The following is a 57213-nucleotide window of genomic DNA, read 5'->3' as shown; positions in this document are numbered from 1 at the left end:
GACGGCGGCAACACCTGGGGTGAAGCCAACCTGGGTTTGTTCTACCTGTACGGCAAAGGCGTTCCCGAGGACCTGCCGCAGGCGCTGCAATTGCTGGAACGGGCGGCCGCCAAGCACAATGCGGACGCCGAGCGCGATCTGGCCACCATGTACCTGACCGGCAAAGGCGTCGTACAAAACAACGAGGAAGGCTTGCGCTACCTGCGCCTGGCGGCGGCCGATAACAACGTCGGCTCGCAAATCCGGCTGGGCCTGGTGCTATCCCACGGCCTGTTCGGCGTCGCCGCCGATCCGGTCGAGGGCGTGAAATGGCAGCGCGCCGCCAGCAAGAACGGCAACGCGGTGGCCGAGAACAATCTGGGTTACGCCTACGAAACCGGCAGCGGCGTCGCGCAAGACTACGCCGCCGCGCGCGACTGGTATATCCGCGCCGCCGGACAAGGCAACGGCAATGCCCAGGCTGCGCTGGGCGGCCTGTACGAGCGTGGACTCGGCGTCGACAAAGACCTGGGCCGCGCGGCGGCGCAATACCAGCTGGCGGCCGCGCAAAACAATGCGGACAGCCTGTATCGCCTGGCGGGGTTGCACGAAGCCGGACTGGGCGTGCAGCAAAGTGCGACGATCGCCGCCGCCATGTACCTGCGCTCGGCCAACCTGGACTTTGAAGCCGCCATGCGCCGCCTGGCCACCGCCTACAAAAAAGGCGAACTGGGCCTGAAGGCGGATGCGGCGCAGGCGCGCGAATGGCAGACCAAGGCCGAGCAAAAGGCCGCCGCTCCGCGGTTCGACTTCCGCTAGTCTGGGCAGCTCGGCTACACTGCCGTCTTGTACCGGACAAGGATCAACGATGGAAAATTATGTCGAGCTGCTGGAAACCCTGGCGCAGCAGGAAAAGGAACTGCAATTCACCGCCTTCACCAGCGACACCGCGCTGGCGCTGGGCCTGAAGGTGGTCGAGCTGGCCAGGCAGCGTGAAAAGAGCGTCACCGTCAACGTGACGGTCAACGGCAAGGTGCTGTTCCACCACGCGATGCAAGGCGCGACGCCGGACCAGGCCGACTGGATACGCCGCAAGAGCAATGTGGTGACGCGCTTCGGCCGCTGCTCGTTCCACATCGGCACCGATTATAAGAATCGCGGCGTGGCGTTCGAGGAAGTGAAGTACCTGGACCCGAAAGAATACGCGCCCTACGGCGGTTCCTTCCCGGTGGTGGTCAAGAATGTCGGACTGATCGGCACGGCCACCGTCTCCGGCCTGCGCCAGGCGGAAGACCATGCGATCGTGGTCGAAGCGCTGCGGGCCGTGCTGGCGTAATCAGTAGTGCGGTGGCGGCTCGTGCGCCAGCGCGCCGCCGCCGCCGCCACCTTGCGCCTGGTCGCGCACATGCTGTACCAGCGCCGCGCACATCTGCTCCAGCTTGTCGATCTGCTGCTGTTGCTCGTAGACGCGCTGGTTCAGCGACTCCACGATGTGCTCCTGGTGCGCCAGTTTGATTTCAATATCGATAAAGCGGTCTTCGTTGGTGCTCACGGCGTACTCCCTGCTGGAAAGCACGCATTCTACCGCCTTAGTGGCCTTACTTGAGGTAGACCCCGCCGCAGACCACCATGTCGTCTTCCGGCACGCAGTACATCGCCTTCGGTTCGATCTGGCCGCTGACCGGATTGGTGAACTTGTAGTCCTGCCAGAACGGCTTGTTTTTCTTCGCCAGCTCGACGCGCTCCTTGACGAAGGCCTTGCCGTCGACGTCCTTAATTTCCAGCAGGTTCTTGCCGATCATCTTGGCGTTGGCGCCGTGCGCGCGCACCACGCCGTCCAGGCCGTACACGGTCAGGTACAGGTCGCGGTCGCTGAACTGGCCGTCCTTCTTGCTGATCTCGACGTAGGTTTTGTCCTTGCCGTTGGCCTTCAAAAACTTCAGGCCTTTGTTCACCATCGCCTCGGCTTCCGCCTTGGTGGCGAAGTCGGCGGCGCGGGCTACCGGCAGCAGGGCGCAGGCGAAAACAAGAGACGCAATGAGTTGGGTACGCAAGGATCACCTCCGTTGGAATCGCGCCAGGACGGCACATGCCGATGCTAGCACAAGGCCGGCCCGATTACGTCTTCGGTGTGGTCAATAGTTCCTTCATGCGTGCCAGCCGCTCCTTCGGCGTCAGCACTTCGGACTCGGCCGGCACGGCGTTGCCGACGTCGAGCTCCATCTCCTTGATGAAGCGCGACGGATCGCAATGCACCTGTTCGCCAGCGCGCTTGCGCTTCTTGCACCAGGTGATCTGCAGCGTGCGCTGCGCGCGCGTGATGCCGACGTACATCAGGCGCCGCTCTTCCTGCACGCGGGCGGCGATGGTCTCGGCCGGCGCATCGGGATCGCCCTTGTGCGGCAGGATGCCTTCCTCGACGCCGACCAGGAACACGTGCGGATACTCCAGCCCCTTCGACGCGTGCAGGGTCGACATGCGCACCGCATCCGGGTCTTCGTCCTGGCCTTCGAGCATGGACATCAGCGCCACCATCTGCGTCAGCTCCAGCACGTTCTTTTCTTCGCTGTCGCGGTCCTTGCCGCCGCGGCCGCGCTCCTTGAGCCAGTTGGTGAACTCCAGCACGTTCTGCCACCTGGCCTGCGCGGCGCGCTCGTCGAACATATCGTAGAGGAAGGATTCGTAGTTGATCGCTTCCAGCAAGTCGTCCAGCACTTGCGCCGCGTTGTCGCCGCTGCCGCTCGGACCGGGCCGGCTGGCGCGCGCTTCCAGGTTGTTGATGAAGTTGCAGAACTCGCGCAACGGCAGCAGCTGGCGGTCGTTCAGCAGACCTTCGATGCCGCCCTTGAACACCGCCTCGAACAGCGAGCACTGCCATTGGCCGGAGAAGGTGCCCAGCGTTTCCAGGGTCGACTGGCCGACGCCGCGCCGCGGCGTGGTCACGGCGCGGATGAAGGCCGGATCGTCGTCGGTGTTGGCCAGCAGGCGCAGGTAGCTGATGATGTCCTTGATCTCGGCCTTGTCGAAGAAGCTCTGGCCGCCCGAGATCGTGTACGGAATACGCTCCTTGCGCAAGGTCTGTTCGATGATGCGGGCCTGGTGGTTGCCGCGATACAGGATGGCGTAGTCGGACCACTTGTTCTTGCGCTGGAAATGGTCGGCAGAGATCATGATGGCCACCTGCTCGGCTTCCTGGTCGTCGTTGGCCATGCCCAGCACGTTGATCGGCTCGCCCAGGCCGTGCTCGGACCACAGCGATTTCTCGAACAGCTTGGGATTGTTGCCGATCACCGCGTTGGCCGCTTGCAGGATGCGGGTGGTGGAGCGGTAGTTCTGCTCCAGCTTGATCACCTGCAGGTCGGGGAAGTCGGTTTGCAGCGTCTTCAGGTTTTCCACCGACGCGCCGCGCCAGGCGTAGATCGCCTGGTCGTCGTCGCCCACGGCGGTGAACATCGGCTTCTTGCCGATGCCCGTCACCAGCAGCTTGACCAGCTCGTACTGGCAGGTGTTGGTGTCCTGGTATTCGTCCATCAGCAGGTAGCGCAGGCGGCGTTGCCACTTATCGCGCACCGGCTCGTTGCTGCGGAACAGTTCCACCGGCAGGCGGATCAGGTCGTCGAAGTCCACCGCCTGGTAGGCCGACAGGGTCGCCACGTAGCTGGCGTAGATGCGGGCAGATTGCGCCTCGTCCTCGTCCTTGGCGTTGTGCAGCGCGATCGCCGGATCGACCAGGCCGTTCTTCCACAGCGAAATATCGGTCTGGATGCGCCGCACCACCTGCTTGTCGGTGGTGATCGCCATGTCCTGGATCAGCGAGCCGCAGTCGTCGCTGTCCATGATGGAGAAGCGGTCCTTGAGGCCGACGCCGTTGGCTTCCTGGCGCAGGATCTTGACGCCCAGCGAATGGAAGGTCGAGACCGTCAACTGCTTGGCCTGCCGAGGCTGCTTGAGCAGCTTGGCGATACGCTCCTGCATCTCCAGCGCGGCCTTGTTGGTGAAGGTCAGCGCGGCGATGGTGCGCGGATCGTAGCCGCGGTCCTCGATCAGGTGGGCGATCTTCTGGGTGATCACGCGCGTCTTGCCCGAGCCAGCGCCGGCCAGCACCAGGCATGGGCCGTCCAGGTACATGACGGCCTCGCTTTGCGGGACATTGAGACCGAATTGGGGGGCTTTGGACATCGGGCAACGATCTGGCTGGGGAACAGCCAGTCATTGTACAGCCCCGGACGGCACACCGTCGTTCCCGCGCAGGCGGGAACCCATGCTGAGTATCCCGTTCAGCTCAGTATGGATTCCCGCGTGCGCGGGAATGACTGCGCTTAGAAGCCCGACAACACGATCTTGCCGATGGTGCGGCGGCTTTCCAGCGCCTCGTGCGCACGGCGCAGGTTGGCGGCGCTGATCTTGCCGTAGACCTCGCCAAGCGTGGTCTTCAACTTGCCGGCGTCGATCAATGCCGCCACTTCGTCCAGCAGCTTGTGTTGTTCGATCATGTCCGGCGTGCCGAACATCGAGCGGGTGAACATCATTTCCCACACCCAGGTCACGCTCTTGGCGAACAGCTTGTCCATGTCCAGCGGCGCGGTGTTGTGGACGATGCTGACCACCTTGCCTTGCGGCGCGACCACTTGCGCGATGGCGTCGAAGTGCGGATCGGTGTCGCTCAGGCACAGCACGTAGTCGACGCTGGCGATCTCCAGCGCCAGCAGTTGCGCCGCCATGTCGCCGTTGTGGTCGATCACATGGTCGGCGCCCAGTTCGCGCACCCACTTGGCCGATTCCGGACGCGAGGCGGTGGCGATCACCGTCAGGCCGGCCAGCTGCTTGGCCAGCTGGATGGCGATCGAGCCGACGCCGCCGGCGCCGCCGATCACCAGCACGCGCTTGCCGGCGTCGGCGCCGTCGCGGCGGATCGCCAGGCGGTCGAACAGCGCTTCCCAGGCCGTGATCGAGGTCAGCGGCAGGGCGGCGGCGTGGTTGAAGTCCAGGCTGGCCGGCTTGCGGCCGACGATGCGCTCGTCGACCAGGTGGAATTCGCTGTTGGCGCCGGGGCGGATGATGCTGCCGGCGTAGTAGACGGCGTCGCCCACCTTGAACAGGGTCACGTCCGGGCCGACGGCGGTCACGGTGCCGGCGGCGTCCCAGCCCAGCACGCGCGGGGCGGCGTCGGCCGCTTCGCCGGCGCGCACCTTGGTGTCGACCGGATTGACGGAGACGGCTTCGATCTTGACCAGCAGATCGTGGCCGGTGGCGACAGGAACGGCGATTTCCACGTCTTGCAGGGCGGTGTTGGTGACGGCGATGGCTTTCATGGTTTGCTCCAGATAAAAGTTTTGATGGACGCAGTATGAATCGCCGCATTTACTTTGATAATTGGCATAATGATTAAATCATTCTTCATCAAATCAATAAAATGGCTCTGGACCTGACCGACGTGGCGCTGTTTGTGCGGGTATGCGCGACCCGCAACCTGTCCGCCGCCGGGCGCGAGTTCGGCCTGTCGCCGGCCGCGTCCAGCACCCGCATGGCGCAGCTGGAAAAGCAGCTGGGCGCGCGCCTGCTGCATCGGACCACGCGCCAGATCACCGTGACGCAGGACGGCGAAGTGTTCCTGGAACGCGCCGTGGCGCTGCTGGATGCGGCCGAGCAGGCCTCGGCGGCGGTCGGCCACGGCAACGCCCAGCCGCAGGGCCTGCTGCGGGTGGCGGCCTCGGTGACGTTCGGCCGGCTGTACATCGTGCCGGAGGTGGCGCAATTCCTGGACGAACACCCCGGCGTGCAGCTGGACCTGCGCCTGTCCGACAGCACCCACGACCTGGCGGCGGACGGCATCGACGTCGCCATCCGCATCGGTCCGCTGCGCGATTCGGCGCTGGTGGCGCGGCCGCTGGCGCCGAGCAAGCTGGTGTTGTGCGCCTCGCCCGGCTACCTGCGCCGGCGCGGCGTGCCGCAGCAGCCGTCCGACCTGTTGCAGCACGAATGCCTGGTGCTGAACGCGATGAACCCGTGGCGGCTGCGCGAGCGCGACGGCAGCGAGCTGCTGCTGCGCGTGGGCGGCCGCTTCCGCAGCGACAACGGCGAGGCGCTGCGCGACGCGGGCATCGCCGGGCTGGGCATCGGCCTGGTATCGACCTGGCTGGTGGCGGACCAGTTGCGCAGCGGCGCGCTGGTGCGGGTGTTGCCGGGCTACCAGACCACCGATTCGATGATTTCCGCCGTCTACCTGAACCGCCGTTTCCTGCCGCCCAAGAGCCAGGCCTTCATCGACTTCTTCAGCCGGCGCTTCGGGCCGGAACCCTATTGGGATGAAGGCATCGCCTGAGCGGGCGCAGTAGCGATCGTGCCATTTGCGTTACCATGCGGGGATGAGGCGCACGTGCGCCTGCCCTGGATATGGTTTCCCTATGAAATTCGAACATTTAATTGAAATTAACGACCCGCTGAATCCGCTGATCGATGCGCTCAGCCTCAAGCAGCTGTGGAGCGGCCTGGTGCTGCGCGCCGAATCGCCGAAGCTGTTCGTGCCGCACCTGGACGAATGCGTCATCGACCAGCGCGTCGAGAACGGCTTCCGCCGCCGCCTGACTTACGGCAAGCTGGTCATCGAAGACCGCGTGGTATTGGAGCCGATGCGCCAGGTGCGCTACGAAGTGGCGGCGCAGCAGGACATCAGCCAGTCCAGTCTGACGATGACCATCGAAACGCCGACCGCCGACACGCTGTACGTGCGCTTCCAGTACGACGACGGCCACGACGCGGCGACCGACGCCGCCAACGCGATGTACGATGATTTCCGCCGCTCCGCCTACCAGGAGTCGGATATCGACACCATCCGCGTGCTGCGCGACCTGGCGCAGCAAGGCCGGCTGGACGCGCTGCTGAACTAGTCTGGACTAGACGGCGGCGCTGCGTCCCCAGACCTGTTCCATGCGCAGCGGCGGCGCCTGCAGCGTGGCCAACTGCGCAAGGCTGAGCACCTCGCGGATGCCGTGCATCTCGGCGCGCGTATCGCGTTGCAGGAACACCTCCAGCGGCGCGCCGCGCGGGCCGATCACCGATTCCACATGCGGCGTGGTCGATTGCAGGCCGCGGCGCGACACCACGCCGATCTCACCGTTGATCAAACGCACATAGGTACCGATGGGATAAATGCCTAGCTCGCGTATCAGCAGCGCGGCCAAGTTGCCGTCCACCGTCACGTTCGATTCCAGCAGCAGGTCGCGCAGGGCGGTGTGCGGGGTCATGGTCTTGCGCCAGGCGCGCTCGGCCACGCGGGCGCAATAGCGGTCGGCCAGCGCCAGCAGTCGCGCCAGCAGCGGAATCTGCGCGCCCGACTTGCGCAGCGGATAGCCGCTGCCGTCTTCGTTTTCATGGTGATGCAGGATGCAGTCCAGCCAAGCCTGGTCGGCGATGCCGGCCAGCCGCAGCAGTTGCACGCCCGCTTCGGGATGGGCTTGCACCACGGCGCGGTCGGCGGCGCTGAGTTCGAGGCGGTTGTCCTGCAGCCGCTGGTGTTGCTCCAGCATGGCGACGTTCATCGTCAGCGCAGCCAGCGTCAGGCTTGCGGTCTCTTCCGGTGACAGTTGCTTGGCCTTCGCCAGCAACTGCACCACCACAGCGGTATCGATGCAATGCCGCACGGCGTAGGACGCGGCGCGCTGGTTGTGCAGGATGGTGGCAACGGCCACGTCGACATTGACGGCCACGGCATCGGTGACCAGCAGCGCCACGTCGTCCAGGCGGCGGCGCAGGTCCGGCGGCGCGGCGCGCCGCGACACGGCTTGCAACAGTGCTTGCAGCTCCAGGCCGGCGGCGTTGAGCTTGCGCAGTGCCGAGTCCGGTTCGCGGGATGCTTCATGCTGCCCGCTGTGGTCTTCGAACGAGCCGCGCTCCACCAGGTAATCGATCTGGTTGGCGCTGGCGATCATATGCCCCTTGCGGACCAGCAGGGCGCCGTTTTCGCCGTACACATTCCACGGTATCAGCATGCCCAGCTTCAGATCGGCTGCCGTGACTTTACGTATCTTCATTGCCGTTGATAAAAAACCATCGAGCCAGCAGCATACGGTGTTTCGGTGAGAATGTGTGAGATTGTTGTATTTTAGGGCGCGGGCGTGCAGTCGATGCAGCCGCAATCGTAGGCCGGGGCGGTGGCCAGCTGGTGCGCCAGGTCGCGCAGGGCGGTGCGCACGCCTTCCTCCACCACCGGATGGTAGAAGGGCATGTCCAGCATGGCGCTGACGGTCAGCCCGGCCTGGCAGGCCCAGGACAGCAGGTGGCCGATGTGCTCGGCACGGGGACCGATCATCTCGGCGCCCAGGAAGCGGCCGGTGGCGTGTTCGGCGTACACCCGCAGCATGCCCTTGTTTTGCAACATCACGCGGCTGCGGCCCTGGTTTTCAAACGACACCTTGCCGACCGAGAAGCGGCCAGCGTACGACGCGCACAACTCCTCGTAGCTGGCACCCAGGGTGGCGATCTGCGGCTCGGTGAAGGCGATGGTCAGCGGCGTGCGGCGCAGGCCGGGCTGCACGGCCGGGTAGCGCGCCGCGTTGTCGCCGGCGATGCGGCCCTGGTCGGCCGCTTCCGGCAGTTGCGGCCGTTCGTTGTCGGCGTCGCCGGCGATGAAGATGGGGCTACTGCCGCACTGCATGGTCTGCTGGTCGTACAGCGGAATGCCGTGATGGTCACGCTCCAGCCCGGTGTTTTCCAGGCCCAGCTTGTGCACGTTCGGGCGCCGGCCGATGGCCGACAGCAGGTAGCTGAACTGCTCGGTACGCTGCACACCGTCGCCGTCCTCGCTGGTGACGGCCAGGCCGTCGCCCTCCTGCACCACGCGCACCACCTTGGTTTTGAAGCGCACGTCGAGCTCATCGGCCATGGCGCGGCGCGCCACGTCCAGCACGTCCGGGTCGCTGAGCTGGGCGACGCTGCCGCCACGGCCGAACACGGTCACGCGCACGCCCAGCCGCGCCAGCGCCTGGCCCAGCTCCAGGCCGATGACGCCGGTGCCGGCCACGGCGATCGAGGCCGGCAGGTCGTCCCAGTAAAACACGTCGTCGCTGGTGATCACGCGCGGGCCGGCCGCGCGCCATTCGTCCGGCACGATGGGCGTGGAACCGGTGGCGATGACGAAGCGCTCCGCCTCGATCAGCGTGTGGTCGTCGATTTGCAGCTGGGTCGCGCTGAGGAAGCGCGCGTGGCCGTGGATCTTGTCCTCGGCCGGATAGCCGTCGACGCTCTCGACGACGAAGCCGACAAACCGGTCCCGTTCGCTGCGCACGCGTGCCATCACCGCCTTGCCGTCGATGCGGACCTGGCCCGGATGCACGCCGAAGGCCGGCGCCGCGTGCAGCGCGTGGGCCGCCTCGGCCGCCGCGATCAGCAATTTGCTCGGCATGCAGCCGACGCGGGCGCAGGTGGTGCCGTAGACGTTGGATTCGATCAGCAGGGTTTTCTTGCCGCCGGTGGTGGCGGCGCGGTAGGCGGTCATGCCGGCGGTGCCGGCGCCGATGACGGCGACTTCGGTGCGTAGCGTTTTCATTTTCCAGAGTCTACACCGTTTGGCCGGACGGCATCTCCGGCCAAAAAGCAAGCTTACCGCGCACGATAGGTGTAATCGAATTTTACTTCAAAGCAAAAGAGTATTAGTATCACTTATCGTTTCCAATTTATATAAGTACAGCTTATGGGATCACTCGACTACCGCGCACTGGCCGTGCTGGACGCCGTTGCCAGTCAGGGCAGCTTTGAAAAAGCCGCTTTGGCGCTGGGCATCAGCCAATCCGCCGTTTCCCAACGCATCAAGGCGCTGGAGGATGCCGCCGGCCGCCTGTTGATCGTGCGCGGCCAGCCTGCCGTGCCGACCGGCCTGGGCCAGCGGCTGGTGTCGCACCATCGCAACGTCCGGCTGATGGAAGCGTCGCTCGACATTGATCTGGGTCACAAGGTGAGCATGCCGGAGATCGCGCTGGCGGTCGACGCGGCCAGCCTGGCGACCTGGTTCCCCACGAGTTTGCAGCCCCTGCTGTCGCCGCCGCGTTGCCAGCTGAAGGTGCAACTGGCCGACCAGCGGATGGCGCTGCACCTGGTGCAGGAAGGCAGCGTGTTCGGCAGCATCGCCGTGGCCCAGGAGCACCCGGATCAGCACGCCAACGGGCCGGACGTCACGCCGCTGGGCAAGATGCGCTACGTGTGCGTAGCCACGCCGGCGTTTGCCGGCCACTGGTTCGGCGACGGATTCTCGCTGGATGCGGCGCGGCTGGCGCCCGCCGTGGTCAGCGACCAGGACATGATGACCGGCTTCCTGCACACGGTGCTGGAACTGAACGGCCCGTATCCGCACCACACCATGCCGCAGTCGGCCGCCACCACCGAGTGCATCTACGGCAGCCTGGCGTACGGCCTGATGCCGCTGATCCAGGTATCCGGCGCGCTGGCCAGCGACCGCCTGGTCGACCTGGCGCCCGGCCACCACGTCGACGTGGCGCTGAACTGGCATGCGTGGAACCTCGACACGCCGTTCACCCGCGCGCTGACCGAGCAGATCGTCGCCACCGCCCAGCGTTTCTTGCTTTAAATATCCAGCGGATCGACTTCCAGCGACCACTTCACGCGGCTCTTCATTTCCCGCAGAGTGAGTAGCCACTCTCGCAGAAACGCTTGTAACATGGGCCTCGATGGCGACTCCACCAGCAACTGGGCGCGGTCGACGTTGTGCACCCGCGTCATGCTCATCGGGATGGGATCGTTGATCGTGATGCCCGGATGCTCGACGCAATCGCGGGCGATGGTCAGGAATTCAATGGCCGTGGCCAGCTCCGGCGCCTCGGCGCGCAGCAGCGCCTGGTACAGATAGGGCGGCAAGGCGGCTTGCTCGCGCTCCTCCAGCAAGGCCGAGGCGAAGTGGTCGTAATCATGGCGCACCACCGCGTCGTACAGCGGATGCTGCGGGTAACGGGTCTGGATCAGCACCTCGCTGGCACTGCCGCCTTCGGTCTGGGCGGAGCGGCCGGCGCGGCCCGCCACCTGCATCAATTGCGCGAACAGGCGCTCACTGGCGCGGTAGTCCTGCGAAAACAACGCCGTATCCGGGTTCAGGATGCCGACCAGCGTCAACTTCTTAAAATCGTGCCCCTTGGCCACCATCTGCGTGCCGATCAGGATATCGACCTCGCCCCGGTGCACGGTGTCGAACGCGGCCTGCGCGCTCCCCTTCTTACGGGTGGAATCGGCGTCGATGCGCAGCACCCGCGCCTCCGGGAACATGGCCTGCAGGCCTTCCTCCACGCGCTGCGTGCCGCGTCCCAGCGGTTGCAGGTCGACGTTGCCGCAGGTCGGGCAATGGCGCGGGATGCGCATCTCCAGGCTGCAATGGTGGCAGCGCAGCCGATGCTCGGGACGGTGCAGCACCATGAACGAGGTGCAGCGCGTGCACTCGCTGATCCAGCCGCAGGATTCGCAGCAGATCACCGGCGCATAACCACGCCGGTTCAGGAACAACAGCGACTGCTCGCCGCGCTCCATGCGCTGCTTGATCGCCGCGATCAAATGGGACGTCAACCCGTCCTTGGGCTTGTCGCGCTCCATGTCCAGCAGCTTCACTTGCGGCAGCACGGCGTTCTTGACGGCCCGCTCGCGCAGCTCCAGCTTGCGGTAGCGGCCGGACTGGGCGTGATGCCAGCTCTCCAGCGACGGCGTGGCCGAGCCCAGCACGATGGGGATGCCCAGCTGCCAGGCGCGCCACACGGCCAGGTCGCGCGCCGAGTAGCGCAGGCCTTCCTGCTGCTTGTACGAGGGATCGTGCTCTTCGTCGATGACGATCAGCTTGAGGTTGGGCAGCGAGGCCAGGATCGCCAGCCGCGTGCCCAGCACGATGCGCGCCTTGCCCTGGTGCGCGGCTAGCCAGTGCAGCATGCGCTCGCCTTCGGACAGGCTGCTGTGCAGAGTCGCCAGCATCACGCCGGGGAAGCGCGCGCGGATATTGCCTTCCAGCTGGGGCGTCAGGTTGATTTCCGGCACCAGGATCAGGATCTGCGCGTCCGGCTCGCGTTCCAGCACCTGCGCGCAGGATTGCAGGTAGACCTCGGTCTTGCCGCTGCCGGTGACGCCGTACAGCAAGGTAGGCTTGAAACCCGCAGCGCCACCGATGGCGTCCGCCGCCTCCTGCTGCGATGGATTGAGTTGAGGCATATTCAGCGGCGTGCCGTCATGCGGCGCGTCCAGCTTGGCCAGCTTCTTCAGCGCCCGGTCCAGCGCCACCGTGGTCAGCACACGCAGATTCTTCGGCAGCCCCGGCAGCGCCACCTCGCCCAGCGGACGCTGGTAATAGTCGGCGGCAAAGCCGGCCAGCGCCAGCCATTCCGGCGACAGCGGCCCCAGCTGGCTGCGCACGGCCAGCGCGTCCTTCAGCTTTTCGGCCGGCACATCGGTCTCGGCCGCCACGCCGACGATCAAGCCCATCACCTCGCGGCGGCCGAACGGCACCAGCGCCAGCTGGCCGACCTGCGGCTGCTCCGCCGCGTCGCAATGCCAGCGGTAGTCGAAAATCGCGTTCAGCGGCGTATCAAGCGCAATCTGAAGGATGCAATGGTGGAAAAGGCCCTGCATAGATCCCGTCACAGTAGAAAATTCTTGCGGCAATTGGGCGCAAATACCGCCCTCACTGGGGCGCTTTGAAGTATCCACAGTTTTTGTGGATAACTTTGTGGACAAAGGAATCTTAATCCCCGGAAAGCATAGACTTCTGGCTTGGCATCGTCGTAAACCGGGCAAAAATTCAAAATTATTTCTCTTTAAAATCAATCACTTGGAAAATGCTTCCTAGGAGAAGAAAAATTCGTGTTTTTTCTCCGCCGCTGTGCATAAGTGAAGTATTTAGGATGCATTTTTTGACGAAATCAAGCATTTTTTAGAACTTATCCACCGATATTGCAAAGCACAATACGCTACTTCCAGTGGACTGCATTGGACATACCTTATGTATAAGGTTTGTCTGTTCACAACTTCGTTATCACGGCCTAAACTTTGCCTAAAAATAGTGCAACGCAACATAAACCTCAGGCAAAACAGCAACATTATGGCTAAGTCACGGTTTACTAAGTACTTTTATTTTTTATCCACAGTTTTTGTGGATAACTTTGTGGACAATGATGAAATAAACTAGTTTCAGCCGTCAGTCAAGGTTTACGACTTGCCATGTATTGCCTCTTCGACCACAAATTTTATCCTTCATAATCAATGACTTGCGATGCCGTCACGGGCTAGAAAAAAAGCACTGCCTAATATTTCCGCAGTTAAAAAAATTGTGCATAAGTCGGTTTTACTGAGCCGTAAACACCAATGAAAAAACCCCCATCCGCACTGAGCGCGATCTTGAGCGCGTTCAGGCTGATGGGGGTTTTGGGAAACTACATCAAGCCGCGCGCTGGGCCTTGCTGTGGCTGTGAACGGCTTCGACCATGGCGGCGACGTTCTCCGGCGGCGTGAACTGGGAAATGCCGTGGCCCAGGTTGAACACGTGGCCATTGCCGTCGGTCGGCTTGCCGTAGGCGTCGAGTACCTTGTGCACTTCGGCGCGGATCTGGTCCGGGCTGGCGAACAGGATGGCCGGGTCCAGGTTGCCCTGCAGGCCGACCTTGTGGCCGACCAGCTTACGCGCCTGGGTCAGGTTGACGGTCCAGTCCAGGCCGACCGCATCGGCGCCGATGTCGGCGATCTGCTCGATCCACTGGCCGCCGCCCTTGGTGAAGACGATGGCAGGAATCTTGACGCCGTCTTTGTCACGTTTCAGCAGGGAAACCACCTGCTGCATGTATTTCAGCGAGAACTCCTGGTAGGCGCCATCCGCCAGCGCACCGCCCCACGAGTCGAACACCATCACCGCCTGGGCGCCGGCGTCGATCTGGGCGTTCAGGTACTCGGCCACCGCCTTGGCGTTGATAGCCAGGATGTGGTGCATCAGGTCCGGGCGGTTGTACAGCATCTTCTTGATGGTATGGAACTCGCGCGAGCCCTGGCCTTCGACCATATAACAGGCCAGCGTCCACGGGCTACCGGAGAAGCCGATCAGCGGCACGCGGCCGTTCAATTCGGTGCGGATCTGGGTCACGGCCTTGAACACATAGTCCAGCGAGCCCAGTTCCGGCGCGCGCAGGGCCAGCACGTCGGCCTCGGTTTTCAGCGGACGCTCGAATTTCGGGCCTTCGCCTTCGACGAAGTACAGGCCCAGGCCCATCGCGTCCGGCACCGTCAGGATGTCCGAGAACAGGATGGCAGCGTCCAGCGGGAAGCGGTCCAGCGGCTGCAGGGTGACTTCGGTGGCGTAGTCCGGATTGGTGGCCAGGCCCATGAAGGAGCCGGCCTTCGCGCGCGTGGCGCGGTATTCCGGCAGGTATCGCCCCGCCTGGCGCATCAGCCACACAGGCGTGTGGTCGGTCGGCTGGCGCAACAACGCGCGCAAGAAGGTGTCATTCTGGAGCGGGGCAAATTGTGGCATGGAAGGCAATCGAAATCGGTCAAAAGACTATTATCGCATCCTGCGCGGATTTTTTTTGCTGGATGATAGTCCGTTCCTTCACTATCATGCGTAGCACCCGACTTTGGAGACGCCATGACATCAGCTGAATTGAAAATGAGCCCTATTACCGCGCCCTACGGCGCCTGGCCATCGACCATCAGCGCCGCGCGCGTGGCCGCCGGCGCCACGCCCCTGTCCACGCTGATGCTGGGCGGCGCCGATGGCAGCGATATCTTCTGGCTGGCCGGCCGCGCCGCCGAAGCGGGCCGCAACACCCTGCTGCGCCACCACGGCGTGACCACCGGCGAACTGACTCCAGCCCCCTTCAATGTGCGCAGCCGGGTACACGAATACGGCGGCGGCGCCTATACGGTGGACGGCGATACCATCTATTTTTCGCATTTTGCCGACAACGTCGTCTACAAACTTGATGTAGCCGACGACGGCGCGGCTCCCGTGGCGCTGACCCGGGCCGGCAAGCAGCGCTTCGCCGACTTCGTGGTCGACCGCGCGCGCGGACGCCTGATCGGCGTGCGCGAGCTGCATCGGGATGACGCGGGCGACGCCCACGCCCAGCCAATCAACACCATCTGCGCCATCGACGCCGACGGCGGCGAGACCGTGCTGGCGCAAGGCGCCGACTTCTACTCGTCGCCGCGCCTGTCGCCGGACGGCCGCTCGCTGGCCTGGCTGAGCTGGGACCACCCGCGCATGCCATGGCAGGGCACCACCCTGTGGCTGGCCGATATCGGCGACGATGGCGCGCTGGCCGCGCCGGTGCGCATCGCCGGCGGCGCCGAGGAATCGGTGTGCCAGCCCGAATGGTCGCCGGACGGCCTGCTGCACTTCGTCTCCGACCGCAGCGGCTGGTGGAACCTGTACCGCCTGTGCCGCGAACGCGATCGCACCGAGGGCCTGTGTCCGATGGAGGCGGAATTCGCCTCGCCGCATTGGACCTTCGGCAACTCGATGTACGGCTTCCGCTCGGCCTCCGAAATCATCTGCACCTACATCGACAAGGGCGTGAGCCGCCTGGCGCGCCTGCTGCCGGGCAGCGGCAAGCTGGAAGCGATCGCAAATCCCTACGAGGAGATCCGCGAACTGCGCGTGGCCAAAGGCTACATCGCCATGCTGGCCGGCGGCCCAACCATCCCGATGGAACTGGCGCGCATCGACTTCACCGAGGAGGGCGTGGAGATCCTGGCGCAGTCGATCGAGGAACTGCCGGAGGAAGACTACCTGTCCATTCCCACCAGCATCAGCTACCCGAGCGCCAACGGCCGTACCTCGCACGCCTTCTTCTACCCGCCGCGCAACCGCGACGCGGCGGCGCCCGAGGGCAGCAAGCCGCCGGTGATCGTCATCAGCCACGGCGGCCCGACCGGCATGACCGTCAACACGCTGAACCTGAAGACCCAGTTCTGGACCAGCCGCGGCTTCGGCGTGCTGGATGTGAACTACGGCGGCAGCACCGGCTTCGGCCGCACCTACCGCGACCTGCTCAAGGGCCAGTGGGGCATCGTCGATGTCGAGGACTGCGTGGCGGGCGCGCAGGCGCTGGTCGAACGCGGCCTGGCCGACGGCGAACGCCTGATCATCCGTGGCGGCAGCGCCGGCGGCCTGACCACGCTGTGCGCGCTGACCTTCCATAATGTGTTCAAGGTGGGCGCCAGCTACTACGGCGTGTCGGACCTCAAAGGCCTGGACCAGGACTCGCACAAGTTCGAATCGCACTACAATGAGTACCTGATCGCGCCGCAGCCGCAGGCCGAGGCGCTGTACCAGGCCCGCTCGCCGATCAACCATACCGACAAGCTGGCGCGCCCGATGATCTTCTTCCAGGGCCTGGACGACAAGGTGGTGCCGCCGCAGCAGTCCGAAATGATGGTCGACGCGTTGAAGGCGCGCGGCGTGCCGGTGGCCTACGTGCCGCTGGAAGGCGAAGGCCACGGCTTCCGCAAGGGCGAGAACATCGTCCGCACGCTGGAGGCGGAGCTGTACTTCTACCAGCGGATGTTTGGCCTGCACGACCCGGCGGCCACGCCGCCGGTACACATCGATAACCTGAAAGACTGACCCCGCATGGCCGACGCTAAGCTGCTCGCCGAATTTGACGCGCTAGAATTCAACGAAAAAATGATACTGGCGCTGCTCGCCCTGATCGGCGAGCCGGTGGGACGCACGGCCATACTCGATCACCTGAACCACGCCCGCATCGAAGACAAGGACGGCAACGCTTACGGCGTCGGCACGCTGGACGAATCGATGCGCAAGCTGGAACGGCTGGCCTTCATCAGCATCGTGACGGGACGCGGCTTTGTCTGCAATCCCAAGCTGCGCTGGCCGGCGATGCGCGCCTCCATCGGCACGCACGCGCTGGACGACTTGTGCAGCGCCTACGACGAGCTGACACCGATGCGCCAGACCTGGAACAGCTTCGAGCCGCGCAGCTACCGCGCCGGCATGGCGCGCCTGCGCATGGGCCTCCTGCGCGGCCTGGCGCCGCAGCAGATCCAGCCGATACTGGCGTTCTGCCTGGGCAGCTACGAAGCGGCGCAGCTGCATCCCATCGTCGACATCTTCGGCCGTCCTTTCGAACCGGGCATGCTGGCACGCGTGCATCCGCTGCTGCAAGACGATGTGCTGATGGTGCTGCTGCAAAACGCCCAGCATGAATTCCTGACCGTGCCGGTGATCCGCGAATTTTGCGAGCAGCACATGCAGCGCCGCCTGGCCGCCAAGGACGACATCAGCCCCGAGCTGCGCATGGCGCTGGCCGAGGATGCGCTGCTGTGCGGCCGCCTGGACGACGCCAAGCGCTACCTGGAACGCACCGCCGGCCCGCAAAGCCAGTACCTCGCCAGCGCGGTGGTGCTGCTGCGCGGCGCCAGCGGCGCAGCCATCGTCGGCTTCGACGCGGCGCTGAAGACGCTGCGCCGCGACACCGGCAAACGCAAGCACCTGTTCAGCGGCATGGCCGGCTACCTGTACCTGCTGGCTATGCTGCGCAGCGGCGATGCCAAGCACCTGAAGGCGGCCGAGGCCTACCTCGAAATCGCCGTGCGCATGCCGCAGAATCACGACACCGCCGTGCACCAGCAAATCGACATGCTGCGCCAGATCCGCGCCGGCACCATGCAGACCGACGCCGTCGCCGCGCTGGCATGGGACAACAGCCTGCAAACGCAGATGTTCCAGTGTCTGCTGTATTTCTGGCTGTCGTTGCCCCAGCTGTCCGAGCGCAAGGCGCAGCTGCAGGAGCTGGCGCAGAACGCCGAGCGCGCCGGCTATCTGTTCATCGCCGGGCAGGCAGCCTGCCTGCTGGGCCATCTGGGCGATGTCGAACAGCAGCGCCACGCCAACGCGCTGCGTTCGCGCCTCGGCTACCCAGACTTGAGCGTGTGGTTCGAGCGCCAGGAAGCATGGCAACGGCAGCTGACGGCGCTGATCAATCTGCAGCAGCCCGCCACCGCCGATGCCGCCGGCAGCACGCGCCTGGTGTGGATGCTGAACTACGACAACCGCCACGGCCTGACCGACGTCGCGCCGGTCGAGCAGAAACGCGATGCACGTGGCTTGTGGAGCAAGGGCCGCGCCGTCGGCCTGAAACGATTGCGCTTCGAGGCCGAACAGTTCGACTTCCTGACGCCGCAGGACATCCGCGCGTCCGAGGCCATCTCGGTGGCGCACCGCAGCTACCAGTCCAGCGGCCTCGCATACGAAATCGATCCACAGCGCGCCGCGTCGGCGCTGATCGGCCATCCGCTGCTGTTCTGGGCCGATGCGCCGGACACGCGGGTGGAGATGCTGGCCGGCGAGCCTGAACTGCTGATCAAAAAAAGCCCCGGCAATCTGGAACTGCGCCTGCAACCGCCGATCCCGGACGACAGCTCCTCCGTCATCGTCAGCAAGGAGACGCCGACCCGCCTGCGCGTGGTCACCATCCTCGACGAGCACCGCCGCATCGCCGCCATCGTCGGCAACGGCTTGAACGTGCCGGCCCACGCGGAGCAGCAGGTGCTGCACGCGATCAGCTCCATCTCCTCGCTGGTGACGGTGCAATCGGAAATCGGCGGCGCCGCGCCGGACATGGAACAGGTGGAGGCCGACATGCGCCTGCACCTGCACCTGCTGCCATACCAGCACGGCCTGAAGATGCAGGTGCTGGTGCGGCCGCTGGCCAACGGCGCGTACTACGCACCCGGCGCCGGCGCCGACAGCGTGATCGCGGACGTCAACGGCAAGCCGGTACAGGCGCGCCGCAAGCTGATCGACGAACGCGACGCCGAGCGCGAACTGATCGCCAAATGCCCGGTGCTGGAATCGGCCGAGCAGGAACACGGCGAATGGCTGCTGGGCCAACCGGCGCTGTGCCTGCAACTGCTGGTCGAACTTCAGGAGATGAACCCGGACACCATCGTGCTGGCCTGGCCGGAAGGCGAAAGCTTCCGCGTGACCGCCAAGGTGGAGACCAAGCAGCTGCGCCTGGCCATCAAGAGCAATAAGGACTGGTTCGCGGCCAGCGGCGAATTGCAGATCGATGAAGGCAAGGTCATGGATCTGAAAACGCTGCTGGAGCTGATGCAGAAGAGCCAGAGCCGCTTCGTGGAGCTGGGCGAGAACCGCTACCTGGCACTGACCGAGGAACTGCATCGCCGGCTGATGGAAGTGTCGGTCTACGGCGAGATCACCGAAGACGGCGTGCGCGTGCATCCGCTGGCGTCGTTCGCGCTGGAAGAACTGGCCGACGATATCGGCGGCCTGAAATCGGACAAGCTGTGGAAGGAGCATCTTGCGCGCATGGAAGCGCAGGCGGCCTTCGTGCCGCAGTTGCCGACCACTCTGCAAGCGGAGCTGCGCGACTACCAGCTGGAAGGCTTCAACTGGCTGTCGCGCCTCGCCAGCTGGGGCGTGGGCGCCTGCCTGGCCGACGATATGGGCCTGGGCAAAACGCTGCAGGCGCTGGCGCTGATCCTGTCGCGCGCACCGCAAGGCCCGACCTTGGTGGTGGCGCCGACCTCCGTCTGCATGAACTGGATCAGCGAAGCCGCGCGCTTCGCGCCGACCCTGAACGTGAAGCTGTTCGGCCCCGGCGACCGTGCCGAGACCATGGCCACCTTGCAGCCCTACGATCTGGTGGTGACCAGCTACGGCCTGCTGCAGCTGGAGTCCGCGCTGTTCGCCGGCGTGCAGTGGAACACCATCGTGCTAGACGAAGCGCAGGCGATCAAGAACGGCGCCACCAAGCGCTCGCAGGCCGTGATGGCGTTGAAGGGCGACTTCCGCATGATCGCCACCGGCACGCCGCTGGAGAACCACCTGGGCGAGTTGTGGAACCTGTTCCGCTTCATCAATCCAGGCCTGTTGGGCAGCATCGAGCAGTTCAACCTGCGCTTCGCGGCGCCGATCGAAAAGCCGCAGGACCATCGCGCGGAAGTGGGCGCGCGCAATCGCCTGCGGCGCTTGATCCAGCCCTTCATGCTGCGCCGGACCAAGGCGCAGGTGCTGACCGAACTGCCGTCGCGCACCGAGATCACGATGGAAGTCGACCTGTCGGCGGACGAAACGGCGCTGTACGAATCGCTGCGCCGCGCCGCGCTGGAAAACCTGGCCGCCGTCGAAGGTCCGGCCGAGAAGAAATCGATCCAGATCCTGGCCGAGATCATGCGGCTGCGCCGCGCCTGCTGCAATCCGAATTTGGTGGCGCCGGAACTGGGCCTGGCCAGCAGCAAGCTGGCGGCCTTCGCGCACTTGCTGGAAGGCTTGCTGGAGAACCGCCACAAAGTGCTGGTGTTCAGCCAGTTCGTCGATCATCTGTCGCTGATCCGCGCCCACCTGGACGCCAACAACATCAGCTATCAATACCTGGACGGCTCGACGACTATGGCCGACCGCAAGAAGCGCGTCGACCTGTTCCAGGCCGGCGAGGGCGAGGTGTTCCTCATCAGCCTGAAGGCTGGCGGCGTCGGCATCAACCTGACCGCCGCCGACTACGTGATCCACATGGACCCGTGGTGGAATCCGGCGGTGGAAGACCAGGCCTCGGACCGCGCGCACCGCATGGGCCAGCTGCGGCCGGTGACCATCTACCGGCTGGTGGCGCGCCATACCATCGAGGAAGGCATCGTCGACCTGCACCAGCACAAGCGCGACCTGGCCGACAGCCTGCTGGAAGGCAGCGACGTGTCGGGCCGCATGTCGGCCTCCGAGATGTTGAATATGCTGCAAGAAGGAATGCGAAAGTAGCCGTCCGGTTACAAACCGGATGCGCTCAAACCGGCGGATTAGTGATAATCTCCTCCGCTTCGGCCCGGTACGCCGGGCCACTTTATCGACAAGGCTGTTCAAGATGATCAAGACAAATATCGCACTGGCTGTATTGATGACGACGCTCGCCGTCGCACCAGCCGGCGCCACCACGCACCACAAGACAACCCATACCTCGGCCAAGAGCAGCGGCAAGAGCAGCAGCCACGCGGCCCACGCGAAAAGTGGCAAGTCCGGCAAGAGCGCTAAAGCCAGCAGCAAAGGCAACAGTAAAGCCAGCACTCAAAGCAGCAGCAAGCACGGCAAGGCAAAAGCCGTCGCTGCCGGCGCCGCAGTGGCCGCCGTCGCCGCGCCTTCGCTGAAGCCGTCCGGCACGCCTGAGCGCCGCCAGGACCGTTCCTTCGACGGCCAGAGCAGCCAGTTCCTCAACGCGCTGTGGCGCATCGATTCGGAAAGCGCGATCTACGCCGGCAAGTACGATACCGCCGCCACGCTGGCCATCCCCGACAAGGCAGGCCAGGCCAAGGAACTGGCCTTCATCGACGAGTGGAAGCAGCGCTTCGGCGCGATCAACGCCAGCCAGCTGTCGGCCAAGCAGCGCACCGACCTGGCGCTGCTGATCAACAAGCTCGACAGCGACCGCTTCCGCCTGACCACCTTGAAGGAATACGAGTGGAACCCGGCCAGCTACAACGTGGCCGGTCCGATCGACCTGATCCTGAACACCGAATACGCGGCCCAGCCGCAGCGCCTGCGCACGCTGCTCAAGCGCATCGCCGGCATCCCGGCTTACTACGAGGCGGCGCGCGCCAACATCGTCAATCCGACGCGCGAGCACACGCGCCTGGCGATCGCGCAGGCGCCCGGTGTGCAAACGCTGCTGACCGAGGTGGACAAGGCGGCGCAGGCGTCGATCCTGACGCCGGTGGAGAAGCAGCAGTTCACCCAGCGCGTCAATGCGGCGCTGACCGCTGTCGACGGCTATGTGGCCTTCCTGAGCGAGATGGACAAGCAGATGGATACCAGCGGCCGCCGTACCTTCCGCTTGGGCAAAGAGCTGTACGAGAAAAAATTCGCCTTCGACATCCAGTCCGGCAGCACCGCCGAGCAGACCTACCAGAAGGCGCTGGCCGCGCGCGAAGAGCTGCTGGCCAATATGGAGCGCATCTCGGACGAGCTGTGGGACAAGACCATGGGTTCCACCGCCAAGCCGGCCGACCGTTTTGCCAAGATCGGCAAGGTGATCGACAAGCTGTCCGAGCGCCACGTGAAGCGCGAGGATTTCTTCGCCGAGATCCGCCGCCAGGTGCCGGTGTTGCAGGACTGGGTGATCAGCCACAACCTGCTGACGCTGGATCCGAAGAAGCAGCTGGAAGTACGGGCGACGCCTGCCTACCAGGCCGGCGTGGCGGGCGCCAGCATCGATGCGCCGGGACCGTATCGTCCGCAGGACCGCACCTACTACAACGTGACGCCGCTCGATGGCGCGACGCCGGAAGCGGCCGAGAGCAGCCTGCGCGAGTACAACCACTGGATCCTGCAGATCCTGAATATTCATGAGGCGATACCGGGGCACTACGCGCAGCTGGTGTATGCGAACAAGTCGCCGTCGATCGTCAAATCCATCTTCGGCAATGGCGCGATGGTGGAGGGCTGGGCGGTGTACGGCGAGCGCATGATGCTGGAGTCGGGCTACGGCGACAACGCGCCGGAGATGTGGCTGATGTATTCGAAGTGGAACCTGCGCAGCGTGACCAACACCATCCTCGATTACAGCGTGCATGTGCTGGGCATGACCGAAGAGCAGGCGATCGACCTGCTGACGCGCCAGGCCTTCCAGACGCGCAGCGAAGCCGTTGAGAAATGGCATCGGGTGCAGGTGTCGTCGGTGCAGCTGACCAGCTATTTCAGCGGCTACAGCGAGATCATGGAACTGCGCGAGCAGCGCAAGCAGCAGCTGGGCGCGAAGTTCAACCTGAAGGAATTCCACGAGCAATTCCTGAGCTACGGCAGCGCGCCGGTGCGCGTGATCAAGGGCTTGATGACGCAGTAGGACGGCATGGGTTTGCGCGCACTTGAGTGCGCGCAAACGACTCATCCATTGATTCGATACGCTAGTGAGCCGGCTCGCATTCGGGCCGGTTTCTGCTACGATTAAATCGGGGAGCGGTCATGAACATGCCTATTAAATTCGACACTCTTGAATACGCTAGGAAACTTGTAGAAGCCGGAATGTCGCGCGATCAAGCATCGGCACAAGCGCAGGCATTGAGCGAGGCGTTGTCGGAAGCGACCGTCGCACCTGCTGAGCTCGTTCTTCTCAGGGCAGATCTCATCGCCCGCATGGAAATCCAAAAACATGATACGGAAATCCTGAAGCGCGATGTCGAGATTCTCAAAATCAGAGTCGATGCGCGATTCACCACAGTATTCTGGATGCTTGGCATTTCAATGGTGCTACATGCCGTTACGATCGGCATGTTGCTGCATCTGCTAGCCCGGCTGCCATAGCCAGAAGATCAGGCCTTCTCTTCCGGCGCCGTCGATATACGCACAAACATCGGCGCTACCAGCAGGCCCAGCTCGAACAGCAGGCACATCGGAACCGCCAGCGAGAACATGCTGACCGCATCCGGCGGCGTGACGATCGCGGCAATCACGAAGGCGCCCACGATGGCGTAAGGCCGTATCTCTTTCAGCTTGGCCACCGTCACCAGACCCATACGCACCAAAATCACCACCACCACCGGCACCTCGAAGGTCGCGCCAAACGCCAAGCACATCGACATGACGAAATCCAGGTAGTTCTCGATATCCGGCGTCACCGCGATCGACTGCGGCGAAAACTCGGCGATGAACTGGAACACCCGTCCAAACACCAGGAAGTAGCAGAACGCCACGCCGGACATGAATAGCACCGACGACGAAATCACCAGCGGCGCGATCAGGCGCTTCTCATGCGCGTACAAACCGGGCGCCACGAAGGCCCACAGCTGGTACAGCACCCACGGCAGCGACAGGATGATGGAAATCACCAGCGTCACCTTCATCGGCACCAGGAAGGGCGAGATCACGCCGGTGGCGATCATCTTCGAGCCGACCGGCAGCGAGGCGATCATCGGCCGCGCGATGAAATCGTAGATCTGCGACGGGCCAGGCCAGATCATCAGCGCGATGCAGACGATGGCAATCCCGATCGACGCCTTGACCAGACGGTCGCGCAATTCGATCAGGTGAGAGATAAAGGTCTCTTCGCCCTTTTCAGGTGTAGTCATTTAGTAGAACGAAGAAGAGGAGTTGCTGCCGGGACGGAAGCGCGCCACGCGCGCGGCGCCGGAGGTCACGTGCATCTTGCCGCCGTGACGCTGCTTGTACCAGCCGGGGATGGCCGAATTGCGCACCAGCTTCTTGCGGCGGAATTCGCGCGCCTTGCGCGACAGGTCGTCGGTGGTGGCGCTGCTGATGGTCGGCGAATGGATGGTCGGCGTGTCGTGCCAGGCGTTTTCCACCTCGGCCGCGTGCTGCGACATCGAGCTTTCGACATCCGCCTTCACGCTCTCGGCCGCCGCCTGCACTTCCTTCTGGAGGTTTTTCAACTCTTCCAGTTCGATTTCGCGCGAGACTTCGGTTTTGACTTCGTTCAGGTAGCGTTGGGCGCGGCCGTACAGCGTCCCGGCCATGCGCGCTACCTTGGGCAGCTTTTCAGGACCGATGACGACCAGCGCAACCACGCCGATCACAGCAAGTTTGGTAAGACCGAGATCGATCATAAGGGTGTTTCAGCCTGAAGGGAGCACCGCTCCCCCAGCTTACTTCTTCTCTTTAGCGTCGACGTCGATGGTGCCGGGAGCGGCAGGAGCGGCCGGCTTGTCTTCGTCGCCCTTGACGCCATCCTTGAAGCCTTTAACGGCCTTGCCGATGTCCGAACCCATATTGCCCAGTTTTTTGGTGCCGAAAACCAACATCACAATCACCAGGACGATCAACCAATGCCAAATACTGAATGAACCCATCATATTCCCCTTGCAAGGCGCATGCGCCCAATTTATCCGTTGATTCGAGAACTGCTGCAACAGTATAAGCGAACCGCAGCCTGTCATGTAGATGTCATGCGGCTATCGATATAACGCCATCGTGCTAAGCCGGATTAGCGTTGTCCGCGCCAAGGGTGTGGGCCGCCGATTACGTGCAGGTGTAAATGGTACACCTCCTGGCCGCCATTCGGACCACTGTTAATCAGCGTCTTGTAACCGCCGGTCGGCGAGCCGTCCGCATCATAGCCGACTGCGCAGCCGGCTTCCTCTGCCAGACGGGGGGCCAGCGCCAGCATCTTGCCCAGCAGCGGCGCTTCGTTGGCGCTGCAATCCGACAAGGTTGCGAAATGTTTCTTCGGGATCACCAGCAAATGCACCGGCGCGGCCGGGTTGATGTCTTTGAAGGCCAGCAGGTCTTCATCTTCGTAGACGATGGCTGAGGGGATTTTCTTTTCGGCTATTTTGCAAAACAGGCAGTTTTCCACAACGACTCCGTAAATGGGGGAATTATTCCTTGCGAGCGGCTTTTTCGTCGATGCCGGACACGCCTTCGCGGCGCGCCAGCTCGTCGAGCACCTGCTGCGGCTTCAGATCGAACTGGGCCAGCAGCACCAGCGTATGGAACCACAAGTCGGCCACCTCGTACAGCACCTTGCCGCTGTCGCCGCCGGCGCGCGCATCCTTGGCGGCCATCACGGTTTCGGTGGCTTCCTCGCCGATCTTCTTGAGGATGGCGTCGTCGCCCTTGGCGAACAGCTTGGAGGTGTAGGACGTCGCGGGATCGCCCCCGTTGGCCAGTTTGCGCGACTCGATGATGTCGGCCAGGCGGTCCAGGATAGTGCTCATGTCGATTTCTTTGCTTTGGTTTTCGCCACGGTGGCGGGGGTGTAGATCTCCGACGGGTCTTTCAGCACCGGCTCGGTGTTCTGCCAGTCGCCTTCCAGTGCGTCGCCCTCGAACTTCTGGAAGAAGCAGGAATGGCGGCCGGTATGGCAGGCGATGCCGCCGGCCTGCTCGATCTTCAGCAGCACCACGTCCTCGTCGCAGTCGAGGCGGATCTCCAGCACTTTTTGCACGTGGCCGGACTCCTCGCCCTTGTGCCACAGCTTCTTGCGCGAGCGGCTCCAGTAGACGGCCTCGCCCAGCTCGACCGTCTTGGCCAGCGCGTCGCGGTTCATCCAGGCGAACATCAGCACATCGTTGCTGCCAGCTTCCTGGGCGATGACCGGCACCAGGCCGTGCTCGTCCCACTGGATTTTCTTCAGCCATTTAGCCTTGGCCAAGGCGCTTGCGGTGATCGACATCTTGCTTTCCCAACTGTTATGAAACTACGCCAGGCGCATCGGAATGCCCTGCTGCGCCATGAAGCGCTTGGCTTCTTGCACGGTGTGCTGGCCGTAGTGGAAGATACTGGCCGCCAGCACCGCGTCGGCCTTGCCCAGCTTGATGCCGTCGGCCAGGTCCTGCAGGCCGCCGACGCCGCCCGAGGCGATCACCGGGATGCCGACCGCGTCGGACACGCCGCGCGTCAGGCCCAGGTCGAAGCCGGACTTGGTGCCATCGCGGTCCATGCTGGTCAGCAGGATTTCGCCGGCGCCCAGCTGTTCCATTTTCCTGGCCCATTCGATGGCGTCGATGCCGGTGGCCTTGCGGCCGCCGTGGGTGAACACTTCCCACTTGCCCGGCGCAATCTGCTTGGCGTCGATCGCCACCACGATGCATTGCGAGCCGTGCTTTTGCGAGGCGTCGAACACCAGCTGCGGATTCGACACCGCCGACGAGTTCATGCTGACCTTGTCCGCGCCGGCGTTGAGCAGGCGGCGCACATCGGCCACTTCGCGCACGCCGCCGCCCACCGTCAGCGGGATGAACACCTGCGAAGCGACGGCTTCGATGATGTCCAGGATCAGGCCGCGGTTGTCGCTGGTGGCGGTGATGTCGAGGAAGGTCAGTTCGTCGGCGCCCTGCTCGTCGTAGCGGCGGGCGATTTCCACCGGGTCGCCGGCGTCGCGCAGCTCGGTGAAATTGACGCCTTTGACGACGCGGCCGTTGGTCACGTCCAGGCAGGGGATGATGCGTTTAGCGAGCATGGTATTTAACTTTAGTTTTCTTCCGAGTCGACTTCCAGGTCGCCGCTCAGTTCATCCGCGCGCAACTGGGCCGAAGCCAGGTCGATGGTGCCTTCGTAAATCGAACGGCCGCAGATCACGCCTTCGATGCCTTCGTCCTGGACAGCGCACAACGCTTCGACGTCACCCAGGTTGTGCAGGCCGCCCGACGCGATGACCGGGATCTTGACCGCTTGCGCCAGCTTGACGGTGGCTTCGATGTTCACGCCACCCATCATGCCGTCGCGGCCGATGTCGGTGTAGATGATCGATTCGACGCCGTAGGCTTCAAACTTCTTGGCCAGGTCGATCACTTCGTGGCCGGACATCTTGCTCCAGCCGTCGGTGGCGACCTTGCCGTCCTTGGCGTCCAGGCCGACGATGATGTGGCCCGGGAAGGCGCCGCAGGCGTCGTGCAGGAAGCCCGGTTCTTTGACCGCGGCGGTGCCGATGATGACGTAGCTGATGCCGGCGTCCAGGTAGCGCTCGATGGTGTCGAGGTCGCGGATGCCGCCGCCCAGCTGCACGGGGATTTCGTCCAGGTCGTTTTCTTCGGCGTATTCCTGCACCACTTTCAGGATGGCCTTGACCGCGCCTTCGTTCTTCGGCTTGCCGGCGAAGGCGCCGTTCAGGTCGACCAGGTGCAGGCGGCGCGCGCCTTGCTTGAGCCAGTGCAGGGCCATGTCGGCCGGGTCTTCGGAGAATACGGTGGCGAGTTCCATATCGCCTTGTTTCAAGCGAACGCAGTGACCGTCTTTGAGGTCGATGGCAGGAATGAGCAGCATGATGGTTTCAGTAGATTTAAGGGGTAAATGAAATCAAGGGTTCCAGTGAACGAAATTTTTGTACAACTGCAATCCGGCCGCGGCGCTTTTCTCCGGGTGGAACTGGGTAGCAAAAATATTATCACGGGCGACGGCGCAACTGAACGCCGCACCGTAGACAGTTTGTCCGACGGTGTGCTCGGTCCGCTCAGGCTGGGCGAAATAGCTGTGCACGAAATAGAAGTAACTGTTGTCGGCAATGTCCTGCCACATCGGGTGAGACGCGTTTTGGTGGACTTGGTTCCAACCCATTTGCGGCACCTTGAAGCGCGAGCCGTCTTCCTGGACCTGGCCGTCCAGCTGGAAGCGCACCACCTTGCCCGGCAACAGGCCGAGGCCGGCGGCATCGCCTTCCTCGCTGACGTCGAACAGCATCTGCTCGCCGATGCATACGCCCATCAGCGGCTTGGTTTTGGCGGCCACCAGCAGCGCCTCCTGGACGCCGGACTCGCGCAGGCTGCGCATGCAGTCCGGCATGGCGCCCTGGCCGGGCAGCACGATGCGGTCGGCGGATTCGATGTCGGCCACTTCGCCGGAAATCAGCACATTGGCTTCGGGCGCGACGGCGCGCAGGGCCTGCGCGACCGAGCGCAGATTACCCATGCCGTAATCAACTACTACGATTTTTTTCATGATGTGTGGTGTGCAAACTCGTTACAGACTGCCCTTGGTCGACGGGATCGTGCCGGCGGCGCGCGGGTCCAGCTCGGACGCCATGCGCAGCGCGCGGCCGAAGGCCTTGAACACGGTTTCGCATTGATGGTGGGCGTTGGTGCCGCGCAGGTTATCGATGTGCAGCGTGACCAGGGCGTGATTGACGAAGCCGCGGAAGAATTCCAGCGTCAGGTCGACGTCGAAGGTGCCGATCATCGCGCGCGTGAACGGAATGTGGTACTCGATGCCTGGACGGCCGGAGAAATCCAGCACCACGCGCGACAGCGCCTCGTCCAGCGGCACATACGAGTGGCCGTAGCGGACGATGCCCTTGCGGTCGCCGATGGCCTTGGCCACGGCCATGCCGAGGGTGATGCCGACGTCTTCCACCGTGTGGTGGTTGTCGATATGGATGTCGCCGGTGGCTTCCACGTCCAGGTCGAACAGGCCGTGACGGGCGATCTGGTCCAGCATGTGGTCCAGGAAGGGCACGCCGGTGTTCAGCTTTTGCTGGCCGGTGCCGTCAAGGTTGATGGAAACGCGGACTTGCGTCTCGTTGGTGTTGCGGATGATTTCTGCGGTGCGGTTCATGAAGGGCTCGCGATGGCGATGGCTATAACGTTAGGATGCCAGCGATGCGGCGAACGCATCGAGGAAGGTGGAATTCTCTTCCGGGGTACTGACCGTGATACGCAAACAATTGGCCAGCACATCGTGCATTTTACCTACATTTTTGACTAATACCTTGCGAGACAGCAGTTTCGCGTAGGCATCGTCGGAATTTGGCACCCGTATCAAGATAAAATTCGCCGCCGAGGGGAAGACCTCGACGCCGGGCATAGCGGCCAATGCAGCCGCCAGATCGGCGCGTGCGGCGCGCAAAGCGGTGGCCTGCTGGTTCAGCACCTCCACGTGGTCGAGCGCGAATTCGGCCGCTGCCTGCGTCAACACGTTGATGTTGTAAGGAGGCCGCACTTTGTCGAACTCCGCCAGCAATTGCGGCGCCGCCGACATGTAACCCAGGCGGATGCCGGCCAGGCCCAGCTTCGATACGGTGCGCATGACCACAAGATTGTTAAATTCCGGCAGGCGGTGCATAAAGGTCTGCTGCGCGAACGGCTCGTAGGCTTCGTCGACCACGGCCAGGCCCGCGCCGTTCTCGTCGAGCGCCTTGATGATGGCGACGATGTCGTCTTCGGCGAACAGGTTGCCGGTCGGGTTGTTTGGATAGGACAGGAACACCAGCGACGGCTTGTGCTGCTTGATCGCGGCCAGCATGGCCGGCATATCCAGCGTCAGGTCGGCCTTGAGCGGCACGCCGACGTAGTCCATGCCGGCGAACTGCGCCGAGCGCTGGTACATGACGAACGACGGCGTCGGCGCCAGCACCACGGCGCGGCGGTCCTGCAGCGCGCAGCCCATGCACAGGATCGAGATCAATTCGTCGGAGCCGTTGCCCAGCATGACGTCGTAGCCGGCCGGGACGCCCAGCCTGGCGCACACGCTTTGCTTGATGGTGGCGTAGGAGGCCACCGGATAACGGTTCAGCGTCACGTCCACCAGGCGGCTGGCCAGCTCCTCGCGCAGATGATGCGGAAGGTGGTAAGGGTTCTCCATCGCATCCAGTTTGATATAACCACTCGCGTCGGCGACGTGGTAGCCATGGATGGCGCGCACGTCGGAGCGGATGGTGGTGTTGACCAGGGTGTCGATGGAAGACATCTTACTAAGGCTCCTATGAGTTGACTAAACTTCGTTTAACAGCGGATTTTTTCTTCTTCTCCGGCGGTGCGGGCACCTCCGGCATGGCCAGTCGTTCTGCGATGATGGCGCAGTAATCTGGATTCAGTTCGAAACCGACGAAATTGCGTCCGCATCGCTTGGCGGCGATCGCCGTCGTGCCGCTGCCCATGAACAGGTCCAGCACCACGCCGTCCGGCGGACACGAGGCCTTGAGCATGCGCTCGATGATCTCCAGCGGCTTTTGCGTCGGATGGTCGGCGCGCTCGGGATGCTCCCGGTGCAGGCGCGACACGCTCCACAAATCCTTGGGGTTGTAGCCCACTTCCAGCCACTTGGCGCCGATGAAGATCGAGCGCGAACGGGCTTTCTTGGTTTCGGCGTCGTACGGAATGCGCACCGAGTCCAGGTCGAAGTAGTAATCCTTGCGGCGCACGAAGAAGCCGATGGTGTCGTGCACCGACGAGTAGCTGCGCACGCTGCCGCCCATCGACGGCACGCGGCGGTCCCAGATAATCTCGTTCATCATCGTCATGCGCTTTTTCAGCAGCACGAAGATCTCCGGCGAAAAGCGCCAGGTCAGGAAGATGTACAGGCTGCCGTTGGGCTTGAGCTTCGGCAGCGCGGCGTCGATCCATTGCTCGGTCCAGCGCAGGTACTCTTCCACCGTTTGCGAATCGGAGTCGTTGCCGTAGTCCTTGCCCAGGTTGTACGGCGGGTCGGTCAGTATCAGGTCGATGGAACCGTCCGGGATGCGCGCCAGGCCGGTCAGCGCATCCTCACAGAAGACCTGATTGATCCATGCTTCACTCATTTGAGGCGCAGCTCCGCGCTGCGGGCGTGGGCTTGCAAGCCCTCGCCGTAGGCCAGTTCCGCCGCGACCTTGCCCAGCGTTTGTGCGCCGGCTTCGCTGACGTGAATGATCGACGAGCGTTTCTGGAAATCGTACACGCCCAGCGGCGACGAGAAGCGCGCGGTGCGCGACGTCGGCAGCACGTGGTTAGGGCCGCAGCAGTAGTCGCCCAGCGATTCGGACGAATAGCGGCCGAGGAACATGGCGCCGGCGTGGCGGATCTGGTCGGCCCACTGCTGCGGGTTCTCGGCCGAGATTTCCAGGTGTTCGGCGGCGATGCTGTTGGCGATGGCGCAGGCTTCGGCCATGTCGCGCACTTTCACCAGGGCGCCGCGGTCGGTCAGCGAGGTGCGGATCACTTCCGCGCGCGGCATCGTCGGCAGCAGCTTGTTGATGCTTGCTTCCACCTTGGCGATGTAGTCGGCGTCGGGGCACAGCAAGATGGCTTGCGCCAGCTCGTCGTGCTCGGCCTGCGAGAACAAATCCATCGCGACCCAGTCAGGATCGGTGGTGCCGTCGCAGACGATCAGGATTTCGGAAGGGCCGGCGATCATGTCGATGCCGACGATGCCGAACACGCGGCGCTTGGCGGCGGCCACGTAGGCGTTGCCGGGGCCGACGATCTTGTCGACCGGTGCGATCGTCTCGGTGCCGTGCGCCAGCGCGGCGACAGCCTGCGCGCCGCCGATGGTGATGACGCGGGTGACGCCGGCAATCGCGGCGGCGGCCAGCACCATCTGGTTCTTCACGCCGTCCGGAGTCGGCACCACCATGATGATCTCTTCAACGCCGGCGACGTGCGCGGGTATCGCGTTCATCAGCACCGACGATGGATAGGCGGCCTTGCCGCCGGGGACGTAGATGCCCACGCGGTCCAGCGGCGTGACTTTCTGGCCCAGCACCGTGCCATCGGCTTCGGTGTAGGTGAAGCCGTTCAGTTCCTGCTTCTGGCGCTCGTGGAATACGCGGATGCGTTGCGCGGCAATGTGCAGCGCGTCGCGCTGCGCTGCCGGAATCGCGGCCAGCGCGGCTTGCAGTTCGGCTTCGGGAATATCAAAGGCGGCCATGCTGGAGGCGCCACCGTTCGGAATGCGGTCGAAGCGGTTGGTGTATTCCAGCACGGCGGCGTCGCCGCGCGCCTTGACGTCGGCCAGGATGCCGCCGACGGCGCGTTCGATCGCTTCATCAGTACTCGCTTCAAATGCCAGCAGGGCATCCAGGGACTTTTTGAAATCGGCTTGGGTGGAATCGAGCTTGGTAATTTGAATCGACATGATGTTTTACTTTTTAGAGGCGCGTTCGAATGCTTCGATAATCGGTTGCAGGCGGGCGCGCTTGAGCTTCAGGGCGGCCTGGTTGACGATCAGGCGCGACGAGATCTCCATGATCGCTTCGACTTCCTTCAGGTCGTTGGCGCGCAGCGTGTTGCCGGTGCTGACCACGTCGACGATGGCGTCCGACAGGCCGACCAGCGGCGCCAGTTCCATCGAGCCGTACAGCTTGATCAGGTCGACGTGCACGCCCTTCTTGGCGAAGTGCTCGCGCGCCGTCTCGACGAACTTGGTGGCCACGCGCAGGCGCGCGCCCTGGCGCACGGCGGTCTCGTAATCGAAGCCGTTGCGCACCGCGACCGACATGCGGCAGGCCGCGATGTTCAAGTCGATGGGCTGGTACAGGCCTTCGCCGCCGTGCTCCAGCAGCACGTCCTTGCCGGCCACGCCGAAGTCCGCCGCGCCGTGCTGCACATAGGTCGGCACGTCGGTGGCGCGCACGATGATGACGCGGACGTCAGGATCGTTGGTCGACAGGATCAGCTTGCGCGAAGTCTCCGGGTTTTCGGTGACGGTGATGCCGGCCGCTTCCAACAGCGGCAGGGTGTCCTCGAAAATACGTCCCTTCGACAGCGCGAGGATCAGCTGCGAGTTGGTTTGAAATGCACTCATGATACGGTCCGATAGCTTGACTACTTTAGTTATCATCCTATCCGTCATCCTCGCGAAAGCGGGGATCCATACTTCGGATGCTCAGCATGGGCTCCCGCTTGCGCGGGAGCGACGGTGGCTGTTACTTAATGCGTTTGATATTGGCGCCGACTGCGGACAGTTTTACTTCCATCTGGTCGTAGCCGCGATCGAGGTGATAGATACGGTCGATCAGCGTTTCGCCGCGCGCGGTCAGCGCCGCGATCACCAGCGATGCCGAGGCGCGCAGGTCGGTCGCCATCACAGGCGCGCCCACCAGCTGCTCGACGCCCTTGATGAAGGCGGTGTTGCCGTCGGTTTCAATCGACGCGCCGAGACGGTTCATCTCCTGCACGTGCATGAAGCGGTTTTCGAAAATCGTCTCGGTCACGCGGCTGGCGCCGTCGGCGATGGTGTTCACCGCCATGAATTGCGCCTGCATGTCGGTCGGGAAGCCCGGGTATTCGGTGGTGCGGAAGGTCACAGGCGTAGGGCGCTTGTCCATCTGCGCGCGGATCCAGTTGTCGCCGATGGTCATTTGCAGGCCGATCTCGCGCAGCTTGTCCAGCGCGGCATCCATGATGTCGACGCGGGTGTTGCGGATCGTGATGTCGCCGCCGGTGGCAGCCACCGCGCACAGGAAGGTCGCCGCTTCGATGCGGTCGGAGATCACCGCGTGCCTGGCGCCGTGCAAAGCTTCGACGCCCTGGATCACCAGGCGGTTGGTGCCGATGCCTTCGATCTTCGCGCCCATCGCCACCAGCAGGTTGGCCAGGTCGGTCACTTCAGGTTCGCAGGCGGCGTTTTCCAGCACGGTCTCGCCTTCGGCCAGCGTTGCTGCCATCAGCAGGTTCTCGGTGCCGGTCACGGTGATCATGTCGGTGACGATGCGCGCGCCCTTGAGCTTTTTGCACTTGGCGTAGATGTAGCCGCCTTCGACGGTGATGTCCGCACCCAGCGCCTGCAGGCCCTTGATGTGCTGGTCCACCGGACGCGAGCCGATGGCGCAGCCGCCCGGCAGCGAGACCTTGGCTTCGCCGAAGCGCGCCAGCAATGGGCCCAGCACCAGGATCGATGCGCGCATGGTTTTCACCAGCTCATACGGGGCTTCCAGCTTGTCGATGGCGCTGCCGTTGAGCGTGACCTTGTCGCCATCCTGCGCCACTTTGAGGCCGGTCTGGCCCAGCAGCTTGAGGATGGTCGCCACGTCGTGCAGGTGCGGCACGTTGGACAGTTCGACATCGCCCGACGTCAGCAAGCCGGCGCACAGGATAGGCAGCGCCGCGTTCTTCGCGCCGGAGATGTTGATGTCGCCGTTCAGGCGGTTGCCGCCTTGTATGAGGAGCTTGTCCATGCTTGCTTATCCTTGGTATTCGTCAGGGGTGAGGGTTTTCATCGACAGCGCGTGGATTTCTTCGCGCATGCGGTCGCCCAGCGCGGCGTACACGATCTGGTGGCGCTGGATCAAACGCTTGCCGACGAAGGCCGGCGAGACGATGATGGCCTGGAAGTGCTGGCCGTCGCCCTCCACTTCGAGGTGGGTGCATTCGAGGCCGGCGCTCAGGTAGCCGTGGATCAGTTCTGGAGTAGTGGTCATGATGAGTCCTTAATTAATGACGCCTTAGTGGCGTAACCTGTATCCGCTGCGCAGCAAACGAATCGCCAGCAGTGCCAACACGACGAGGAAGGCGGAGACGATGCTCACGCTGACCAGCGGGTTGACGTCCGACTGGCCGAAGAAACCGTAGCGGAAACCGTCGATCATGTAGAAGAACGGGTTCAGGTGCGAGATCGTCAGCCAGAACGGCGGCAGCGAATGGATAGAGTAGAACACGCCGGACAGGAAGGTCAGCGGCATGATCAGGAAGTTCTGGAACGCGGCCAGCTGGTCGAATTTCTCGGCCCAGATGCCGGCGATCAGGCCCATGGTGCCGAGGATGGCGGCGCCCAGCAGCGCGAACACCACGATCCACAGCGGCGCCGTGAACGACAGGTGGGCGAACCACGCCGTCACCACGAACACGCCGAAGCCGACCACGATGCCGCGCACCATGGCGGCCAGCACGTAGGCCGAGAAGATCTCCCAGTGCGACAGGGGCGTCAGCAGCACGAACACCAGGTTGCCGGTGATCTTGGACTGGATCAGCGAGGACGACGAGTTGGCGAATGCATTCTGCAACACGCTCATCATCACCAGGCCGGGGATCAGGAAGGCGGTGTAGCTGACGTCCGCGTACACGGTGACGCGGCCTTCGAGCACGTGGCCGAAGATCAGCAGGTACAGCATCGCGGTCAGGATGGGCGCGGCGACGGTTTGCGTGGCCACTTTCCAGAAGCGCAGCGTCTCCTTGTAGACCAGGGTGCGGAAGCCGGTGGAGATGAAGTTCATACGGTGCCCTTATCCATGATCTGCAAGAAGATGTCTTCCAGGTCAGCTTGTTGCAATTGCATGTCGTCGATCACGGCGCCGGATTCGCGCAGGCGCGCCAGCAGGGTTTCGACTTCAGCGTATTCGTTGACGCGCAGGCTGTACTTCTTGCCGTGCTCCGACTGCTCCGGGTGCGTGACCAGGTGGCGCATGTCTTGCGGCAGGTCGCCGGCGGCCAGGTTGACCGTCAGCTGCGAGCCGGAGATGCGGCGTATCAGCGACGCCATCGTGTCCAGCGCGACCACCTTGCCGCTCTTGAGCATGGCCACGCGCTTGCACATGGCTTGCGCTTCTTCCAGGTAGTGCGTGGTCAGCACCACGGTGTGGCCTTCGCGGTTCAGGCGCGAGATGAACTTCCACAGCGTCTGGCGCAGTTCGACGTCGACGCCGGCGGTCGGCTCGTCGAGCACGATCACGGGCGGCTTGTGCACCAGCGCCTGCGCCACCAGCACGCGGCGCTTCATGCCGCCGGACAGGGCGCGCATATTGACGTCGGCCTTGTTGGTCAGGTCGAGGTTGTGCATCACCTCATCGATCCAGGCGTCGTTGTTCGGCAGGCCGAAGTAGCCCGATTGCAGGCGCAGCGTCTCGCGCACGGTGAAGAAGGGGTCGAACACCAGCTCCTGCGGCACCACGCCCAGCTTCTTGCGGGCGGCGCGGAAATCGCCGGTGACGTCATGGCCGTGGATGGTGACCTTGCCGGCGTCGGGACGGATCAGGCCCGCGATGATGGATATCAGTGTGGTCTTGCCCGCGCCGTTTGGGCCCAGCAGACCGAAAAACTCGCCCTCTTCGATCGAAAGGGACACGCCGCCCAGTGCCTGGAGCGACTTGTAGCGCTTCTCGACATTACTTATTTGGATCGCTGTCATGCTTGACTTATCTGTAAGGTGCGGCGGCGCGAGCCGGCGCTGTGTGGCCTAAACGTGGCGGAAGATGCTGCGGGCGCCGCGGCTCTCAGGCAGCGGCAACGTTCAATTATATTGGAAATTCGGATCGGCAGAGCCGGACTGGCTATTTACCGGGGGAACAACAGGCGGCAGGGGGTAGGGCGAGGGTCAATGATGGTGGTGCGAAGCCGGGTCGTCGGCGAGACCGGTCTTTTTGGTGAAGAAGGACTCCGGTGCATCGACCGGGGCGAATTCCTCGTGGGCGGGGTTGCGCGCGGCGGCGCCGTCCTGCTCCAGCTTGACGTCCGGCGGGAACAGCAGCGAGCACACGCCATACAGCTTGGTCAGGCTTTGCAGCGCCGGCGGCAGGTTTTTCAGTTCCAGCTTGACGCCGGCATCCTGGGCGGCGCGTTGCCACGACAGCATGACCGACACCGCCACCGAATCCACCGTCAACACATGGCGCAGGTCGAACACGGTCTGGCCGGCCTTGAGGGCAGCCAGGCCGCGCTCCAGCGCCGCGGAGGCGTTGAGCACGGTCAGGGTCGTGAGCGACTGCAAGTTGTCGATGGCTTCGGAAACGGCGGTAGACATGGCGTGATGGCTTGGTTATGGCTTACTTGGCGACGGTTTTCAGGGGCTTGTTGGCCAGCGTCTTGTTCTTTTCCGTCAACGTCTTGATCAGGCCGTCAATGCCGCCCTTGTTGATTTCGGAAGCGAACGTGCCTTTGTAGGTCTCGACCAGCCATGCGCCCAGCACATTGATGTCGTAGATCTTCCAGCCGGCCGGGGTCTTGGAGACGCGGTAGTTCAGCGGGATCGGTTCGCCGCGGGCGACGTTGACCTGCGAACGCACTTCCACTTCGTTGTCGGTCGGGTCGGAACGCATCGGCTTGAATTCGATGGTTTCGTTCTTAATCTGCGACAGCGCGCCGGAGTAGGTGAAGATCAGCAGCGTGCGGAACTGTTCCGACAGCGCTTTTTGCTGTTCTGGCGTGGCGTCGCGCCAGAAGCGGCCGGCCGCCAGCGCGGTCATGCGCTGCGAATCGACGTAGGGCAGGATCTTGCTTTCGACCAGGTCGAGCACTTTCTTCTGGTCGCCGGCCTGGATGGCTTTGTCGGCCTTGGCCGTCTCGATCACGTCCTGGCTGATGCGCTTGACCAGCACGTCCGGCGCTTCGTTGGACGGCGCGGCGGCCGCGTGGGCGTTGACGGCCAGCGCGACAGTTGCTAAAGCGATAAGTTGTTTGATCAATTTCATGTTGTCGTTACCTTTGTGTGGTTCTTCGGGGTCACTGGCTGACGGTGGTCGCAGCCGGTGCGCCAGAGTTTAACTCTTTTGGCGCCGATTCGGATGACACGGGGGCAGAACTTTGTGCGGCTGCAACCTGCGCGGCCACCGGCGCAGTGCCCGGCTTGGCATCGATCTCGGCCGAATCATCCTTCTTCGACTTGCGCGGAGCGTCGTCGCCGTCAGGATGGACCTGGCTCTCGCGGCGTTGCAGGAAACCGTCGCGGATGAACTCGTAACGGTCCAGCGCGGCGTCTTCCAGCAAGCTGGTCGCGTTGAGCAGGTTAGCACGTTGGTCGACCACGCGTAGCGCGGTACCGGTGTTGCGGATGTAGATAGGTTCCTTGTAGGCCCAAATATCGCCCTTGATATCGAGCGGCAAGGCCACCGTGTCGCGCACGGTCGATGGGCCCAGCAGCGGCAGCATCAGGTACGGGCCGGACGGCACGCCCCAGGTGCCCAGCGTCTGGCCGAAGTCTTCCTTGTGCTTCTGCAGGCCGGCTTCCGAGGCGATGTCGAACAGGCCGACGATGCCCAGCGTGGAGTTCAGCGCAAAGCGGGTGACGTCCGACATGCCGGCTTCGCCCTTGCCTTGCAGCAAGTTGTTGACGCCGGTCCAGGCATCGGCCAGGTTGCCGAAGAAGTTGTTGACGCCGGTCTGCACGAAGTTCGGCAGCACGTTGCGGTAGGCCGTGGCGGCCGGCTTGAGCGCGTAGGTGTCGACCGTATCGTTGAAGCTGAACATGGCGCGGTTGAAGCCCTCGTAAGGGTCGCGCGGGTTCGGGCCGGCGCAGCCGGCCAGCAGCACGGTGACGCCCAGCGCCAGTGCGGCGCTGCGGAGAGATTTCGGAGTACGGTACGTCATTTACTGTCCTTTCCCTCTGCAGCTTTGCTGTAGATGAATTGATTGATCAGGTCTTCCAGTACGGCGGCGGACTGGGTACGCGCGATCTTGTCGCCGGCGCCCAGGTTGTTGGTGTCGCCGCCGGCTTCGATGCCCACGTATTGTTCGCCCAGCAGGCCGGCGGTCAGGATCTTGGCCGAGCTGTCTTTGGGAAATTTGTAGCCTTCTTCCATGTTCAAGGTTACCAGTGCCTGGTAACTCTTGTCATCAAACTTGATCTCTCCCACACGGCCTACCACCACGCCGGCCGCCTTGACCGCCGCTTGCGGGCGCAGGCTACCGATGTTGTCGAACTTGGCGGTGATCGGATACACCTTGCCGAAGGACATGGAACCCATGTTGCCGGCCTTCAGCGCGAGGAACATCAGCGCGGCGACGCCGACGACGATGAACAGACCGACCCAGACATCCAGAGATTTACGTTGCATAGCGATTCCTTAGTTTCTTATCTTGTACTGTATTTTGTGCTGCGTCTGTTACTTGCTGAACATTAGCGCGGTCATCATGAAGTCCAGCCACCAGATCATCAGCGACGAGATCACGACCGTGCGGGTGGTGGCGCGCGCCACGTCTTCCGGGGTCGGCTGGGCTTCATAGCCCTGGTACAGCGCAATGAAGGTGATGGCGATACCGAACACCACGCTCTTGGCAAAACCGTTGAAAATATCTTTCCAGACGTCGACGCCGCCCTGCATCTGCGACCAGAACGCGCCGTCGTCGACGCCGATCAGCTGCACGCCGACCAGCCAGCCGCCCAGCACGCCGACCGCGCTGAACACCGACGCCAGCAGCGGCACCGAGATCACGCCGGCCCAGAAGCGGGGCGCCAGCACGCGCTGGATCGGGTTGACGGCCATCATTTCCATCGCCGACAACTGCTCGCCGGCCTTCATCAGGCCGATTTCGGCGGTCAGCGAGGTGCCGGCGCGGCCGGCAAACAGCAGCGCGGTGATCACCGGGCCCAGTTCGCGGGTCAGGCCCAGCGCCACCAGCAGGCCCAGCGACTGCTCGGCGCCGTATTTATTCAGCGTGTAGTAACCCTGCAAGCCCAGCACCATGCCGACGAACAGGCCGGACAGGGTGATGATCAGCATCGAATAGTTGCCGATGAAGTGCAGTTGCTCGATCAACAGCGCCGGACGGCGCAGCAGGCCGGGCGACACGCCCAGCATGTTGGCGAAGGTGCGGGCGCCGTAGCCTATGCTTTCGACGTAATCGCGCAACGGCGCGCCCAGCTTGGACAACCAGTTCTTGACGGTCATAAGACTTGCACTCCCAGGCCCAGGTCATCGGCCAGGGACTTGCCTGGATAGTGGAACGGCACCGGACCATCGGCCTCGGCGTTGACGAACTGCTTCACGTACGGGTCGGTGGACACCATCATGTCGGCCGGCGTGCCGTGCGCGACGATCTTGCCCTGCGACAGGAAGTACACGTAGTCGGCGATGGCGAAGCATTCCTTGACGTCGTGCGAGACCAGCACGGTGGTCGAGCCCAGCGCGGTATTCAGGTTGCGGATCAGGTTGGCGGTGACGCCCATCGAGATCGGGTCGAGGCCGGCGAACGGCTCGTCGTACATGATCAGTTCCGGGTCCAGCGCGATCGAACGCGCCAGCGCCACGCGGCGCGCCATGCCGCCGGAGATTTCGCCCGGTTTGAGCTTGGCGGCGTTGCGCAGGCCCACGGCGTGCAACTTCATCAGCACCAGGTTGCGGATCAACTCTTCCGGCAAGTCGGTATGCTCGCGCAGCGGGAAGGCGACGTTTTCAAATACGCTCAGGTCGGTGAACAGCGCGCCGTGCTGGAACAGCATGCCCATCTTGCGGCGCAGCAGATACAGGCCGGCCGTATTCAGTTTGTGCACGATCTGGCCCTGCACCTTGACATGGCCGCGCTGCGGGCGGATCTGGCCGCCGATCAGGCGCAATACCGTGGTCTTGCCGCTGCCCGAGCCACCCATCACTGCGATCACCTTCCCGCGTGGGAAGTCCATCTGGAGCCCCGACAGGATCGAGCGCTTTCCATAGGAGAAGTGTAAATCACGGATTTCGACTAGATTAGCCACGACTGAACTCATTGTTTTTAATGCCGTATTGTAGTGCAGAAAGGTTAATCTCTGCTGGCGTCCCCCTCTTTTGTGACAGAGGAAGACAGCGTAAGTGGCAGATAATACAACACTACTGAACCTAAAGTCAGCAATTTACACCTATCAAGAATTGTTACATTGCTGCATTGCACAACCATTGCACAACATATTAAGCGCACTATTGCCGCAAGAAACAATATGTTGATTGACAACATATGTGTAAATGATGACAATCCCTGTTCCCTTTCCGAAATAGAGCCGCCATGTCTAGTCCATCCAACATCTTGCCGAACAAAAAAATAGCCGGTACCGCGCTGCTGGCGCTGACGTCGCTGGCGGCGCATGCGGACGTGATACGGGTCGACGGTATCAATCAGTCGCTGGGAGGGCTGTGGTTCGGCATCGGCACTGCCCCCCTCATCTCTATCGCCGTGGATGTGGACCACAACGGCACGACCGACTTCTCGCTGGCGAATAATGCGGCACTCTACGGCCAGAGCTGGGCCGTGATTGGAGGGATCGGCAGCACGGCCTTCTCGCTCCCCGCGTATGACCGCTCGGTCACGGCCGGCGCCCAAGGCGTGGCTGCGAGCTCGGTGGCCGCCGGCACGCTGATCGGGCCGTCGCTGGCGATGTCGAAGACGGTGACCCTTGACCTGACCACCAACCGGCAGGTGGGCAGCATCATCGGGCCCTGCAACAACACCGGCAAGGGCTCCCCCGGCGGCGGCCAGCAATGCGGCCAATTGCCGGTGCTGGCCAGCACCATCACCAACAACAATATCGGCAACAACTTGTTGGTGCCGTTCCAGTTCTCCAGCGGCCAGCAAACGCAATACGGCTGGATAGACGTGACCATCCTGGACAACCCCTCAGTCACAGTCGCCACGTCCCCGTACATCGTGACATTCAACGGTTACGGCTACGACAATACCGGCGCCGCAGTGGCCGCCGGCGCGGCCGCCTTCACCAGTCCGGTACCAGAGCCGTCGTCGCTGCTGATGCTGGCCAGCGGCCTGGCCGGCATCGCCGCCTACCGCCGCAAAGGCCGCGGCCGGCGCACCGACGCCGCGCTGCCGGTTTAAAGCGAGGTAATGTCGCCGATGGCGACGGTGCATGTCGCCGTGGCGCAGCCGGGCGAACTGGACCTGGCTTTCGCCTTGCTGCCCCATGTCGCCAACCAGGGCGTAGCGGCCGAATCGGTGCTGGTCGCGCGCCGGCTCGGCGACCACGCGATCGTCGGCGCGGCGGCATTTTCAGCTATCCCCTGGGAAGTGCGGCGCAGCGGATTGCGCGGCGCCATCTTCGTGCTGCCATCGCAGCGCCAGCGCGGCGTCGGCGGCGCGCTGCTGGCGGCGCTCAGCGGGACGCTGCGGCAGTGGGACGTCGATTACCTGCACGCCTGGGGCGAATGGGACGCCGCCAACGCGCCGCCGTTCCTGGCGCGCAACGGCTTCGTGCCGCAACGCGCGGTGCTGCACTTTGAGGTGGACACCCGCAACGCCTGCCAGCAGACCAATCTGATGCTCGAACGCCTGCGCGCAGGCCGCCGCATTCCGGCCGGCGCCGCCGCCATACCGCTAGCGCCGCGCCACCTGCCGCAGGCCATCGCACTGTACGACAGCTACGCCCAGCTGCCCCACGGCACCGCCGCCGCCCGCTTCGATGCCGCACTGGCCGACCCGACCTACGCCGCGCTGTCGCAGGCGGTCGAACTGGATGGCGAGCTGATCGGTTTATTGCTGTGCAAGCCGAACCAGGAATTGCCCGAGGTGGACCTGTGGATCACCCAACCCGGCCATCGCCACGGCTGGCCGGCCTTGATGTTGCTGGACGCGGCCGCCCGGCAACTGGCGAAGCTGGCAGGGCCCCGCTTCCGCTTCCACTGCAACGACGCGGCCGGCGCCACCTTGCAGATGGCCCGCCGCGTCGACGCCACGCTGCTGCACACCACCCATACCTATGCACTCGCCCTCTGAAACGCGGACCGCGCCGGCGCTGGTCATGCTGGCACTCGACGGCGCCGACTGGCGTCTGTTGCAGGAGCTGGACCAGGGCGAACTGACGCCTTTTCTCTCCAGCCTGATTGGCGTGGGCACTTGGGCGCCGCTCGACTTTCCGTTGCCGGCCTGCGCCGACAGCGGTTGGGCCAGCATCGCCAGCGGCATGCAGCCGGACCGCCACGGCATCCTGCACCCGCTGACGGCCATCGACGGCTCCCTGTTCGTGCAAGCGCCCGACGCCTCCGCGCTGCGCACCGAGGCCATCTGGCACGCGGCCGACGCCGCCGGCCGACACGCCGCCGTCATCGGCTGGCCGGCCACGCGCGGGCTGCGGCTGCAGCACGGCACCGTCATCGCGCCGGGCGCCGGCGCCGCGCCGGCCAACCACGAGCATGCCTGGCCGCTGGACCCGCAAGCAGTCTGGCCCCCCGAAGCGCGCGAGCTGGTGCACGCGGCGCGCCTGGCGCCCGGCGACATCCAGGCACAAGACCTTCATTTCCTGCTGGCTCCGCTAGACACGGCCGCCCGGCGCCGACTGGCGGGCACGACGGCGACGGCACTGGCCGAATGCGCGACCTTGCACGCGCTGGGAACTGCCGCCATCGAAGAGCGCGGCGCCGACGTGCTGATGTTGCGCCTGCCATTTCTCGCCGTCATGGCCGCCGCGCTGGCCGAGGTAGCGGACCGGCACGCGGCCAGCACCTGCCTGGCCCGCTGCTACCAGTTTCTCGACCTGCTGTGCGGCCGCTACCAAAACCTTGCCGGCCGCGACGCCTGTTTCGCGATCCTGTCGAACGGCGCGCGCGACGCCGGCTTCATGCTGCTGTGCGGCCCGGGCATCGCGCGCGACCACACAGTTGCGCCGGTGGCCGCCTGCGATATCTGGCCGACCGTAGCGGCGGTGCTGGACCTGCCGGCCGGCGCCGGCCTCGATGGACGGGTTATCGAAGAGGCGTTGACCATCACGCCGGTCCGCATGGACGCCGCGACAGTCGCCACAGTGGCGCCGCTGACGCCATCCGATATCAGCGTCACGCCAGACGCGCCGGCACTATCGGCAGCGGAATCGGCCATGTTCGAACGAGAGGGTTTGACGCTGCCCGATTTCGCGCCGCAGATTACGTTTGTCCGCCAGATCGAATGCGAGACGCGCTTGGCACTGGCATCGATGACGGCGTTGCGCGGCAACCGCAGCGCGGCGCTGGAGCAGTTGCGCGCATTGCAGCAGCGCTTCGACGGCGACCTGAACGTGCGCATCGCGCTGGCCGAGCAATTGCTGCTGGCCGGCCAATTCGACGAATGCCTGGCCATCGCGCGCGATTTCCCGCTGGTGCGGGCGGGAGGCGCCTGGGCCGATGCGACCGAAGGCATGGTTGCCCTTGCCAGCGGCGACTGGCCGCAGGCGATGGCGCGCTTGGGCGCATTGGCGCACCTCCAGGCCAGCTCCCCGAACGCCGCCACGCCGCCAGTCAACGCCGCCATGTGGCTGGGCCGGGCCCACCTGGTGCAAGGGGAATGGGAATTGGCGGCCGCCAGCTTCCGCGCCGCGATCGCGCATGACGGGCGCGACTATTTCGCCTGGTCCGGACTGGGGATGGCCGGGCGCATGCTGGGGCAGTGGCGGCATGCGGCCAGCGCCTATGGCCGCGCGGTCAGCCTGGGACCGCGTTCAGCGGAAGCGCTGCTCGATCTCGCCACGGCATGCGAGCGCTGCGGCGACATGGAAGCGGCAGCCCAGGCGCGCGCGCGGGCGATGCGGATCGATCCGGCGGCGATCGCCAGGGACGCTGCCAAGATCACCGCCTCAGAATAAAAAAAACCGGCAGGAACGGGGATCACCCATTCACTACCGGCGGAGACAGGCTGTTACGGCCGCAGGGATTAGCGCGGTAGTTCCGAACTGCCCATCAAAAACTCATCGACCGCGCGCGCGCACTGGCGGCCTTCGCGGATCGCCCACACCACCAGCGACTGGCCGCGGCGAACGTCGCCGGCGGCAAATACGTTGGGAGCGGAAGTCTTGTAGCAGCCTTCGCCGTCCGTGGTGGCCTTGGCGTTGCCGCGTGCATCTTTTTCAACACCGAACGCATCCAGCACGTTGGCGACCGGCGACACGAAGCCCATGGCCAGCAGCACCAGGTCTGCCTTCATCTCGAATTCCGAGTTCGGCACTTCGCTCATCTTGCCGTCTTTCCACTCGACGCGGCAGGCGACCAGCTTCTCGACCTTGCCGTTCTTGCCTTCCAGGCGCTTGGTGGCCACCGCCCAGTCGCGCTCGCAGCCTTCCTCGTGCGACGAGGAGGTGCGCAGCTTGGTCGGCCAGTAAGGCCACACCAGCGGCTTGTTCTCTTGCTCAGGCGGCATGGGCATCAGTTCGAACTGGGTCACCGAGGCGGCGCCGTGGCGGTTCGAGGTGCCGACGCAGTCGGAACCGGTATCGCCGCCGCCGATCACCACCACGTGCTTGCCGGTGGCTTTCAGCTGGTCCTTGACCTTGTCGCCGGCGTTGACCTTGTTTTGCAGCGGCAGGAAGTCCATGGCGAAGTGCACGCCCTTCAGCTCGCGGCCAGGCACAGGCAGGTCGCGCGGCTGTTCCGCGCCGCCGGCCAGGACGACGGCGTCGAAGTCCTTGGCGAGGTCTTCAGGGAAGATGGTTTCCTTGGCCCAGTTGTTGACGTTGGCCGGGAAGTCCTTGCCAACCAGCACGCTGGTGCGGAATACCACGCCTTCGGCTTCCATCTGCTTGATACGGCGGTCGATGTGCGACTTTTCCATCTTGAAGTCTGGAATGCCGTAGCGCAGCAGGCCGCCGACGCGGTCGCTCTTTTCAAACACGGTGACGGCGTGGCCGGCGCGCGCCAGCTGCTGCGCCGCCGCCAGGCCGGCAGGACCGGAACCGACCACGGCCACTTTCTTGCCGGATTGCTGTTCGGCCGGCTGCGGCACGACCCAGCCGTGGTCCCAGCCTTCATCGATGATCTTGTGCTCGATCGACTTGATGCCGACCGGATCGTTGTTGATGCCCAGCGTGCAGGCGGACTCGCACGGCGCAGGGCAGATGCGGCCGGTGAATTCCGGGAAGTTGTTGGTCGAGTGCAGGGTGTCCAGCGCCTCGCGGTAATTGCCGCGATAGACCAGGTCATTCCAGTCCGGGATGATGTTGTTGACCGGGCAGCCGGTGTTGCAGAACGGGATGCCGCAATCCATGCAGCGCGCGCCCTGCACCTTGGCCTGTTCATTGGTCAGGGTGATGACGAATTCCGAATAGTTTTTCAAACGCGTAGCAGGCGGAAGATAGCTCTCGTCCTGACGCTTGAATTCCATGAAGCCGGTGATTTTACCCACGATAATTCCTTTAGTTATCTGTTGCTCCGTCATCCCCGCGCAGGCGGGGATCCATGCTGAGCTAGCGTTCTATGGATTCCCGCTTTCGCGGGAATGACGACGTTCTTGGCTGTCTTATGCTGCGATCGGCTGGGCGGATGCGGCTTCGTTCGCCACGTCCTCGGCCATTTCGGCCAGGGCGCGCTTGTATTCGCTTGGGAATACCTTGACGAATTTGCCGCGGCCTTCGGCCCAGTTGTCCAGCAACAGGCGGGCACGGGTGCTGCCGGTGTGCTTGAAGTGACGCTCGATCAAACGCTTCAGGATCACTTCATCCGCTTCGCGGCCGAGGTCCTTGTGCTGCACGTGCCAGGTTTCGCTCTGGGCTTCCTGCTCCTTGATGGTCAGCACCGGCTCCAAGGTCACCATCGAGGTGTTGCAGCGCGCTTCGAAATCGCCGTCCGGGTCGTACACGTAGGCGATACCGCCCGACATGCCCGCCGCGAAGTTGCGGCCGGTGGCGCCCAGCACCACCACGGTGCCGCCGGTCATGTATTCGCAACCGTGGTCGCCGGTGCCTTCGACGATGGCGGTGGCGCCCGAGTTACGCACGGCGAAACGCTCGCCGGCCACGCCATTGAAGAAGGCTTCGCCGGCGATCGCGCCGTACAGCACGGTGTTGCCGATGATGATGTTGTTTACCGCCCAGCCGCGGAACTCGGTGTTCGGACGCACGATGATGCGGCCGCCCGACAAGCCCTTGCCGACGTAATCGTTACCCTCGCCGACCAGGTCGATCGTGATGCCGTGCGCCAGGAAGGCACAGGCCGACTGGCCCGCCGTGCCTTGCAGCTGGATGTGGATGGTGTCGTCCGGCAGGCCGGCGTGGCCGTAGCGCTTGGCCACTTCACCCGACAGCATGGTGCCGACGGTGCGGTTGACGTTGCGTACCGGCGAGATGAACGACACGCGTTCGCCTTTTTCCAGCGCGGCCTTGGCTTGCGCGATCAGCTTGTGATCGAGCGCCTTGTCCAGGCAGTGGTCCTGTTCCTGCGTGTGATAGATCGAGTCGCCACTCGGCACTTCCGGCGAGTAGAAGATGTTGCTGAAGTCCAGGCCCTTGGCTTTCCAGTGCGTGATCGCCTTGGATTTGTCCAGCAGGTCGACACGGCCGATCAGCTCGTCATACGTGCGGATGCCCAGTTGCGCCATCAGCTGGCGAGCTTCTTCGGCGACGAAGAAGAAGTAATTCACCACGTACTCAGGCTTGCCGGAGAACTTGGCGCGCAGCACAGGATCCTGCGTGGCGACGCCGACCGGGCAAGTGTTCAGATGGCATTTGCGCATCATGATGCAACCCTCGACCACCAGCGGTGCGGTGGCGAAGCCGATTTCGTCGGCGCCCAGCATGGCGGCGATGACGACGTCGCGGCCGGTACGCATCTGGCCGTCGGCTTGCACCCGAATACGGCTGCGCAGACCGTTCAGCACCAGAGTTTGTTGGGTCTCTGCAAGACCCAACTCCCACGGCGTACCAGCGTGCTTGACCGACGACAGCGGCGAAGCGCCGGTGCCGCCGTCATGGCCGGCGACCACAACGTGATCGGCCTTGGCCTTGGTCACGCCGGCGGCCACGGTGCCGATGCCGACTTCCGACACCAGCTTGACCGAGATCGAAGCGCGCGGGTTGGCGTTCTTCAAGTCGTGGATCAGCTGGGCCAGATCTTCGATCGAATAAATATCGTGGTGCGGCGGCGGCGAAATCAGGCCCACGCCCGGCACCGAGAAGCGCAAGGTGGCGATGTATTCGGATACTTTATGGCCCGGCAGCTGGCCGCCTTCGCCCGGCTTGGCGCCCTGCGCCATCTTGATCTGGATCTGGTCGGCCGAGTTCAGGTAGGCCGCGGTCACGCCGAAGCGGCCGGACGCCACCTGCTTGATGCGCGAGCGCAGCGAATCGCCTTCCTGCAACGGAATGTCGACCACCATCTGCTCTTTGCCCATGACCGAGGCCATGGTCTCGCCCTGCTTGATCTTGATGCCTTTCAGTTCCATCGTGTAGCGCGATGGATCTTCGCCGCCTTCGCCGGTGTTGGACTTGCCGCCGATGCGGTTCATCGCCACCGCCAGCGTGGCGTGGGCTTCGGTCGAGATCGAACCCATGGACATCGCGCCGGTCGCGAAGCGCTTGACGATTTCCTTGGCCGATTCGACTTCGTCCAGCGGGATCGCCTTGGTCGGATCGAGCTTGAACTCGAACAGGCCGCGCAAGGTCAGGTGACGCTTGCTCTGGTCGTTGATGATCTGGGCGTACTCCTTGTAGCTGGAGAAGTTGTTGCTGCGGGTCGAATGCTGCAACTTGGCGATCGCATCCGGAGTCCACAGGTGGTCTTCGCCGCGCACGCGGTAGGCGTATTCGCCGCCGGCGTCGAGGTGGTTTTCCAGCACAGGATCGTTGCCGAAGGCCAGGTTGTGCAGGCGCAGCGCTTCTTCCGCCACTTCAAACACGCCGATGCCTTCCACGTTGGAGGCCGTGCCCTTGAAATACTTGTCGACCAGCGACTTGTTCAGGCCGACAGCTTCGAAGATCTGCGCGCCGCAGTAGGACATGTAGGTCGAAATGCCCATCTTGGACATGACCTTCATCAGGCCCTTGCCGATGGCCTTGGTGTAGTTGTAGACCGCCTTGTCGCCGGTCATGTCGCCAGGCATGCCCAGCGACATCTCGACCAGCGTTTCCATCGCCAGGTAAGGATGGATCGCTTCGGCGCCGTAGCCTGCCAGCAGCGCGAAGTGGTGGGTCTCGCGGGCCGAGCCGGTCTCGACGACCAGGCCGGTGGACGCGCGCAGGCCCTTGCTGACCAGGTGCTGGTGCACGGTCGAGGTCGCCAGCAGCGCGGGAATCGCCACGCGGTCCGGGCCGACCGAGCGGTCCGACACGATCAGGATGTTGTGGCCGGACTTGACCGCATCGACCGCTTCGGCGCACAGCGAGGCCAGGCAGGCTTCCACGCCGTCCTTGCCCCATGCCAGCGGATAGCAGATGTTGAGCTCATATGACTTGAACTTGCCGCCGGTATGCTGGCTGATGCCGCGCAGGCGGGCCATGTCGTCGAAGCCCAGCACCGGCTGCGATACTTCCAGGCGCATCGGCGGATTGACGTTGTTGGTGTCCAGCAGGTTAGGCTTGGGGCCGATGAAGGACACCAGCGACATCACCATCGCTTCGCGGATCGGGTCGATCGGCGGGTTGGTCACTTGCGCGAACAGCTGCTTGAAGTAGTTGTACAGCGGCTTCAGCTTGTTGGACATGACGGCCAGCGGCGAGTCGTTGCCCATCGAGCCGGTGGCTTCTTCGCCGGCGGCGGCCATAGGCGCCATCAGGAATTTCAGGTCTTCCTGGGTGTAGCCGAAGGCTTGCTGGCGGTCCAGCAGCGACGGCGTGGCTTTTTCGCCTTGTGCCGGCGCGACGTCCTTGGCGCGGTTGTGCGCCAGCTGGCTTTCGCTCAGCTTGATTTCGTTGAGCTTGATGCGCACCGCGTTGATCCATGCCTTGTAGGGCTTGGCGTTGGCGTAGGTGTCTTTCAGCTCTTTATCGTCGATGATGCGACCGGCTTCCAGGTCGATCAGGAACATCTTGCCTGGTTGCAGACGCCATTTCTGGATGATTTTCGATTCGGGAATCGGCAGCACGCCCGATTCCGACGCCATCACCACCAGGTCGTCGTCGGTGACGATGTAGCGGGCCGGACGCAAACCATTGCGGTCCAGCGTGCCGCCGATGTAGCGGCCGTCGGTGAAGGCCATGGCGGCCGGGCCGTCCCATGGTTCCATCATTGCGGCGTGATATTCGTAGAACGCGCGGCGATTGTCGTCCATCGTGCCGTGATTTTCCCAGGCTTCCGGGATCATCATCATCATCGCCTGGGCGATAGGATAGCCTGCCATCAGCAGCAGTTCCAGCGCGTTGTCGAAGCAGGCGGTGTCCGACTGGCCTTCGTAGATCAGCGGGAACAGTTTCTGCAGATCGTCGCCCAGCACGGCGGATTTCATCACGCCTTCACGGGCGCGCATCCAGTTGAAGTTGCCTTTGACGGTGTTGATCTCGCCGTTGTGGGCGATCAGGCGGTACGGGTGGGCCAGCGGCCATTCCGGGAAGGTGTTGGTCGAGAAACGCTGGTGCACCAGCGCCAGCGCGGAAATGCAGCGCGCGTCTTGCAGGTCTTTGTAGTACACGCCAACCTGGTCGGCCAGCAGCAGGCCCTTGTAGACGATGGTACGGGCCGACAGCGAGGCCACGAAGAATTCTTTGCCGTGGATCAGTTTCAAGGCCTGGATGGCGTGGCCCGACGATTTGCGGATCACGTACAGCTTACGTTCCAGCGCGTCGGTCACCATGATGTCGGCGCCGCGGCCGATGAAGATCTGGCGGATCACCGGCTCTTTGGCGCGCACGGTAGGGGACATCGGCATGTCGCAGTCGACCGGCACATTGCGCCAGCCCAGCACGACCTGGCCTTCGGCGCGCACGGCGCGCTCGATTTCCTGTTCGCAAGCGATGCGCGATGCATTCTCTTTAGGCAGGAACACCATGCCGACGCCGTACTCGCCTGGCGGCGGCAGTTCCACGCCTTGCTTGGCCATCTCGTCGCGGTAGTACTGGTCGGGAATCTGGATCAGGATGCCGGCGCCATCGCCCATCAGCGCATCGGCGCCGACGGCGCCCCGGTGATCGAGGTTTTTCAGGATCAACAGACCCTGTTCCACGATGGAGTGGCTCTTGTTGCCCTTGATGTGGGCGACGAAACCGACGCCGCAGGCATCGTGTTCATTGGACGGATCGTACAGACCTTGGGCTTTCATGGGGCTCTCCACTGCAATTTTGACTAACGAAAAGCTAGAGTAGTGCAATGCAGCGTAAACTTCAACAATAACAATTAGGGTCGGAGTCACATTAATTTTTTCAAAGATTCCGAAAATTTTAATTAGGGACAGAGTGAATGCGATTCTAAAAAAACCGCAGGAACTGGCGATTCCTGCGGTATCAGCTAGCTGTTCAGGCCGCTTCCGGCTTGATTTTGAACGGTCTGCCGCGCTTGGCCGGCAATACCTGGCGCTTGACCTTGTGCTGCAGCGCCGTCTTGAATTGCTCGGTACCCAGTGGCCAGCCCTTGAGCAGCGCCTTGCTGATGCTGGCCACCTCGTCCTCGCTCAGCGCCGGCTCGGCCAGCGCGATATAGGCCGCCTCGCGCTGGAAAGGCGTGTTGCCCAGCTCCCAGAACTTCGGATGGTCGACGATCAGGCCGTCCGAGCGCAGCCCGGCGTGGTGCGCATAGCTGGACCACGGATAATCCTCGGCCCGCCCGACCATGCCGTTGCGCACCGGATTGAACTCGATATATCGGCTGCACGACATGAAGTATTGCTCTGCGTCGATAAGCGAGGTTTTGTAGCGTCCGTTCCACAAAGTGCCGCTGCGGCCATATTTTTGGTTGAAATAGGGCACGTAGTAGCGTCCTATCCACTGCATCATCTGGCCCAGGCCATCCGAATCGGCCGGCGTGACCAGCAAATGCAAGTGATTCGGCATCAAGACATAGGCGTGCACCGCCACTTTGTAGTTCTTGGCGGCGGCGCGCAGCCAGCCCAGGAAGGTTTGATAGTCTTCCGTGTCCTGGAAGATGGTTTGGTTGTTATTACCGGTCTGGATAACGTGATGCGGCTGGCCGGGGACGATCAAGCGGGGTAGACGTGCCATAAATTTGAGCAAAATGTATCGAATACGGCAATTCTACACCACTCTGTCCCCGATTATTCAAGCGCCCAGCAAAACCGGCATGACTCTGTCCCTCTTTTTGCTCATATTGCCGGAAAGCTGGAACACGCTGACCACCCGAGCCAGCGCGCCGCTCTGGTCCTGCAGGGCGGCGGCGGCCGCCGCCGCTTCCTCGACCAGCGCGGCATTCTGCTGCGTCACCTGGTCCATTTGTGCGATGGCGCGGTTGATTTGTTCGATGCCGTTGGTCTGCTCGGCGCTGGCGGCGGTGATTTCACCGATGATATCGGTCACCCGCCGCACGTTGACGACGATTTCCCGCATCGTGCTGCCGGCTTGGGTCACCAGGCGCGCGCCGCTTTCCACCTTGCTGACCGAATCGCCGATCAGGGCCTTGATTTCCTGGGCCGCGCTGGCGCTGCGCTGGGCCAGGTTGCGCACTTCGGTCGCCACCACGGCGAAGCCGCGGCCTTGGTCGCCGGCGCGGGCCGCCTCCACCGCCGCGTTCAGCGCCAGGATATTGGTCTGGAAGGCGATGCCGTCGATAACGGCGATGATGTCGACAATTTTATGCGCGGAGGCGCTGATCTCGCTCATGGTGTCGACCACTTCGTCGACCACGCTGCCGCCCTTGACCGCCACTTCCGAGGCAGACAGCGCCAAGCTATGCGCCTGGCGCGAATTGCTGCCGTTCTGCTTGACGGTGGCGGTCAGTTCTTCCATCGACGAGGCGGTTTGTTGCAGCGAACTGGCCTGCTGCTCGGTGCGGGCCGACAAATCGAGGTTGCCGCTGGCGATCTGGCCGGAAGCGGTGGCGATGGTGTCGGTGCCGCTGCGGACCTGGCCGACGATATTGACCAGGCTGGCGTTCATGTCCTTCAGCGCTTGCAGCAACATGCCGGTCTCGTCCTTGCTGCGCACGTCGATCTTGCTGCTCAAGTCGCCGGCGGCGACGGTCTGCGCCACCCGCACCGCTTTATGGATGGGACCGGTGATCGAGACGCCGATGATGTAGGCGAACCAGGCGCCCAGCGCCAGCGCCCCGGCAGTCAGTCCCAGCAGGAAGCGCTGGCCGGAATGGTATTGCTGCTGCACGTCGTCGGCTAGCGCACGGCCGACGCCAGCCTCGTAGTCGCCGATTTTCTGCACGCTGTCCATATAAGCATTGAATTGCTGTTCCAGCTTGCTGTCGGCCAGCGCGCGGGCGCCGGCGATGTCGCCGCTTTTCTTGAGCTTGAACAAGAGGTCGCGGCTGGCCGCATAAGTCTTGCGCACCGATGCGACGGACTCCAGCAAGGCTTTTTCCTCATTGCTGGAGAGCAGGGGTTCGAGTTGCTTCTGGATGGCGTTGACGCGCGCGCGGGTGGCGGCGGCTTTTTCGGAGAGAGCCGGAGACTCGGCGGTTTCGGTATTGCGGGCAAAGGCCAGTACGCCGACGCCGCTGATGCCGATCTGGTTATGCCATTCGGCGGTCAGGCGCTCCTTGACGCTGGCGCTGCCGACCATCTGTTCCGTCAGGTCGCCTACCGCCTGCAAGCGCCACATGCCTGCCATGGCCATGCCGACCACCAACAACATCACCAGGCCGAAGCCGCCGGCCAGGCGTATCCCAATCTTCCAATCGCTGTAACGCATTACAATTCTCCCCAACAGGTGTAGGTGGAAAATTCATGCTACGTCAAAGCTGCGCTTAGGAAACTCTCACATTTCCACAGAACAAAATTACTATCGGAATTCGATCAAAATTCGATCAAGACAGGTTGAAGCTGGCGGACAGGCTGTAGCCTTCGCCATAGGCGCTGCGCAGCGGCAGGTCCTGGCCCAGGCCGGTGCGGGCTTTTTTGCGTAAACGATACACCAGCATGTCGACCCGGCGTCCGGCGTCGGGATCGTCGCCGCCGATGCCGGCCACGATGACCTGGCGCGGCACGGGACGGGTGTTAATCGTCAGCAGATGCAGGAAATTGCATTCTTTTTCGGTCAAGGTGATCGCCATGCCTTGCAGCTCCAGCTGGCGGGCGCTGACTTTGAGCGTCCACTTGCTCGGCGCCGGGATGGTTTCCTGCGGCCCGACGCGACGGTCCAGCGCCTCGATGTGGGCGGCCAGTTCCGGGAATTTGATCGGCTTGGTCAGGTAGTGGTCGGCGCCCAGGCGCAGACCGAGGATGCGGTTGTCGAACGCGACCCGGCCGGTCAACACCAGCAGGCCGATTTGCGGGTACAACTGGCGCATCCGGGGTATCACATTGAAACCGTCTTCGTCCGGCAGGCCCAGATCGAGCACCACCACGCCGACGTTGCCCTGGCTCAGGGCCGACCACATTTCGCTGGCGTTGTTAGTGATGTGCACTTCGTGTTCAAGCTCAGTCAAAAACTCTGCCATTTCTTCGGCATAGTCCAGATTGTCTTCCACGATGAGTATTTGCGTCATTGATGCGCCATTCGATCGATTATTGAGCAACAGTGCTCAGTCCTGCCTTGCTATTTCAGCTTGCGCTCGAGGAATTATCACTGCTGCCACCCGCCCGCGCAAGGCTTTTCCCGGCGCTGGCCGCTATGGGCAGCCAAATCCGAAATTCCGTGCCGCTTTCAGAAACATTTGTTGCCGTCAGCGTTCCGCCGTGTACATCCACCACCGCGCGCGCCATGTACAGGCCCAACCCCGATCCGGCGATGCCGGCGGCGTTGCTGCCACGGAAGGATTTGTCGAACACATGCGCCAATTCCGCCGCCGGCAAGCCGGCTCCGTGATCGCGCACCAGGAACTCGACGCCGCCCTCGCTTGCCATTTTGCCTATCAATTCTATCGGAGTATTGGCAGTCGTGTACTTAATTGCATTGTCGAGCAAAATTTCCAGACATAAACGCACACCGGCGGGGTCGCAGCGCATCCATTGCGGCAGCGATTCGGTCCGCACGCTCACGGCCGGACGGCGGCTGCGGGCCTGCTCGGCCACCGCCTCCAGCAGCGTGGCCGGGCAGATTTCATTCGGCTGGCGCTCGCGGCCGATGCTGGCCATGCGATCGGGCGACAGGTACTCGTCCAGCATCGCCAGCATGCGGTCGACTGCGGTCTGGATCTTGCGGTAGCGCTTGCGGGTGCCTTCGTCGTGGTGGGCGCCGGTCATCTCCAGCCGCTGCACGGCGCCGTCGATGGTCGACAGCGGCGTGCGGAATTCGTGTGACAGCATGGAGGCGAATTTTTTCTGCTGCGCGGCCAGTTCGCGGCGCGCGCTCAGGTCGCGCACCACGCCGACCACGGAGATGGCGACGCCGCGCTCGTCGAGGATCAGCGTCGATTCGATTTCCACCGGCAGCAGGCGGCCGTCCGCATGGGGCAGTTCGGTTTCACGCAGCAGGCGCATGCGGCTCCGGTCGCCGCCGGCATGGCGCTCCAGCCTGGCGGGCAACTGCTGCAACAGGCCGGCCGCCAGCGCCTGCGCCGAGTCCAGCGTGTAGCCGAACTGGCGCTCGGCGGCCGGACTGAGCCAGGACAATCGCAGGCTGGCGCAGTCGGCCATCCAGCTGACCTCGCCGCTGTGCTGGAGCAGCAGGCGATAGCGCTCCGCCTCGGCCTGCGACTGGCGCAATGCCGCTTGCAGTTCGGCGACGGTCGCCACCTATTCCGCCAGCGGTGCGAAGATCTGCTGCAAATCTTCCTGGGTGAGCGCCATTTTCTGCGACTCGCCTTCGGCCAGGATGGATTGCGCCAGATCGGATTTTTTTTGTTGCAGCACCTGGATTTTTTCCTCCAGCGTGCCCTTGGCGATCAGCTTGTAGACGAACACCGGCTTGTCCTGGCCGATGCGCCAGGCGCGGTCGGTGGCCTGGTTTTCCGCAGCAGGATTCCACCACGGATCGTAGTGGATCACGGTGTCGGCCGCCGTCAGGTTGAGGCCGACGCCGCCCGCTTTCAGGCTGATCAGGAAGATCGGCACCGCGCCCTGCTGGAAGGCCGCCACTTGCGCGCTGCGGTCCTTGGTTTCGCCGGTCAGCAGCGCATACGGGATATCGCGCGCTTCCAGTTCCTCCTCGATCAACTCCAGCATGCTGGTGAACTGCGAGAACACCAGGATCTTGCGGTTCTCTTCCAGCAAATCCTCGACCATCTGCATCAGGTCGATCAGCTTGGCCGAGCCGGCCGTCTGCTTCTTCGACGGCAGCGACTTGACCAGGCGCGGATCGCAACACACCTGGCGCAGCTTCAGCAGCGCCTCCAGGATGACGATCTGGCTGCGCGCCACGCCCTTGCGGTCGATTTCCTCGCGCACCTTCTGGTCCATGGCCAGGCGCACCGTCTCATACAGGTCGCGCTGGGCGCCGGTCAGTTCGACCTTGCGCACCATCTCCGTCTTCGGCGGCAATTCCTTGGCCACGTTGTCCTTGGTCCGGCGCAGCAGGAAAGGCTTGATGCGGCGGTTCAGCAGCGCGCGCCGCAGCGGGTCGTCCTGGCGCTCGATCGGATGACGGAACACGGTGTTGAAACCCTTCTCGTCGCCCAGCAGGCCCGGCAGCAGGAAGTGGAATTGCGACCACAGCTCGCCCAGGTGGTTTTCCAGCGGCGTGCCGGACAGGCACAGCCGGTGGCGCGCGCGCAGCAGGCCGGCGCTTTGCGCGGCCTTGCTGCGGGTGTTCTTGATGTAGTGCGATTCGTCCAGGATGACCAGGTGGAAATCATGCTCGCGCAGTTTTTCCTCGTCGCGCGGCAGCAGCGCGTAGGTGGTGAGCACCAGGTCGGCTTCGTCGATCTGGTCGAACTGGACCATGCGGTCCTTGCCTTGCAGCAGCAGCACGCGCAGGCCGGGGGCGAAGCGCGCGGCCTCTTCCTGCCAGTTGCCCATCAGGCTGGTCGGCGCGATCACCAGCGCCGGCGCGGTCAGGCGGCCGGCTTCTTTTTCCACCAGGATGTGCGCCAGGGTCTGCACGGTCTTGCCCAGGCCCATATCGTCGGCCAGGATGCCGGCGAAGCCGTATTCGCGCAGGAACTGCATCCACGACAAACCGTCGGTCTGGTAGTCGCGCAGCGTTGCTTGCAGGCCGGCCGGGGTGGCGATGCGCTTGACGGCGCCGAACTGGTTCAGGCGGGCGCCCATTTCGCGCAGCTCGGCGCCGCCGGTCCAGTTCAGCTCGACGTTGCGGGACAGGTCGTCCAGGCGCGCGGCGTCCAGCGTGGCCATGCGCAGCGAGGTCTTGATCTTGTCGCTGAAATACAGCTCGCCCAAGGTGGTCAGGATGGGCTTGACGCGGCCCCACGGCAGGGCGACGCGGCTGCCGTCGGGCAGCGTGGCCAGCATCTGGTCCTCGTCGCCGTGCAGGGCGATGGTTTTCGGATTGAAGTCGTTCGGCGCGCTGCGTATCATCTGCACCAGCACCGGCAGCAGCGGCACGCGGTCCTGGTCGACCATGATGCCCAGTTCCAGCTCGAACCAGGCGTGGCCGCCGTCGGCCGGGTCTTCCACCACGTCGGCATACCAGTCGCCGACGTCGCTGACGTCGTAGCGGTACTTGACGGTTTTTTCCACTTTCCAGCCAGCTTGCTTCAGCGCCTCGATGCCGTCGCGGGCGAAGCGCAG

At 63.7% G+C, this 57213-nt stretch carries 51 protein-coding genes (2 of these 51 only partly in view); 12 read left to right on the top strand and 39 right to left on the bottom strand.

Features of this window, described 5'->3' with window-relative positions; genetic code table 11:
• Nucleotides 1-798, top strand: the end of a protein-coding gene (locus V6M89_RS14910; protein WP_332853893.1) for a TonB family protein. 837 nt of this gene lie to the left of the window's left edge; only the last 798 of its 1635 coding nucleotides appear in the window; its start codon lies off the left edge, out of view; its stop codon occupies nucleotides 796-798.
• Nucleotides 799-847: 49 nt separating this feature from the next.
• Nucleotides 848-1315, top strand: coding sequence for a heme-degrading domain-containing protein (locus V6M89_RS14905; protein ID WP_217941619.1), 468 nt, complete (start codon nucleotides 848-850; stop codon nucleotides 1313-1315).
• Here the strand turns inward: V6M89_RS14905 and V6M89_RS14900 are convergent, their stop codons facing one another.
• The 4 genes from V6M89_RS14900 to V6M89_RS14885 all read right to left on the bottom strand — a co-directional run bounded on the left by V6M89_RS14900 (nucleotide 1316) and on the right by V6M89_RS14885 (nucleotide 5291).
• Entirely contained in the window at nucleotides 1316-1531 is a 216-nt protein-coding gene (locus V6M89_RS14900) for a SlyX family protein (protein ID WP_020703788.1), read from the bottom strand.
• Nucleotides 1532-1577: 46 nt separating this feature from the next.
• On the bottom strand, nucleotides 1578-2033 hold the full coding sequence (locus V6M89_RS14895) for a cache domain-containing protein (RefSeq protein WP_332853892.1): 456 nt from the start codon (nucleotides 2031-2033) through the stop codon (nucleotides 1578-1580).
• 64 nt (nucleotides 2034-2097) lie between these two features.
• Entirely contained in the window at nucleotides 2098-4158 is a 2061-nt protein-coding gene (locus V6M89_RS14890) for a UvrD-helicase domain-containing protein (protein ID WP_332853891.1), read from the bottom strand.
• A gap of 140 nt (nucleotides 4159-4298) precedes the next feature.
• Nucleotides 4299-5291 (bottom strand): zinc-binding alcohol dehydrogenase family protein, encoded by a 993-nt coding sequence (locus V6M89_RS14885; RefSeq protein WP_332853890.1) that lies wholly within the window; start codon nucleotides 5289-5291, stop codon nucleotides 4299-4301.
• 101 nt (nucleotides 5292-5392) lie between these two features.
• On the opposite strand from V6M89_RS14885, the gene V6M89_RS14880 reads away from it, so the two are divergent.
• Nucleotides 5393-6301 carry a LysR family transcriptional regulator gene (locus V6M89_RS14880; RefSeq protein ID WP_332853889.1) on the top strand — a complete coding sequence of 303 codons (909 nt, stop codon included), beginning with the start codon at nucleotides 5393-5395 and terminating at the stop codon, nucleotides 6299-6301.
• Nucleotides 6302-6383: 82 nt separating this feature from the next.
• Complete coding sequence (locus V6M89_RS14875; protein ID WP_332853888.1) at nucleotides 6384-6866, top strand: SRPBCC family protein; 483 nt, start codon at nucleotides 6384-6386, stop codon at nucleotides 6864-6866.
• Between the two features lie 6 nt (nucleotides 6867-6872).
• On the opposite strand, the gene V6M89_RS14870 is transcribed toward V6M89_RS14875, so the two are convergent.
• Both V6M89_RS14870 and V6M89_RS14865 read right to left on the bottom strand, forming a co-directional pair.
• Entirely contained in the window at nucleotides 6873-8009 is a 1137-nt protein-coding gene (locus V6M89_RS14870; RefSeq protein ID WP_332853887.1) for an HD-GYP domain-containing protein, read from the bottom strand.
• 71 nt (nucleotides 8010-8080) lie between these two features.
• Nucleotides 8081-9523, bottom strand: coding sequence for a dihydrolipoyl dehydrogenase (locus tag V6M89_RS14865; RefSeq protein WP_332853886.1), 1443 nt, complete (start codon nucleotides 9521-9523; stop codon nucleotides 8081-8083).
• 144 nt (nucleotides 9524-9667) lie between these two features.
• Between V6M89_RS14865 and V6M89_RS14860 the strand changes: the two genes are divergently transcribed.
• The gene (locus V6M89_RS14860; protein WP_332853885.1) at nucleotides 9668-10558 is read left to right on the top strand and encodes an ArgP/LysG family DNA-binding transcriptional regulator; all 891 of its coding nucleotides are present in this window, start codon (nucleotides 9668-9670) and stop codon (nucleotides 10556-10558) included.
• Here the strand turns inward: V6M89_RS14860 and V6M89_RS14855 are convergent.
• Nucleotides 10555-12588, bottom strand: a complete 2034-nt coding sequence (locus V6M89_RS14855) for a primosomal protein N' (protein ID WP_332853884.1) — start codon at nucleotides 12586-12588, stop codon at nucleotides 10555-10557. The two genes, V6M89_RS14860 and V6M89_RS14855, sit on opposite strands and share 4 nt — an antisense overlap.
• Nucleotides 12589-13393: 805 nt before the next feature.
• A complete protein-coding gene (gene hemE / locus V6M89_RS14850; protein ID WP_332853883.1) occupies nucleotides 13394-14476 on the bottom strand; it encodes a uroporphyrinogen decarboxylase in 1083 nt (360 codons plus the stop codon).
• A 114-nt stretch (nucleotides 14477-14590) separates the two neighbouring features.
• Between hemE and V6M89_RS14845 the strand changes: the two genes are divergently transcribed.
• The 4 genes from V6M89_RS14845 (at nucleotide 14591) to V6M89_RS14830 (ending at nucleotide 23275) form a co-directional block, all read left to right on the top strand.
• Nucleotides 14591-16573, top strand: a complete 1983-nt coding sequence (locus V6M89_RS14845; protein WP_332853882.1) for a dipeptidyl-peptidase 5 — start codon at nucleotides 14591-14593, stop codon at nucleotides 16571-16573.
• A gap of 6 nt (nucleotides 16574-16579) precedes the next feature.
• Nucleotides 16580-20743, top strand: coding sequence for a DEAD/DEAH box helicase (locus tag V6M89_RS14840; protein WP_332853881.1), 4164 nt, complete (start codon nucleotides 16580-16582; stop codon nucleotides 20741-20743).
• Nucleotides 20744-20846: 103 nt separating this feature from the next.
• Entirely contained in the window at nucleotides 20847-22817 is a 1971-nt protein-coding gene (locus V6M89_RS14835) for a DUF885 domain-containing protein (protein WP_332853880.1), read from the top strand.
• A 119-nt stretch (nucleotides 22818-22936) separates the two neighbouring features.
• Nucleotides 22937-23275, top strand: coding sequence for a hypothetical protein (locus V6M89_RS14830; protein ID WP_332853879.1), 339 nt, complete (start codon nucleotides 22937-22939; stop codon nucleotides 23273-23275).
• A gap of 8 nt (nucleotides 23276-23283) precedes the next feature.
• Here the strand turns inward: V6M89_RS14830 and tatC are convergent, their stop codons facing one another.
• The 24 genes from tatC to V6M89_RS14710 all read right to left on the bottom strand — a co-directional run bounded on the left by tatC (nucleotide 23284) and on the right by V6M89_RS14710 (nucleotide 40528).
• Nucleotides 23284-24039, bottom strand: coding sequence for a twin-arginine translocase subunit TatC (gene tatC, locus V6M89_RS14825; protein WP_332853878.1), 756 nt, complete (start codon nucleotides 24037-24039; stop codon nucleotides 23284-23286).
• Complete coding sequence (gene tatB, locus V6M89_RS14820; protein WP_332853876.1) at nucleotides 24040-24534, bottom strand: Sec-independent protein translocase protein TatB; 495 nt, start codon at nucleotides 24532-24534, stop codon at nucleotides 24040-24042.
• Nucleotides 24535-24573: 39 nt separating this feature from the next.
• Nucleotides 24574-24777 (bottom strand): Sec-independent protein translocase subunit TatA, encoded by a 204-nt coding sequence (gene tatA / locus V6M89_RS14815; RefSeq protein ID WP_332853949.1) that lies wholly within the window; start codon nucleotides 24775-24777, stop codon nucleotides 24574-24576.
• A 134-nt stretch (nucleotides 24778-24911) separates the two neighbouring features.
• On the bottom strand, nucleotides 24912-25283 hold the full coding sequence (locus V6M89_RS14810) for a histidine triad nucleotide-binding protein (RefSeq protein ID WP_332853875.1): 372 nt from the start codon (nucleotides 25281-25283) through the stop codon (nucleotides 24912-24914).
• A gap of 22 nt (nucleotides 25284-25305) precedes the next feature.
• The gene (locus V6M89_RS14805; protein WP_116991413.1) at nucleotides 25306-25644 is read right to left on the bottom strand and encodes a phosphoribosyl-ATP diphosphatase; all 339 of its coding nucleotides are present in this window, start codon (nucleotides 25642-25644) and stop codon (nucleotides 25306-25308) included.
• Nucleotides 25641-26102, bottom strand: coding sequence for a phosphoribosyl-AMP cyclohydrolase (gene hisI / locus V6M89_RS14800; RefSeq protein ID WP_116991412.1), 462 nt, complete (start codon nucleotides 26100-26102; stop codon nucleotides 25641-25643). The genes V6M89_RS14805 and hisI overlap by 4 nt, the downstream gene beginning before the upstream one ends.
• 24 nt (nucleotides 26103-26126) lie before the next feature.
• On the bottom strand, nucleotides 26127-26888 hold the full coding sequence (gene hisF / locus V6M89_RS14795) for an imidazole glycerol phosphate synthase subunit HisF (RefSeq protein WP_332853874.1): 762 nt from the start codon (nucleotides 26886-26888) through the stop codon (nucleotides 26127-26129).
• 11 nt (nucleotides 26889-26899) lie between these two features.
• Complete coding sequence (gene hisA, locus V6M89_RS14790; RefSeq protein WP_116991410.1) at nucleotides 26900-27691, bottom strand: 1-(5-phosphoribosyl)-5-[(5-phosphoribosylamino)methylideneamino]imidazole-4-carboxamide isomerase; 792 nt, start codon at nucleotides 27689-27691, stop codon at nucleotides 26900-26902.
• 33 nt (nucleotides 27692-27724) lie between these two features.
• Entirely contained in the window at nucleotides 27725-28363 is a 639-nt protein-coding gene (gene hisH / locus V6M89_RS14785) for an imidazole glycerol phosphate synthase subunit HisH (RefSeq protein WP_332853873.1), read from the bottom strand.
• 21 nt (nucleotides 28364-28384) lie between these two features.
• Entirely contained in the window at nucleotides 28385-28975 is a 591-nt protein-coding gene (hisB, locus tag V6M89_RS14780; RefSeq protein ID WP_008443061.1) for an imidazoleglycerol-phosphate dehydratase HisB, read from the bottom strand.
• A gap of 30 nt (nucleotides 28976-29005) precedes the next feature.
• Nucleotides 29006-30106 carry a histidinol-phosphate transaminase gene (gene hisC / locus V6M89_RS14775; RefSeq protein WP_332853872.1) on the bottom strand — a complete coding sequence of 367 codons (1101 nt, stop codon included), beginning with the start codon at nucleotides 30104-30106 and terminating at the stop codon, nucleotides 29006-29008.
• Nucleotides 30107-30119: 13 nt separating this feature from the next.
• Nucleotides 30120-30938, bottom strand: a complete 819-nt coding sequence (locus V6M89_RS14770) for a DNA-methyltransferase (RefSeq protein WP_332853871.1) — start codon at nucleotides 30936-30938, stop codon at nucleotides 30120-30122.
• Nucleotides 30935-32251 carry a histidinol dehydrogenase gene (hisD, locus tag V6M89_RS14765; protein WP_332853870.1) on the bottom strand — a complete coding sequence of 439 codons (1317 nt, stop codon included), beginning with the start codon at nucleotides 32249-32251 and terminating at the stop codon, nucleotides 30935-30937. The genes V6M89_RS14770 and hisD overlap by 4 nt, the downstream gene beginning before the upstream one ends.
• A 6-nt stretch (nucleotides 32252-32257) precedes the next feature.
• Nucleotides 32258-32920, bottom strand: coding sequence for an ATP phosphoribosyltransferase (gene hisG / locus V6M89_RS14760; protein ID WP_332853869.1), 663 nt, complete (start codon nucleotides 32918-32920; stop codon nucleotides 32258-32260).
• Nucleotides 32921-33041: 121 nt separating this feature from the next.
• The gene (gene murA, locus V6M89_RS14755; RefSeq protein WP_332853868.1) at nucleotides 33042-34292 is read right to left on the bottom strand and encodes a UDP-N-acetylglucosamine 1-carboxyvinyltransferase; all 1251 of its coding nucleotides are present in this window, start codon (nucleotides 34290-34292) and stop codon (nucleotides 33042-33044) included.
• 6 nt (nucleotides 34293-34298) lie between these two features.
• Nucleotides 34299-34535: a BolA family protein gene (locus V6M89_RS14750; protein ID WP_070267817.1), complete on the bottom strand. Its 237-nt coding sequence runs from the start codon at nucleotides 34533-34535 to the stop codon at nucleotides 34299-34301.
• A 24-nt stretch (nucleotides 34536-34559) separates the two neighbouring features.
• A complete protein-coding gene (locus V6M89_RS14745) occupies nucleotides 34560-35327 on the bottom strand; it encodes an ABC transporter permease (RefSeq protein ID WP_332853867.1) in 768 nt (255 codons plus the stop codon).
• Complete coding sequence (locus tag V6M89_RS14740; protein ID WP_332853866.1) at nucleotides 35324-36238, bottom strand: ABC transporter ATP-binding protein; 915 nt, start codon at nucleotides 36236-36238, stop codon at nucleotides 35324-35326. The genes V6M89_RS14745 and V6M89_RS14740 overlap by 4 nt, the downstream gene beginning before the upstream one ends.
• A gap of 186 nt (nucleotides 36239-36424) precedes the next feature.
• Nucleotides 36425-36850 carry an STAS domain-containing protein gene (locus tag V6M89_RS14735; RefSeq protein ID WP_332853865.1) on the bottom strand — a complete coding sequence of 142 codons (426 nt, stop codon included), beginning with the start codon at nucleotides 36848-36850 and terminating at the stop codon, nucleotides 36425-36427.
• A gap of 22 nt (nucleotides 36851-36872) precedes the next feature.
• Nucleotides 36873-37517 carry an MlaC/ttg2D family ABC transporter substrate-binding protein gene (locus V6M89_RS14730; RefSeq protein WP_332853864.1) on the bottom strand — a complete coding sequence of 215 codons (645 nt, stop codon included), beginning with the start codon at nucleotides 37515-37517 and terminating at the stop codon, nucleotides 36873-36875.
• A 31-nt stretch (nucleotides 37518-37548) separates the two neighbouring features.
• On the bottom strand, nucleotides 37549-38412 hold the full coding sequence (locus V6M89_RS14725) for an MlaA family lipoprotein (RefSeq protein WP_332853863.1): 864 nt from the start codon (nucleotides 38410-38412) through the stop codon (nucleotides 37549-37551).
• Entirely contained in the window at nucleotides 38409-38879 is a 471-nt protein-coding gene (gene mlaD, locus V6M89_RS14720; RefSeq protein WP_332853862.1) for an outer membrane lipid asymmetry maintenance protein MlaD, read from the bottom strand. Before mlaD ends, V6M89_RS14725 begins: the two co-directional genes overlap by 4 nt.
• 48 nt (nucleotides 38880-38927) lie before the next feature.
• On the bottom strand, nucleotides 38928-39713 hold the full coding sequence (mlaE, locus tag V6M89_RS14715; RefSeq protein WP_332853861.1) for a lipid asymmetry maintenance ABC transporter permease subunit MlaE: 786 nt from the start codon (nucleotides 39711-39713) through the stop codon (nucleotides 38928-38930).
• Nucleotides 39710-40528: an ABC transporter ATP-binding protein gene (locus V6M89_RS14710; RefSeq protein WP_116991398.1), complete on the bottom strand. Its 819-nt coding sequence runs from the start codon at nucleotides 40526-40528 to the stop codon at nucleotides 39710-39712. Before V6M89_RS14710 ends, mlaE begins: the two co-directional genes overlap by 4 nt.
• 272 nt (nucleotides 40529-40800) lie before the next feature.
• Between V6M89_RS14710 and V6M89_RS14705 the strand changes: the two genes are divergently transcribed.
• The 3 genes from V6M89_RS14705 to V6M89_RS14695 are packed head-to-tail and all read left to right on the top strand — an operon-like array spanning nucleotide 40801 to nucleotide 44353.
• Nucleotides 40801-41622 (top strand): PEP-CTERM sorting domain-containing protein, encoded by an 822-nt coding sequence (locus V6M89_RS14705; protein WP_332853860.1) that lies wholly within the window; start codon nucleotides 40801-40803, stop codon nucleotides 41620-41622.
• 9 nt (nucleotides 41623-41631) lie between these two features.
• Nucleotides 41632-42516: a GNAT family N-acetyltransferase gene (locus tag V6M89_RS14700; RefSeq protein WP_332853859.1), complete on the top strand. Its 885-nt coding sequence runs from the start codon at nucleotides 41632-41634 to the stop codon at nucleotides 42514-42516.
• Between the two features lie 25 nt (nucleotides 42517-42541).
• Nucleotides 42542-44353, top strand: coding sequence for an alkaline phosphatase family protein (locus V6M89_RS14695; RefSeq protein WP_332853858.1), 1812 nt, complete (start codon nucleotides 42542-42544; stop codon nucleotides 44351-44353).
• Between the two features lie 68 nt (nucleotides 44354-44421).
• On the opposite strand, the gene V6M89_RS14690 is transcribed toward V6M89_RS14695, so the two are convergent.
• The 7 genes from V6M89_RS14690 to V6M89_RS14660 form a co-directional block, all read right to left on the bottom strand.
• Entirely contained in the window at nucleotides 44422-45885 is a 1464-nt protein-coding gene (locus V6M89_RS14690; RefSeq protein WP_332853857.1) for a glutamate synthase subunit beta, read from the bottom strand.
• 114 nt (nucleotides 45886-45999) lie between these two features.
• Nucleotides 46000-50727: a glutamate synthase-related protein gene (locus tag V6M89_RS14685; RefSeq protein WP_332853856.1), complete on the bottom strand. Its 4728-nt coding sequence runs from the start codon at nucleotides 50725-50727 to the stop codon at nucleotides 46000-46002.
• Nucleotides 50728-50920: 193 nt separating this feature from the next.
• Nucleotides 50921-51622: an REP-associated tyrosine transposase gene (locus V6M89_RS14680; protein WP_332853855.1), complete on the bottom strand. Its 702-nt coding sequence runs from the start codon at nucleotides 51620-51622 to the stop codon at nucleotides 50921-50923.
• A 57-nt stretch (nucleotides 51623-51679) separates the two neighbouring features.
• Complete coding sequence (locus tag V6M89_RS14675; protein WP_332853854.1) at nucleotides 51680-53275, bottom strand: methyl-accepting chemotaxis protein; 1596 nt, start codon at nucleotides 53273-53275, stop codon at nucleotides 51680-51682.
• A gap of 115 nt (nucleotides 53276-53390) precedes the next feature.
• Nucleotides 53391-54071, bottom strand: a complete 681-nt coding sequence (locus tag V6M89_RS14670) for a response regulator transcription factor (protein ID WP_116991391.1) — start codon at nucleotides 54069-54071, stop codon at nucleotides 53391-53393.
• A gap of 55 nt (nucleotides 54072-54126) precedes the next feature.
• Nucleotides 54127-55260 (bottom strand): PAS domain-containing sensor histidine kinase, encoded by a 1134-nt coding sequence (locus tag V6M89_RS14665; RefSeq protein WP_332853853.1) that lies wholly within the window; start codon nucleotides 55258-55260, stop codon nucleotides 54127-54129.
• Nucleotides 55261-57213, bottom strand: partial view of a DEAD/DEAH box helicase gene (locus tag V6M89_RS14660; protein ID WP_332853852.1) — the 3' portion only. It continues 1197 nt past the right edge of the window; 1953 of the gene's 3150 nt are visible here — the last part of the coding sequence; its start codon lies off the right edge, out of view; the stop codon is at nucleotides 55261-55263.

The organism is Duganella sp. S19_KUP01_CR8, assembly GCF_036688705.1.
Lineage (GTDB): Bacteria > Pseudomonadota > Gammaproteobacteria > Burkholderiales > Burkholderiaceae_D > Rugamonas.
This window is presented reverse-complemented; position numbering and strand designations above follow the sequence as displayed.

What these genes read in the sequence shown, in the direction of transcription:
- V6M89_RS14905 (WP_217941619.1), top strand. Translation starts at nt 848, where the DNA reads ATGGAAAATTATGTCGAGCTGCTGGAAACCCTGGCGCAGCAGGAAAAG.
- V6M89_RS14890 (WP_332853891.1), bottom strand. Translation starts at nt 4,158, where the DNA reads ATGTCCAAAGCCCCCCAATTCGGTCTCAATGTCCCGCAAAGCGAGGCC.
- V6M89_RS14885 (WP_332853890.1), bottom strand. Translation starts at nt 5,291, where the DNA reads ATGAAAGCCATCGCCGTCACCAACACCGCCCTGCAAGACGTGGAAATC.
- V6M89_RS14880 (WP_332853889.1), top strand. Translation starts at nt 5,393, where the DNA reads ATGGCTCTGGACCTGACCGACGTGGCGCTGTTTGTGCGGGTATGCGCG.
- V6M89_RS14875 (WP_332853888.1), top strand. Translation starts at nt 6,384, where the DNA reads ATGAAATTCGAACATTTAATTGAAATTAACGACCCGCTGAATCCGCTG.
- V6M89_RS14870 (WP_332853887.1), bottom strand. Translation starts at nt 8,009, where the DNA reads ATGAAGATACGTAAAGTCACGGCAGCCGATCTGAAGCTGGGCATGCTG.
- V6M89_RS14865 (WP_332853886.1), bottom strand. Translation starts at nt 9,523, where the DNA reads ATGAAAACGCTACGCACCGAAGTCGCCGTCATCGGCGCCGGCACCGCC.
- V6M89_RS14860 (WP_332853885.1), top strand. Translation starts at nt 9,668, where the DNA reads ATGGGATCACTCGACTACCGCGCACTGGCCGTGCTGGACGCCGTTGCC.
- V6M89_RS14855 (WP_332853884.1), bottom strand. Translation starts at nt 12,588, where the DNA reads ATGCAGGGCCTTTTCCACCATTGCATCCTTCAGATTGCGCTTGATACG.
- hemE (WP_332853883.1), bottom strand. Translation starts at nt 14,476, where the DNA reads ATGCCACAATTTGCCCCGCTCCAGAATGACACCTTCTTGCGCGCGTTG.
- V6M89_RS14845 (WP_332853882.1), top strand. Translation starts at nt 14,591, where the DNA reads ATGACATCAGCTGAATTGAAAATGAGCCCTATTACCGCGCCCTACGGC.
- V6M89_RS14840 (WP_332853881.1), top strand. Translation starts at nt 16,580, where the DNA reads ATGGCCGACGCTAAGCTGCTCGCCGAATTTGACGCGCTAGAATTCAAC.
- V6M89_RS14835 (WP_332853880.1), top strand. Translation starts at nt 20,847, where the DNA reads ATGATCAAGACAAATATCGCACTGGCTGTATTGATGACGACGCTCGCC.
- V6M89_RS14830 (WP_332853879.1), top strand. Translation starts at nt 22,937, where the DNA reads ATGAACATGCCTATTAAATTCGACACTCTTGAATACGCTAGGAAACTT.
- tatC (WP_332853878.1), bottom strand. Translation starts at nt 24,039, where the DNA reads ATGACTACACCTGAAAAGGGCGAAGAGACCTTTATCTCTCACCTGATC.
- tatB (WP_332853876.1), bottom strand. Translation starts at nt 24,534, where the DNA reads ATGATCGATCTCGGTCTTACCAAACTTGCTGTGATCGGCGTGGTTGCG.
- tatA (WP_332853949.1), bottom strand. Translation starts at nt 24,777, where the DNA reads ATGGGTTCATTCAGTATTTGGCATTGGTTGATCGTCCTGGTGATTGTG.
- V6M89_RS14805 (WP_116991413.1), bottom strand. Translation starts at nt 25,644, where the DNA reads ATGAGCACTATCCTGGACCGCCTGGCCGACATCATCGAGTCGCGCAAA.
- hisI (WP_116991412.1), bottom strand. Translation starts at nt 26,102, where the DNA reads ATGTCGATCACCGCAAGCGCCTTGGCCAAGGCTAAATGGCTGAAGAAA.
- hisF (WP_332853874.1), bottom strand. Translation starts at nt 26,888, where the DNA reads ATGCTCGCTAAACGCATCATCCCCTGCCTGGACGTGACCAACGGCCGC.
- hisA (WP_116991410.1), bottom strand. Translation starts at nt 27,691, where the DNA reads ATGCTGCTCATTCCTGCCATCGACCTCAAAGACGGTCACTGCGTTCGC.
- hisH (WP_332853873.1), bottom strand. Translation starts at nt 28,363, where the DNA reads ATGAAAAAAATCGTAGTAGTTGATTACGGCATGGGTAATCTGCGCTCG.
- hisB (WP_008443061.1), bottom strand. Translation starts at nt 28,975, where the DNA reads ATGAACCGCACCGCAGAAATCATCCGCAACACCAACGAGACGCAAGTC.
- hisC (WP_332853872.1), bottom strand. Translation starts at nt 30,106, where the DNA reads ATGTCTTCCATCGACACCCTGGTCAACACCACCATCCGCTCCGACGTG.
- V6M89_RS14770 (WP_332853871.1), bottom strand. Translation starts at nt 30,938, where the DNA reads ATGAGTGAAGCATGGATCAATCAGGTCTTCTGTGAGGATGCGCTGACC.
- hisD (WP_332853870.1), bottom strand. Translation starts at nt 32,251, where the DNA reads ATGTCGATTCAAATTACCAAGCTCGATTCCACCCAAGCCGATTTCAAA.
- hisG (WP_332853869.1), bottom strand. Translation starts at nt 32,920, where the DNA reads ATGAGTGCATTTCAAACCAACTCGCAGCTGATCCTCGCGCTGTCGAAG.
- murA (WP_332853868.1), bottom strand. Translation starts at nt 34,292, where the DNA reads ATGGACAAGCTCCTCATACAAGGCGGCAACCGCCTGAACGGCGACATC.
- V6M89_RS14750 (WP_070267817.1), bottom strand. Translation starts at nt 34,535, where the DNA reads ATGACCACTACTCCAGAACTGATCCACGGCTACCTGAGCGCCGGCCTC.
- V6M89_RS14745 (WP_332853867.1), bottom strand. Translation starts at nt 35,327, where the DNA reads ATGAACTTCATCTCCACCGGCTTCCGCACCCTGGTCTACAAGGAGACG.
- V6M89_RS14740 (WP_332853866.1), bottom strand. Translation starts at nt 36,238, where the DNA reads ATGACAGCGATCCAAATAAGTAATGTCGAGAAGCGCTACAAGTCGCTC.
- V6M89_RS14735 (WP_332853865.1), bottom strand. Translation starts at nt 36,850, where the DNA reads ATGTCTACCGCCGTTTCCGAAGCCATCGACAACTTGCAGTCGCTCACG.
- V6M89_RS14730 (WP_332853864.1), bottom strand. Translation starts at nt 37,517, where the DNA reads ATGAAATTGATCAAACAACTTATCGCTTTAGCAACTGTCGCGCTGGCC.
- V6M89_RS14725 (WP_332853863.1), bottom strand. Translation starts at nt 38,412, where the DNA reads ATGACGTACCGTACTCCGAAATCTCTCCGCAGCGCCGCACTGGCGCTG.
- mlaD (WP_332853862.1), bottom strand. Translation starts at nt 38,879, where the DNA reads ATGCAACGTAAATCTCTGGATGTCTGGGTCGGTCTGTTCATCGTCGTC.
- mlaE (WP_332853861.1), bottom strand. Translation starts at nt 39,713, where the DNA reads ATGACCGTCAAGAACTGGTTGTCCAAGCTGGGCGCGCCGTTGCGCGAT.
- V6M89_RS14710 (WP_116991398.1), bottom strand. Translation starts at nt 40,528, where the DNA reads ATGAGTTCAGTCGTGGCTAATCTAGTCGAAATCCGTGATTTACACTTC.
- V6M89_RS14705 (WP_332853860.1), top strand. Translation starts at nt 40,801, where the DNA reads ATGTCTAGTCCATCCAACATCTTGCCGAACAAAAAAATAGCCGGTACC.
- V6M89_RS14700 (WP_332853859.1), top strand. Translation starts at nt 41,632, where the DNA reads ATGTCGCCGATGGCGACGGTGCATGTCGCCGTGGCGCAGCCGGGCGAA.
- V6M89_RS14695 (WP_332853858.1), top strand. Translation starts at nt 42,542, where the DNA reads ATGCTGGCACTCGACGGCGCCGACTGGCGTCTGTTGCAGGAGCTGGAC.
- V6M89_RS14685 (WP_332853856.1), bottom strand. Translation starts at nt 50,727, where the DNA reads ATGAAAGCCCAAGGTCTGTACGATCCGTCCAATGAACACGATGCCTGC.
- V6M89_RS14680 (WP_332853855.1), bottom strand. Translation starts at nt 51,622, where the DNA reads ATGGCACGTCTACCCCGCTTGATCGTCCCCGGCCAGCCGCATCACGTT.
- V6M89_RS14675 (WP_332853854.1), bottom strand. Translation starts at nt 53,275, where the DNA reads ATGCGTTACAGCGATTGGAAGATTGGGATACGCCTGGCCGGCGGCTTC.
- V6M89_RS14670 (WP_116991391.1), bottom strand. Translation starts at nt 54,071, where the DNA reads ATGACGCAAATACTCATCGTGGAAGACAATCTGGACTATGCCGAAGAA.